Genomic DNA, 57671 nt, shown 5'->3' with positions numbered 1-57671 from the left:
GTATCACGAGTCAATAGTCGAAGCATCGCCATATCGTCCGATTCCGCCACAACCTCCGGTTGCAATTCATATTGCGCCGCAAAAGCGTCAAATGCTGCCCGCAGCGGGTTTTCGCCATAAGGCAGAACCCAACGCTGACCGCGATAACTATCATCTAGTTCGCCAGATAAATCTAAGCCTGACTGACCAATAATCGCCACCGCTTGGCGAGCCAAAAGCCGGCTCTGCCAACTCTGTTTATTGGAGCCGCGAACTGGAATATTTGTTAACGCAATATCGATCTGCAGCTCTGAGAGCGCATTTAATAACCCCGCCTGACTCATCGACTGTAAAGTGTAGCGACAATCATTTTGCTTAATTAAGGGCTGAATGAATTGCTCGATGAAGTTTCGCGAAATTGTTGACAGCATTCCGATGCGAATCGTGGCTCCCGGTAAAGTCTCGCCACTGGTCAGCAGTTTTTCCAGCTCCTCACCATTTTTGAAAATCTCCTCCGCATAGTTCAGCGCATGATAGCCACTTTCCGTAAGCGATAGCGTTCGCCCTTTGCGAATAAACAACTGAACATCCAATGATTGCTCAAGCTGTTTAATCTGCGAAGACAATGCGGATTGTGAAATATGAAGCGTCTGAGCAGTCTGCGTCAGGTTTCCCAGCTTCGCAACCTGCCAAAAATAGTACAGATGATGATAATTGAGTCGGCTCATTATTCTATAAAACAGAACGATTACTTAAATATTATATATTTTACTTAACTTTGGGGCTGTATCACAATAGCAGCTATCTTTTGAAATGTGAGGTTGGTCATGTTTTCCCTGTTTTTAATCACTCCTCTAAAGCTGATGTTACTCGGCTTAGTCGCCATTCTGGGATTTACCATTTTTCGTTATAGTTGGGTTGCATTTAGTGGTCAATCTGACCGTGGGCGCTTTTTACGGGCATTAGCCCTGACGATTTCCGCCGTGGTTTTAGTGATTATCAGTAATCACATGCTGTTATTCTGGGCAGCCTGGACTAGCGTCAGCCTTTCGCTGCATCGGCTCATACTGTTTTATCCCGAGCGTCCACGAGCACAGCTAGCCGCTCATAAAAAATTTCTGCTCGCACGTCTTAGCGAACTGCTACTTGGTGTGGCTCTGTTACTGCTTCACTACCATTTTCAAACGTCTTACATCAGTGAAGTCATCGCTCAAATGCCTTTCGCGGGGTCCCATCTAGACCTTAAAATTGCCGCAGTACTGCTCGCGGTCGTCGCCCTTATCAAATGCGCACAGCTGCCCATTCATGGATGGCTGATTCAAGTTGTTGAAGCACCAACGCCGGTTTCGGCACTACTACACGCAGGGATCGTCAACTTGGGTGGGATCTTACTGCTGTTTTTTGCTCCGGTTCTTGCTGCAAGTTCGAGTGCCTGTTGGCTACTCATTGTGTGGGCAGGGCTCAGCACTGTCATTGCAGGCTTGGTTTCTACGACCCGAATTAGCATTAAAGTAAAATTAGCCTGGTCCACCAGCTCGCAAATGGGGCTTATGCTAGTTGAAATTGCCTTGGGTCTTTATGAGATGGCATTGCTCCATCTATTTGCCCACTCATTCTATAAAGCCTATTCGTTCCTCAACAGCGGCAGTGCGGTAAACAACTACTTAGCCACTCAGCTCAGCGGCGAATTTAAACCTAAAGTACGCCATTGGACGCTTGCCCTAGTGTTAGCTATTGCCATCCTCGCGCTAGCTCAGTGGCAGTTTACCGTCACTAACAGTATGGCTGCGGCGATGCTGGTTCTGTTTGCCTTAGCCGCACTGATTTTGCCCAGCGTGACTCGCTTAGATAGCGCAACAGCCGTTCGGCTGCTAATCACTTTGGTGGTTGCCTGTGCACTACTGGCCTTTTACACCACCGCAAAACATCACTTAGTTGTCCTGATGGGGCTTGATGCACCACTCAACCATAGCGCCGATAATCTGGTTGCCATGTTTTTTGTGGCTTTGTTTGTCTTCTCTATGGCTCTGCAATATTGGCCGCACGTGCGCTGGGTCAAACGGCTGTTCATCTGGCTCAATGCAGGTGCTTATCTGGATGAATGGGCCACAAGGCTGACCTTAAAATTGTGGCCAAGCCAATCACTGCTGGAACTCCAACACGCGCATCTTTCTTTGAAAACGGAGGCTAAACAATGACGGAAGCAAACACTGTCGAAACCAAAAATCGTATTGTTGCCTGGCCTATCGCTAAATTGGCAGCGGCTTCAATCGCACCGGCGTGGCCTCTGGATCAATCAGTTGCAGTCAACCCATGGTGGCCTCAGCGACACGCGTCGATCGAACGTACTTTTGCCGAACAAGCGGTACTAACGGGTGAAACAGGGCTGATGGATCGCAGCTACTATCGCAGCCTGTGGCAACAGCAAATAAAATCTGAGCATCTCAAGCAAGCATTGAAACAGCTGCAATTACCGTTTAGTGAGAACCGACTGGAAGAATATCTACTGCGAGAAAACCCACTAAACATGCGTTGGAAAACACTCGCGATGCTGATGGATGAGACGATTCCATCCCCTCAAGGCCATAGCTGGGAGCAGGAGATCATTGCGCAAGTCAGCCAGTTTATCGCGCTCTACCACAAATATCCGGAACGATTTGAAGCCGAAGGCCAAAATGGTGAGCACCTCTACCAAAGCTGGTTAGAGGTTGTTACTCGCGATAAAGGCATTAAGACACTGCTGGGCGTTGATCTGCTTAACGATTTTCGTGCTATGCCTACAACAATGATGCAGTTATTCAGTGAACTGGAACAGTTCTGGCAGCCGATTTGGAATGATCACGACGGCGCTGAAGCCTATATGCGGGGCTGTTTGCATCAACTTTCAGGTTGGGCTGGTTGGCAATCTTGGCTCGATTGGCAAGCAGGGCTCAAGCAGCAACAATTACGCATTCCTCATACGCTTGGTCTACTCGCAATCTTACTGGCGTGGGATCGCGTACTGATGCGTTGGTTACAGCAAAACCATCCGCAAATTGCTTCTCAATTAAGCCAAATGCTGCACCATCAGGCCACCCGAATTAATAGCCTCTACGAGCAAGCGGAACAGCAGCTGCAACCGCTCTGGGTATGGCAAAGAGCGCTGGAACTGAGCGTACAGATGCCTTGGATAAACCAAATCAAACAGGCGACTCCTGCCCCCGAGCAATCACGTCCGGAAGTTCAGGCCGTTTTCTGTATTGATGTTCGTTCCGAACCCATGCGCCGAGCCCTTGAAGCGCAAGGCAGCGAGATTGAAACCTTGGGATTTGCTGGATTCTTCGGTATTCCTATTGCTTATCAAACCCACGATGGCAGTATCACTCGGCCGCAACTCCCGGGTTTAATGGCCCCCTCTTTGGTGGCCAAGCAGACACGTCTGCAACCTGACCGTTGGGTCCGACTTACGCAGTTAGGTTGGCAGAGCAGCTTGGAAAAACCATACTCAAACCTAGGGATGATTGAAGCCAGTGGCTTGCTAAAATTGGTAAGTCTATTTAAACGAGCCGTCCTTCAGCAAGGGAGCAAGAACCCGGTCAATAAAGATGCCCGCCCTAATGAAAAATGGGAACTAAAACGGGATGAGCAGCCGCTAAGTGTCACTGAGAAGGCAGAACTCGCGGCTGGGATTATCAAAGCAATGGGGATCAAAGCTAGGTTAGCTAACGTCGTGCTACTGACCGGCCATGGAAGTCAAACCTGTAACAACCATACTGCATCCAGCCTTGACTGCGGTGCTTGTGGTGGCCAAACCGGTGAAGTGAATGTCAAAGTATTAGCATCACTGCTCAACGATCCAGCCGTCCGCAAACAGATGCCGCAGTTTGACGTAACAGTACCCAATGACACCCAATTTTATGCTGCAATGCACAACACAACCATCGACGAAATTTTGATCTTTGATGCTCCAAAAGCATCATGGCGAGAAAAAATCGAGCGCGGTTGCCGTCAGGCTCAGCTTACCCGATCCCAGCAATTTGATGCTCCCAAAGCGCCTTCGGAATCTGAGATCAAGCGTTTCTTCAAACAACGCGCAACGAACTGGGCTCAGATGCGTCCGGAATGGGGATTGTGTAATAACGCCGCGGTGTTTATCGCGCCTCGAGCACTCACACGTAGTCTTGATTTTGGTGGGCGAGCCTTCCTACATGAATACCATGTGAGTCAGGATCCACAGTTTACCCAGCTGGAAAAAATCATGACCGCTCCGTTGTTGGTGATGAACTGGATTAACCTGCAATATTACGCTTCCGTTGCACTCCCCAATAAATATGGGAGTGGTAATAAACTGCTACATAATGTTGTCGGCGGTCATATTGGAGTATTTGAAGGAAATGGCGGAGACCTGCGCATTGGGCTATCCCAACAATCGGTGCACGATGGTCGGAAATACCGTCATCAACCCCTTCGTCTGAGCACCTATATTCAAGCGCCTAAACCTGCCATTGAAGATATTATGGCGCGCCATGACGATGTTGCATCACTGGTGAATAATGGCTGGTTATTCCTTTATCACATAGATGCTGACCAGCAGGTAAGTCGCTATCAAAATGGCCAATGGTTAGCTGTTTAATACCCAAACGGCTTAGGCTCCCACCTTAAAAAGCCCCGTTAATAGAGGCAATACGGGAGGGTGGGGTAATCCTCCCTTTTTTAACACATCTCAAAAGTAAAGGTTAAGCGGCCATTAGACGTGGCTTACCTCCATTGGGTGATGTGGTCTTTCATGACCGTAAAACCATAGCCACTCTGTCGCATAGTCTTGTTCTTCTTCAAGTGAATCAAACAATGTTTACTAACCCATCCATATCTTGCCGTTCGATTGTAACGCTCAATATACGCATTTTGCTGAGGATTACCGGGCTGAATATAGTCCATAAGATTTTGGACCAGACTCATCGAGTATGGCAAGGTATGAGTAGAACTGCTCTTTCGGCAGAAATTGGTGCTGATCTAGCAACGTCAAAATCTCATATCATTGAGTCATTAGATTGGATCGAATCAGGTTTTACTTCAGACAATAAAAAAGAAAAATCTCATGAATAGTTCTAGAGTCGCCATATCGGTTCTGATTTTGGGTATCTTCGTTTTCTTCTTAATTGCATATCAGGCGCCATTTACTGTTTACATGAAAAAACGTCGTTAGTTACTTCATTTCTAATTTTCCCCATTCCCTTTGCGCTGCGCGTTTGGCGTTGTTCTCGCTGGCGCACAGATAACTTAAATGTTTATAGTTCGGCCGCTGCCAGCGGTAACGCAGCTCTTTGTAATCATCGCCCGTGCCTGCAATGGCGGTGAGTCGTTTCGCCTGGTCGGTGCGGTAGTCGTAGGTTTTTACGCCAGTGTAGCTTCCGCGTTTGGCTAACAGGTAACGGTTTTGGGCGCCATTTTGGCGATTGAGCGTGATGGTTGGCAGGGCTACACCGCTTAAGTTTTGGCTTTGGCCATTGGGCAAAAACAGCGGTTTATCGCAGATAAATGACGGATATTTCACACTTCTAGGAAAAATAATAATCGATTTCAGCTGCGCTTGAATCTAGAAAACCAACTAATTCAGGTAGTTTATCAATAAGCATGAGGTGTGCCGATTTGCGTTGCATCAAATTTCCACCATGAATGAGATAAGGTTGGCCTATAGTTAAAACTGTTAACTCACATCAACCAAAAATAGGAGGGTTTTATGGCTAAAGCTGCGGATAGCATCGTGACACGAACTTATTGTATTAAAACAAATAGTGAGATCGCAGAAGCTCCCGTGTGTACTTTGTTTTTATCTGAAGATGTCTCTGATGGGGAGGTCATTGGGCTGTGTGTGGTTGAAGCTCAAGCTGAAAGTCCTGAATCTGTCTATTGCAAAGCAGTCGTTCAGGGCAGTGAATCTGAAATGGTCTTTGGCCCCAATGTTACGCTCAATATTTCACTTCAAGGCTACCCGTATATCAAAGCGCCGTCTGGCAGTAATTTCCCTGTTCAATATCGTAATTTTCAGCTGCAGATGGTGTTAGATAAGGACCGTAAAGAAGGCACTGCAACTTATCACTACCTATCTCCAACGAATGGTGAATGGAGTACACAGGCAAATGTTCCGGTAAGAATGCTGTAGTCACGGAACCCATAGAAAAATCTAGCTGTATGGATAGAACTTTATTAAGAGGAACATATTATGGCTGAAGGAATGATGGGCGCATGGAGTGAATACCATAAATTGAGCCCTGAAGATCAGAAAGTATTCGACGAAGGTATGGAAGGTTTTACTGGCGTAGGGTATTCACCGGTTGCTGTAGCTACTCAAGTGGTCAATGGCGAAAATTATTCGTTCTTTTGCAATGCAACATTAGTCTCTGTAGGTGAAGAGCATTTCCCGGCGATGGTTGATATGTATAAAAAACCAAGTGAAAAAGCCGAAATCACTAAAATTAATCAGTTGGAATACTAAGTAATATTGGATGAATGAGGGGGCGTTGATGAGCGCCCTTTTTTTATTTACCGGTAAATTCTCCGGGTTGCTGTGGCCACGTAACCTCAAACGGAAAGCCGTCTTGCTCGGGGATATTACGCAGCGCCACACGATACTGCTGCCACTGTATTGCGGGCTGGCGGTTAGTCACGCATTCCGGCATATAGGCATACACCGTTAAGTTATCGCCGCAGTAAGTTGCTGCCGAGGTGTAGAGCTTGCCCTTAAATTATTAGCTCAACTCATTGATGGTTATGAAATAGAAAATGTGGAATCTATTCGCTTAGAATCATGGCCAAAATTTGTGATTCATATTCAAGGTGCCGATTTTAAAGGGACAATACCGACACGGATCATGCCTGCTTTATTGAATCTGCAGAAAGAAGTTCATAAGGTATACTGTATTAGTAATTATGGTGATGAGAATCTTCACCATCTCACGAAAGAAGAGCGTGAAAAGTTAGAGTTAGTTGTTAAGGTCGGTGATGGCTCTTCAATTTTTGAGACCTTGCTACAAGACTCTCTTGTCAAAACACTTCAGGACGCTGTAAGTAAAATGACACCATCAGAAATTACATTAGTACTGATATTTTTTGGCTTATGCGCAACGAGCGCCTTTTTTTGGCGGTCATGGCTCGCGCATAAAGGGAAAGAAAAAGAGCTGGATCAAACCATTGAGTTGTCGCAACTTGAAAAAGATAAAATGGAAATAGTCCAAAAAGCAGCTCAGAACAGCATTGCCTGCAGCCAAATTATGCAAGGACTCGGTGAGTTACGCGCTGACATCCTCACCAAACTACGCCCAGAAGATAAGCTTGAAGTTGCAGCTTCTGCAAACGACGATCCGCAACCCAACTTTGTGATTTCAGGTGTTCAGGCCAACAAAATTGTGAGTAAGCCGCGTGAAAAAGCAGTTGAACAGATGGTTAAAGGGGAATATTTCTTAAGAGCAGCTGATTTTTCCAAAGATGGAAGTGTGCGATTAGATGTGGAAGATATTGCCAATGGTTACCAATTCCATGCAGATGTTCCTCTTGGCGTTTTAGGTTACGACCAGGAAGAAGCCATTAAAAACCACAGCTGGGAACGGCATCCTATCGAGCTATCGATGTTGGTGAAACAGCTCCATGGCCGTTATACCTCTGCCAAAGTCGTCTCTGTTGTTACTAAACAGTTGGGGCGTTCTTAATATATCACTTTGCGCCGTGTTCGAGTTAAGAACGCGGCTCTTCAAACTCATAATCCGCTAACAAACCTGCCTGTTTTTCGGCTTGTGCTTTGATGGCCTATTTTACCAGTTCTTTGGGTAAATCGGGGTTGTCTTTGCATGCGGTGGCGATTTTTGCCTGTTCTTCGCTGCTTGGTTGCTCGGACGTTGTCATGGTCGTTCCTTTTGTTTTCTTCATCGTTATTAGTTTACTGGCTTGTTTATCAATGGGCTAAGCCTTTCGAACCATTGTGGGTTTAAAGGGTTTGCGCTAACGTTATCTTACTTAACAGTCAATAGGATAGGAAATCATGAAGCTTCAATGGATTGTTGTTGCTTTTGTTAGTGCTTTACTTCTTTCTGGGTGTGCTACTTCGAATTATTCAGTTGGTCGTGACTTTCCAAGCCAAGAAGTCCAGCAGATTGTAAAAGGGAAAACGACTCAAGCACAGATACTGGCAATGTTCGGCAAACCTTACAGTAAATCGGCTCTTGAAAATAACCAGGAAAAATGGGTTTACCTCTATTCTCATGGGACATCTCATGCACAGAGTTACCTCATCACTATGTCAGTGACTGTAAAAGGGCATCGCAAAATGCTTGATGTTCTCTTCAAAGATGGCGTTGTCGAAAATTATAGTTATCTCGAAGACGATGGGCCGTCGAATAATATGACAACAAATTAATTAGGTATGGTTTTATGTTAGATTATATATTGTTTCGTGTACCAGTTTTTAAGACTAAAATAAATGATAAATGGTTAAGTGAACAATTAGATAAAAAGATAGCTAAAATACCGGGTAATATAGCAGATAGTATTAAGGCAAATATTAAGGCAAAAGAATATGAGAGTATTGGAGCAGGTGAAATATTAAACTATCAATTAGGGTGGATCGAGATAGCTAATTGTGAAGGAGGGCTTTCATTCTTTGTTGTAGCTGCACAAGGAAATCCTCGGGGAGCTAAAAGGGTCTTTAATCCAATATCATTGCCAACAAATATAGATCACTACAATCACTGTCAAACGTTTACCAATTATGATTTTTCAAATGTTCTAAAGCAGATAAAAAATATATGTGAAGAAATATTAAAAAATGTTAGTAAATTTAAAAACTGCTATGCAGTATATACTGAGTTAGAACAACTAGCTCCATTTATTGATTGGAATAAATTATTGAATTCGCCAGTATAAACCATACTGGCGAATCTATTTTATTTCACAGCCTGCGGTTTTTGTGGCGTGTTTTCGTTCGCGGCAGTGAGGACGGTTTGCAGTTCGCCGTCGATGATGCTGAGAAAATGAGCGAGATCATCGGGGTCGACTTCGAAGTGTTTGTCCGTATCGCTGTCGAGGATTAAATATTTTAGAAAACTGATGGTGCCTTTGACATGGTCGAGGCGTTGATAGTCATCTTCACTAAGAGACCGCTCTGCCTATTCCCCGAAAATGTTGTATTCGGCAGAACTCCCGACCATAAAATCGTTCGGTCCCACAAATTTTGGACACAAAAAAACGCAGTGCTATCGGGTGCGGGGAAACCGCTTAGAAGAGGTTGTCACGCCTCATGGATTAAATATTAATTTATTTCAATGGAGAAAAATATGAGTAGTAATCGAATGGACTGGTCAAAGTTACTAACAGAAACCAGAGTTGGAGTTGAAAAAGGTACAGACACAGATTTGAGAAGTGAACATGTTAGAGATTATGACCGTATAGTTTTTTCCAATGCATTTCATAGGCTTGGTCGAAAAACACAGGTGCATCCATTAGCGGAAAATGACCATGTACATAACCGTCTAACGCATTCAATAGAAGTGAGTACGGTTGGTCGAAGTATCGCATACCTTGTAGGTAAAGATATCGAGACGAATAATCCTAAAGATATTCCCTTAACAAGTGATGGGAATAAAGATGATGAGTTTATTTTAAAATTGACATCTATAGCTCAAGCCGCGTGTGTAGCCCATGATATTGGAAATAGTCCATTCGGACATGCTGGGGAACATGCGATCAGAGAATGGTTTTCGACAAAGTTCTCTGATCAAAATCATTTTTTAAATAAGCATATTGAAGAAGATAAAAAGAATGATTTTAAAATTTTCGAAGGAAATGCCCAAGGTTTCAGAATTTGTTCCCACTATGATATTTCTCATAAAGAACATGGTTTGCAGTTAACGTATGCAACTTTAGGTGCGATGATAAAATATCCTTGGGTATCCAACATATCTAAAGCAGGAATTAAAGAGAAATTTAATATATATAAGGATGAAGAAGAAATATTTTATAAACTAGTAGATGAATTAGGGTTGATAAAAAAAAGTGTTGATGAAATTGAATATGCGAGACATCCCATAGCATTTATAGTTGAGGCTGCTGATGATATTTGCTATAAAATTATTGATATTGAAGATGCAATTGAACTTGGTGCTATAACATATAACAATCTTGAATATATATTAAAAGAATCTAATTTAGACAGGGTTTTATTTAATGAAATTAGTGACTATGATAAATTATCAAACAAAACAAAAATGTCTAGAATAAGATCAAAAGCTATTGGTTATTTGATTGAAGCTGTCAAGCGAGAATTTATAAATAATTATGATTTAATAATGGGTGGTGAATGTGATATCCCATTATTAGATTTGGCTGAAAAAACTAATGAAGGAATAGCTAATCTCCTAGAAAAATTAAAAATATTAACTAATGAAAAAGTGTTTAAAATCCCTAGGAAAATTGAAATTGAAGTCGGAAGCTATAGTACGATGGAAATATTATTGGATGCATTTATACCTGCGGTTGAGGATTACATAAAAAATAAAGGAAAAATTTCATTTAAAAATAAACGTATACTAGATCTAATGGAAGATGATTTTGATAAGTCAAATGTTCTTCAACAAATAGAAGATAAAGAAATAGATGATATGGATGAAATATATTATAAAAGTTTTATGCGTGCAATGGATTATATTTCTGGAATGACTGATAACTATGCTACTTATATTGCAAAACAAATATCTGGTGATGCTAATTAAAATATTTTCTATCCACCCAAAAGTAGCTCTTGGAGTACCTTTTGGGTGCTTTGTTTCACCCCCAACACTTCCCTTTTCTGATACCGAATCGACCGACTCTTCGGAGCCGGTTTGTCGGTGAGTCCATACTGATGAATACGGGCGATGCGTCCCACGCGGCCACTGTAGCCCACGCTTACGGCTTCATCTGATACTTCCACCTTCATCCATTCCGCTTGTTTGAGTTTGGTAAACATTTTCCGCTTGATTTTGCCTTTGCGTGGGGCGAAGGGTGTGCCATCGGGGTTTTGTTGGGCGCTAATGCGTTGCTGCTGTTGTTTGCGGATCTGCTGGCCGAGTTGGCGCAGGCGTTTGCGCCGTTCGCGCGGCTCTAGTTTATTGAGGATGGGGGCGGCCCAGTCTTCAAGGGCGGTGAGATCATCCGTCATTTTCGTTCCAGGTGGTAATTGGTTGGCCGGTGTTGTCGATGAGCGTCAACGGGGTGTCGCTGGGCAACTGTTCCTCCAGCTGCGGTTCGGCAAGGTGCTCCACTTTACCGTGGAGTCTGCTGACGAACTCTGAATTGAGTACAGAACAACTCCCACATCTATAAGCTTGGATATTCGTCTCAATTTAAAAAAGATTTTAAAAAATAGTTCGTAAAGCGATTTCTGATGTTCTGGTTGTCGGTCACATGATTACGATAATTCATAATGGGGAGCCTATTCCTGCTCGATGCGTTGATCATGCGCTATCGGTTGACTGGGAAGGGTTTAGAGGTTGTCACATTCAGCCTGCTCTCGTGTTAGTTTAACGTATTTTTTGATAATACTTTGCAGTTCGCCCGAATAGGTTCTCACAGCGAATTATTCTAATCCTCCAATTTTCCCCATTCCCTTTGCGCTGCGCGTTTGGCGTTGTTCTCGTTGGCGCACAGATAATTTAAATGTTTATAGGTCAGGTGCTGCAGTTTGATTTATATAGATAAAACTATCATTTATGAGTAAAATATATCGTCATATTTTATGTTTACCTTATTGGCCATTAGGGCTGTGTAAGGTTCAAAGAAGTAAGGATGTGTGTTGTGGCAGAAGTCGCGCCAGAAGATGTCGCAGAAGTACAAGCGCATGCAAATGCAGCCATTATGCAAGCTCATACTACGATTCGCCAAGAAATCCCCGCCGGTACACTGCAACAAAGTTTCATCAGTTATGTTGAAACGATGGTGCATAAGATCATGTCTGAGTTCGTAGCTTATGGCCGTTTGACGAAAGCAAAAGCGATTGAACTTTATCAGCAGATCTCAAATGTATTAAATCCTCAAAAATTAAGACTCATCTTGGATTGCGTGACGAACGGGGGAACTGCTATCTCTTCCTTATATATGGGGCGAGAGATTATTGGTTGGATAACGAATCCAAGAACCTTGTTAAGTTTTTTGGGCGCCGCAGACTTATTTGTTGATGGTGTCGGGCTAGGAATTGGTGCAGCGGCATCGCTTGAAGGTGTTCTTGTCGCGATATTTGTGGCGATCGCGGTGCTTGCTGTAATCGTCATTATTGGGCACGTCACCAATAACTTTGAAGAAGCTTATTTATATTTCAAGGATGGTTTCAAGTCGCATTCTGGTTACTTTCGTCAATGGCATGAGAAAATATTTGGCAAAGTTTTAGGGGATGATATTTACGATGTCAGCGATATTGCGATTTCTGCGCGTGGGTTATTTGAAATAAAATACTTAGCTCCGGATGAGTTGGTTCAATCGTTTGGATTAACAATTCAGAGATTACTCGATAAGACTCACCGAGCATGGCATGATCTAAGCCGCACTGCCTTCGTTTCGGAGATCGCCGCCGATGTAAATACGGTTTCCGGACACGTTGAGGATGCATATGATTGGGTAAAAGAGCAGTTTTCATCGAATCAAAAAGAAGATAAGAAGCATGGGTGATATTTTTGTAGCTTTTGGTTTACTCGTTCTGAACATCGTACTGTTCTTTTGGTGCCGTTTCATCAAACGACGCTTCCTGAATTTGAATTTTCTGTTGAAATCATTGAGCTGGTTTAACTGGATTTATTGGTTGTTTTTTAACTTGATCATTTGGCAGCATCAAGGCTACATCTTTCCATATGATGTGATAACAGGAAGGTCTCAAGCTGACGGTGTTTGTATGCTTATTGCGTTTATTTTTACATTCGTTCTGTTTTTTCAGGGGCCCATCACTGTCTACATGAAAAAACGTCGTTAGTTACTTCATTTCTACTTTCCCCCATTCCCGTTGCGCTGCGCGTTTGACGTTGTTCTCGCTGGCGTACAGATAACTTAAATGTTTATAGTTCGGCCGCTGCAGCTTTGATTCATATAGATAAAACTATCATTTGTCGGTATACTGCATTTCTATATTTAATGTTTAAACCTTTTGGGCGAATTTCCACCGTAAGGGAATATGCAAATGAGATATATGATTGGGTTGAATCGTATTTCTCCTCTAATAGCGATAAAGAGAAACAACATGAATAATTTTCTTGTTGATACAGGTTTATTGGTATTTGTAGTTGTATTTTTTGTGCTGTTTTCTGAAAAGACGCTATTTACAATTCGTATTTCCGTATTCTCTATTCATTGGAAACCATGGAATTGATAGCGGAGGTGTGATCATTTCATTTATCTTTAGTTTCATTGTGTTTTTTCAAGGGCCTTTCTGAGGTAAAAGCAATGTGGTATGTAGCCTGAGTCATTTAAGACCAGTTAAATAAGATGCTTCAATTTATTTTAGCTATACCCGGAATACTTGTTTCTTTATGGTGTTACTGTCTTACGCAGACAGTATTTAAGATATGGGATGCCTTTCAAAGTATTCTGTTGGGGCAATTGGATCTACTGGCTGTATGTTATATTAGGATTTGGCCGGATGATTCACTTGCTTATCCATACTCTTTGTTGGTAAAGGGGGGCGTTATCGGGTGGGTTTTATATTATCGTCGCTGCGATTGTAGGCATGGCAATCATGTCTCAGGATCCTTTTTGTATGAAAAACGTGGTTAAATGCGCAGAGAATAAATCGAATAGAGCCTTTATATGACGGATATCTTAGTTGCTGTTGGTTTACTCATTTTCGAAATTGTACTGTTCTTTTGGTGCCGTTTCATCAAACGGCACTTCCTTAGTTTGAATGGCCTATTGAGAAGCTTATGTTGGATTAATTGGCTTTATTGGCTGCTCTTCTGTGCTGATATTTGGCATGAACAACGCTTTATCTTCCCATACTCTTTTATTGTTCATGGGGCTAAGGTTGGTAGTTTTTGTATGGTTATTGCATTTGTTTTTTCTTTCTTGATAGTGTTTCAAGCCCCTTTCTTGGCTAAACCTCGGCGAGGTATGTAGCAGGGAGTACTATAGGTCTACTTATACATGATGATTTCAGTTGTTGTTGCAATAATCGGGATAGTCGTATTCTTCTGGTGCCGATCCCTAAAAAATCGTTATTTGAAATCCAATATATTTATGAAAATACTTTGTTGGATTAACTGGGGATATTGGCTGTTTGTTGATTTATTTATTTGGCAAGATCACGTGTTCTTGTTTCCATATTCCAATCTCGCTGGTGGTATACATGCTAATGGTCTGTGTACGATTATTGCTTCTATCCTCTGTTTTTTTATTGCATATCAGGCGCCGTTTACTGTCTACATGAGTAAATGCCGCTAAATGCGCAGGAAATAAATCGAATAGAGCGTCATATGACGGATACCTTGGTTGCTATTGGCTTACTCATTTTCGAAATCGTATTGTTCTTTTGGTGTCGTTTCATTAAACAGCGCTTCTTTAATTTGAATTTTCTATTGAAGGCTTTGGGTTGGTTGAACTGGGCGTATTGGATCTGTTTTAATGTAGCCATCTGGAAAGATCTCAGATTTATTCTACCCTATGATTTAATCTCAGGAAGATCCCAAGCTGATGGGATCTGTTTAATTATCGCCTTTATTTTTTCGTTTGTGCTCTGCTATCAATCATCTTTAATTGCCTATATGAACAAACGCCGAAAATTTTAAGCGGTTCGCTTTTATATGGCGCAGAATACGGTTACTTCATTTCTACTTTTCCCCATTCCCTTTGTGTAGCGCGTTTAGCTAATAGATAGCGGTGACTATCGCCGTTGCAGGGTGAGGGGCGACAGTTCGGTTCCACTAACGCTTTGGCTGGAACCCTGTGGTAAGAACAATAGGTGGTTGTTTTTGATGTTGGCCATGGCACCGTAGTGTCGGCTGAGGCGGTTTAATAGGTTGGCATCGCTGATAGTTTCTGCGCCAGTTGCAACTGGCATACACAAACTCGCGCAGTGCCTGCGCTCAACTGACTAATGTAGCGGTAACTGGTTGGGTATCTAACCCTGGGAGCCCCAAGATGTGAGGTTTCACCACGGACTTAGCCTCGGCGGAGAGCAGGGCTTGCAAACCAGTGTATTGGCCGCATGTGTCTTTTTCATCGGCGTGGCTTAAAGCGCTTTTCATATGGGTGAGTAAACACGGGTTGGTTGAGCGGAAAGGTCGTTGTATCCGTATCATCTGCGGTATAAACCATACTGATAATCGCTGAAGAAACCGTGGTAATGACCTCGACTGCCTTCGTTGATCTCGGTGACTCGCATGCCATGATGATAATCCGTTGGCAGGATAACTCCTGCAGTAAGATGAATTCACAGGAACCTTGCCAAGGGGCTGAGGCTTCAGCAGCTGGTTTAGGTTGTAGTTGTGGGAGTACAGTTAGAGGAGTAGACATAAATTAGCGCTGTTTTTGCGCTAAATCATATTTAAAAGTTGCATATCGTCAGATCTTTTACATACTCATAGTATATCGGTGGTGTTAGGGAGGGCTAAGTTGATAGACGAAATACAACAAATTGGTTATTCCTATGATTCCTTGAAAGAAAGGAATATATAACTGGTGGTTCCAGTTGTCAGATGAGCAAAAAGAGAGGGCTGCAAATGATGCAGCCCTTTCGCTATTTACCCGTAAATTCGCCGGGTTGCTGTGACCCTGTCAGCTCAAACTGTTCTGCTCTAATTGAACCGGACACTTTAATCATGGAACATAGTCCAATGATTAAGGTGTTAAATGACAAAACGAATAAACAGAGTTATGCGGTTGAGTTTCAAGAAGCCGTCGCATTGGTCACTGAGTAAGGTTATAGCGTATCTAAGGCCGCAGTGTCTTTGGAGCACAGATAAGCTACTTTATAACCGGAAGGCCAAGTTTGAAGCCGAGCAGTCAGGCGCCAGTTTAACCGCAGATGAACGTGCTGAATTGGTGAAGTTTCGCAAGGAAAATAAAGAGCTGAGGATGGAAAAAGAGAGCCTAAAAAAGCCAGTGTTCTCCCGCTAAAGGAAACCAAATCACGTAAGCAGCTCTCTTCGATATTTCCAGAAAGTCTGCCGTTCAGCCTATTATGCATGGCTAAAGCGCCCCGCTAAAGTGATGACAACAGAGCCGCTTCATCTTTATCGACGAGCCCAAGCTATCATCGGAAAATGTAGAAATAGCTAGATGAGAAAACGGTTATGCAAGGAAGGCTCTAAGGTGAGTGAGAATGGCGTTCAACAGCTTATGGCAAAGCTTGACTTAATGCTGCCAATGGTGAGCTGTCGCCAGTAGAATATGAACAGAATTCCCTAAGAAAAGTGTCCTGATTGAGTTGCGCAGAACAAAGCAAGCACTGATGGCGCCATATGTGCAGCGGCTGCGATGACTAGGGAGGCTAATGAGATGTGTATAAAGCCAAATGCTACGGCGAACAATTAAATACCGATATTTTGTGGCTGGTTATATCTCTTGGGACTCAGTATTCAATCTATAGTGTCTTCAATGAATTTCTCACAATCACTTCTGATGCCTTTAAATCCTATTGAAATTAGGTTGATACGTAGGTGACCTTGATTCTCAATCTATAACACCGCCGCATTTCTAACCATGGAGCAGTGCATGCAGTGGGAGATTACAAAGGCGTAGTTGGTGGCTTTTGCATATGAGAATTGTAAAAATATGTAATTTATCAATTAATGAGAATTCCTGAACTAAAATTATTGATGTTTTTGTTGTTAGTTGTTTACGTTTACTTTCTTATAAGGAAAAACAATGACTACAGTACATGACAATGAGTTTCTGTTTGAAGCTCAAACATCTGATATAGAAATTTCTTTTACCTACGGGAATGATTACATTGTCTCTGATGGACAACCTTTTGATGGTGTGACAACAAAGTCGGCAAACAATGAATTAACTATTACTGTCAAAGCGGGGCGTCATGGAACCTCTCGTTGTGCTGATTGGTTTAATAGTTCTGTGGATGGTGTGTATTCGCGCATGATCCATACGCTTGGCGGTGACAATAAACCTAAAGAGTTGAACTTCGCTATCAAAGGCGTATTAGTCATTAATGGGACTTCGTTTAATATTTGCCTGGGCCAGGGCCATCATGATTCAAACAATAACTGGCATTTAGCATCTGACAAGATGACTGCCGATGAAAATGCGAAAAATGGGACATTGGGTGAGTATCGATTATCACAATCAGACACCCATAAGTTTATTGTTTCTGCTGCTTAATTAACTATTGAGATACTAAGCCCTTTTTGAAAGGGCTTTTTGAGTCATTCATCCATCTATTGCATAGAGAGCCTATTATTAAAACCTGTTGATTTTTATTGTACGTAGGGTCCTTGTTGATTAAATCAGTATGACAAACTTAGTTTCCTCAAGACCCCATTTACTTGTCTGATGGACAGGTATCCCCAACCTATATGACCCTGCCACTGTATGTTCGGTTACGACCGCCCACTTGATTTGGGGTTATAACTGCGTCTCATCGTCAATCCGGTCAACGTACCCATTGTTTTGTATGATTGTATTACTATCAGTTGGTTAGCTTGCCTTTTATCTTTTTTTGGTCATATCCACACAACTTCTATTTTTCATTGATTACCGTAACTCCGACTAGAGGGCGAGTCATTAGGGGACTTTTAATCGGTTATAAAAGTGTCCTGAGCTCGCAAAAAAGCAGTAATCATATAAGTATCAATTAGTTCAAAATGAAATATCGATTTCAAAATGAAATACCTTGAGAATTGCCATATTAAAAATATGTGATTGCCTTCAATGACAAAAATAATTTTAAAACATAACAAATAAATATAAAACCTTTAAAAAACATATAGATACAACTTTTTTTATTATTCTTTTTATGACATTGGTACGTTTCTCGCTCCTATATAACCAACTTTAATAGGAGAATAATTATGAGTTTCAAGGTTTTATTACCGCAAGAGATTATGGCAGAAGGTCGTGAATATCTAGAAAGTCGGGGATATGAATTAATTGATGGCTCAGGAATGGAAGAAGAAGATATTATTCGTGATATTCCCGATTGTGATGGAATTATTGTTCGTCTTTCCAAAATGACTGACCGAGTATTTGACGCTGCCAAAAAATTAAAAGTCGTTGCTCGCCATGGAGCCGGTTACGATACCGTTGATTTGGAATCAGCAAAACGACATGGAGTGATGGTGTTAAATTGCCCCGTAGCTAATAGCATGTCAGTTGCTGAATTAGCTATATTTTATATGTTGCATTGTTCTCGTAATTTTAAACTTGTTCAGGAAAAAATGCTGGATGATTTTTATTTTGCGAAATTAAAAACACCTAAAGTTGAACTCGATGGCAAAACATTAGGATTGATTGGTGTCGGAAACATTGGTTCTCGAGTTGCTAAAAAAGCGATGTATGGATTTAATATGAAAGTCATCGGTTATGATCCATATAAAACCAAAGAGCAAATTCCAGAGGGTGTTGAATTAACCGATGACTTTGATCGCATCTTTAAAGAAAGTGATATTGTTTCTCTGCATTGTCCAGCTACCGAAGAAACATTTGATTTTGTTGGTCACAAACAATTTAATTTAATGAAAGAAACTGCCTATTTCATCAATACTGCTCGCGGTAAAGTAGTGAATGAAGCAGATCTATTTAACGCTTTGAATGATCACCTGATTGCTGGTGCCGCTGTTGATACTATAAAACATGAACCTTTCGAGAAAACTGATCCGTTATTTAGCTTAAATAATCTTGTTATTGGTCCGCACATTGGTGCAGCGACAAGAGAAGCAACTGATCGTGCATCGCTACATTCTGCAATAGGTATCGACGAAGTGCTATCTGGAAAAGAGCCCCGTTGGCCAGTTCCAGGGTTTGAAGGAGGGAATAAATAATGAGTATCGGTAACCGAATTTTCACTAAACGTCCGCAATTAAACACTAATTTAATTGAAGAATATGAACAACTACCGGTGGCTAATATTGCCGATAAAATGAATCGTATTTCGGTGATTGGCAATGATATTAAATTAATTTCTTCACCCAAAAAACCGGTGACAGTAGGTTTTGCTGTAACAGTTAAAGTTCGTGCGGGTGATAACTTAATGCTGCATGCCGCTTTAGAAATGGCCAACGAAAATGACATTATTATCGTTTCTAATGAGGGTGATCGCTCCCGTGCTTTGATGGGCGAGATTATGGCAACCTATGCGCATTACGATAAGCATATTGGCGGTATTATTTTAGATGGTCCTATCCGAGATTTAGATGCAATATCAAAAATGGAACTACCGTTATTTGCGGCTGGTGCTAATCCTGCTGGTCCCTTTAAGCAAGGCCCTGGTGAAGTAAATACGCCTATTGCAATTAGTGGTATTGCTATTTGTCCTGGTGATTTAATTGTGGCAGATACCGATGGGATTGTAGTTATTCCATTGATGGAAGCATCTAATTTATTAGATCAAGTTAAAGAATATTCTAAATATGATTCGGGAAAAGTTGAAGCAGCCAAAGCGGGTAAAGCAAATAAAGACTGGGTGAAACGAATTATAAATGAAACTGGGGTAGAGATTATCGACGGGACCTATAACTAATGCGCAATTAATTATTTGCCTCGGAAGAGGCATTTAATTATCAAGGTGAAAGATATGAAATTATTAAAACTCGTACCAATTATACTGTTTCCTATAATATTTTGGTTTACACCTCATCCAGCCGCCTTAACTGCACAAACTTGGGCAATTGTGGGCATATATTTAGCAATGCTATGTGGCTTGGTTTTACGGCCTTATACTGATGCTGTCATTATGCTTATCATTTTGGGATTTGCATCGTTATTTATTTCGCCGAAAGTTTTATTTGCCGGATTTGGGGGGCCATTAGTCTGGTTTATTATCAGTGCCTTTATTATTTGTAAGGCTTTTGTGATTACTGGACTAGGTAAGCGGATTGCCTATCTGTTGCTCAGACGATATGGCAAAAATACCCTTACATTAGGCTACCTGATGATGTTTACCGATCTGATATTAGCACCGGCTACCGGCTCTAATATGTCACGTTCCGGTGGCATCACTTATCCTATTTTCCGTAACATTGCTGAGGCGCTAAACTCTACGCCAACTCAGGGGAGCCGGAAGCTTGGGGCTTATTTGACCATGCTGATGTACGTGGTATCAATGGGAACATCGGCTCTGTTTATGACTGGGATGGCAACGAACTCAATTACCGTTTCACTGGCCAACAAGATCCTCAACATCAATTTGGAATGGATGGTTTGGTTTAAAGCGGCCATCGTTCCAGCTGGACTCATTTTGTTAGTTGCTCCGCTGCTTATTTATAAACTTTATCCACCTGAACTCAAGGTGATCGATAACGTTCGAGAAGTGGCTGAGAAAGGTCTACGTGAATTAGGTCCTGTGAAACGTGAAGAAAAACTGTTGATCATCTTCTTTGTACTTGGGGTGCTTGGATGGATGACTGGTTCGTTAACTGGAATTAAATATATTTCGGTTGGGTTGGTTTTTCTCTCTAGCTTGTTGTTGTTTAAAGTGCTGAGTTGGCAAGATGTGGTGAATGAGAAAGGTGCTTGGCAGACGTTTGTTTGGTACGGTGCTTTCTACGGCATTGCGGTTGCTTTGGCTCATGGTGGTTTTTATCTCTACTTAGTCGATGTCATCAAAAACTACGTCGATCTATCCCATCTTAATTCGTATGTTGCTATTGCCGTATTGGTACTCTTTAGCCTCGCGGCGCGTTACTTGTTTGTCTCAAGTAGTGCTTTTGTGGTTTCGTTCTTCCCTGTTCTGTTCACCTTGGGGATGACGACCAGTGCTGATCCGATGTTAATTGCTTTATCATTAGCATTTTCGGCAGCTTATGGAGCGCTGTTAACTCATTACGGAAATGGGGCTGGCGTTATTACCTTCTCAAGTGGCTATGTGCCACAGAAAAAATTCTGGGGAATCGGTACCGTGATGGTTTTAATTAACTTCCTTGTGTACCTCTTCATTGGATTGCCATATTGGCATTTTCTTGGACTCTAGGGGGCTATGATGAAACTGGATTTGTTAATTAAAAATGGAACAATACTGGATCTTCAGCAACGCCAATACATTCGTCAAGATATTGGAGTAAATGGTAATAAGATCGTTGACCTAAGTGGTATTGAAAATTATGAATCCGATACCACGATTGATGCTGAAGGTGCATGGGTTTTACCCGGATTGATCGATTTTCACACTCATGTGTTCCATGGTGGCCTTGCGATCGCCGTTGACCCGAATATCATCTGCTTGCCAAATGGTGTGACAAGTGTCGTTGATGCTGGAAGTAGCGGTTGTACTACCTTTAACCTGTTCAAAAGCAGTGTGGTTGAACCTTCAAGAGTGCGTATTAAGAGCTATCTGAATGTGGTGAGTGTCGGTTTGTCGACCCTTGGAGGGCCCACAGGATATCTCGAGAATATCGATCCGGCGCATTACAATCAGGCCAAAATTGCTCAGTTATTGGCAGAAAACCCTGATCAGATCCTTGGACTTAAACTTCGCTATAGTGAGGAGTTGTTTCATGATCATCCGTTCAAGCAGGATCCATTCATGACGATGGTGGATATGGCTCAGCAACTGAATACAAATTTCTGTGTTCATGTGACCGATTCGCATTTGCCAGCTCCACAACTGATTGAACATTTTCGGGAAAGTGATATTTTTGCGCATTGCTATCAGGGGAAAGGGAATACCATTCTCGATGAGCAGGGGAACGTTTATCCTGAGCTCGTTAAGGCTCAGCAACGAGGCGTGATTTTTGATTGTTCCAACGGCGTAGCTCATTTCCATTTTAAAGTCGCTCAGACGGCCATGGAACAAGGTTTTTATCCGGATGTTATTAGTACGGATATGACGCTGAAAAATAGCCTCAGGACGACCCAAGTTTATAGTTTATTGATGGTTATGTCGAAGTACCTGAATATGGGAATGCCGATTTTCGACATCATCAAAGCTGTCACTGAAACACCAGCTCGACTGATGAAGATGGATGGCCAAATCGGAACTCTAAAACCAGGGGCTTTTGCCGATATAGCGATTGTTAAATTGGTCGATCAGCCATTCACATTTGATGACAGCCAGGGGAATTATCTAAAAGCTAATCAAATCATCGAAAATTGTGCAACCATTCTTGATGGACAGATTGTTTATCGACGTCCGTCTTTATAGCCTATGATCGCCATAATACTTGATTGAGAGTATTATGGCGGCATATATTCCTCACAGATCGATATGAGTCACGTTAATTTGCTTGAGGCTTTGTCATACTGTCTTCCGCAGGATCTATTTGGGGTACTCATATGCTCTCACATGAGATTGTTATATTTTCTGTCTCGCATACCATAACTCAGCGTATTCACACCATTCTTTCTGAAACAAATCAGAGCATTCCAGTGTATGAACTACAGCACTTTGATGTGTTAAAGAAGGCACAAGAGCTAATCAATCTGGGGACTCAGGTGATTATCAGCCGAGGGGGAACCGCTGCGTTGTTACGCAGTCACCTCAATATTCCGGTGATCGAAATCCTACATGATCACTATGGTATCGCTCAGAGTATTAAGGAAGCTAAAAAATATGGTGAAAATATTGTCGCAATTGGTTTTCCTCAATATTGCCGGGTGCTCCAAAAATATCAGCAGAAAACTCATGAACAGTTCAAAATTTGTCGTGTTTACACGCATTATGATGTCGAAAACATTATCTCTGAGCTAGCGGAGCAAGGCTATAAAGTCGTTATCGGCGGGTTAGCAGTTGCTCATATGGCACATAAATATGGGCTTGATGTCATTATGGGGGACGCCGACAATCTGTCCATCGAGAATGCTATTAATGAAGCGAAGCATATCCTCAAATGCATGAAGCAAAAAAACGCTAAGTTAATTGAAACGACAGGAGCGCTTAACTGTGTTTCAGAAGGTGTTATGTGTATTAGTAGCTATGGTAATATCACTAGAATTAATACGCTTGGGGAAAAGTTATTTAGTTGTGTCGTGGGAGATAATATCTTTCAGGATACCAACTTTAAATCATTATTTGATTATATTATTGGGGAAAAAGACGTCTTTAAATTACCGATTTCGATTAAAGACCGAGAATTGTTGATCGATCTACGTAACATTAAAAGACATAACAACTATTTTATTGTCGTTTCAGGAAAATTAAGCCGTAATAACCAACAAAACAATAACAAACCAGCCATGGGGATGGCTCTTACGGCAAAATATACTTTTGACGATATTATTGGCCATTCACCTGCAATAACCGCATCGCTTGAACGAGCGAAAAAGTTTGCCCAATATGATTTTCCAGTCAATCTTTATGGAAAGACAGGGACCGGAAAGGAACTCTTTGCGCAAGGGATCCATAATGCGAGTGCGCGTCATCGAGGCGTTTTTATTGCGGTAAACTGCGCTGCACTTCCAGAAAGTTTATTGGAAAGTGAGCTCTTTGGTTACGCCGAAGGTAGCTTTACTGGCGCCCAAAAAGGTGGGAAAGCGGGCGTTTTTGAATTAGCGAATCATGGGACAATTTTTATTGATGAAATTAGTGAAGCACCACTTTCAGTGCAGGTTAAGCTATTGCGAGTGCTACAGGAAAAAGCCTTCGTTCGGATTGGTGGCCGTACTCTGATTAATACTGATTTTCGATTGATCACTGCAAGTAACAAAAAACTTTCAGAATTAGTCGAAAAGGGTAAGTTTAGAGAAGATCTTTATTATCGAATTAATATTCTTGAATTACATATCCCCCCTTTAAATGAACGACCGGAAGATATCATACCTATCATTGGCAAGATCTTACAACATAACCAGTGCCAGCTCGAGTTGGCTCCAGAAGTAGAAAATTACCTACGTCGTTATTCTTGGCCTGGAAATGTACGTCAACTTCAAGCATTCGTAAATCGATTAATTGTATTAGCAGATAGCCATGAAGTCACTCTGAGTGAATTGTTACAAATGCATATTCTGGAGGATATTCCAGAAGTCTGTGAGCTTAAAGAGTCGGCCTGTTTGTTAGATCAAACCCATTTAATTAAACGTACAGAAAGCCGATTGATAGCCGATGTTTTAAATAAAACGGCTGGTGATAAGAAAAAATCAGCATATATTCTTGGGATTAGCCAAACAACACTATGGCGAAAAATAAAAATGTATGAAATTGATGATTCGTTGTCAGTTGAATACCCTGGTATTTTGGCAGATTCATAAAATGATTTGCTCTAATTGAACAAGATACTTTAATAGTGAATATAATAATCTATTTATTGAGGTGTTAAATGACAAAAAGAGCAAACAGAAGTATACGGTTGAGTTTAAGCAAGACGCTCATGAGTAACTGACAATCATGCTCAGCTTATTCTGTATGACAACAGCATCCCGCGAAAGTTATTACCGAAAACCGGCTTGATCTCTATTGGCGAGCCAGAGTTATTTTCGTACAAAGTACAAATAGCCTGGGCTAAAGAGAAAAAGGCTCATCACCAACTGATAGCAGTGCAATCATGTGAAGCAGCGAGCTGGTTGACCTGCTGGTGGTTGATGTGAATCTGTAGCTTGAGAAGTATTGCCAATGAAGCTGTACGCTAAACAAGATAGCTGGCTACGGATTACGGTGTATCAACATCAGAGGATGATCACGATTAGCGCTGTATTTGATCAGTTTAACCTACAAATTCCTGTGACCATTTTCCGATAAACCATGAGCATCCCCTTGCCGAATGTGACTACTGTGCAGAAAAGATTAGAACTAATTGGTGTTAGGATTAAAATTATAGAAATTAAATATAATGAATTTTATTCTTATAAATATAGTACTTAAATACTAACTTGAAAATCTATTTTCTAGTATTAATAGATTACATATATTCTAATCATTTTTTATCAAATGCTATAAAGTTGATCATCGAAATGTTCGATTTAATCAGTTTTGTAGTGGGAAGATTATTTATTTGGCTGCGAAAAAACGAAAGTCGGAGAGAAACATCTCGCCGATGAGGTTATGAGAAAGAGTCTGGTCGTTTTTAGTTGTACACAATTTGATGTGAAAGATTGCAACAGTGCACGGAATAATGCTGGTGGTGATTCTTTACAAAAACAACGATTAACGCATCTTACGTAATAATATTTTATATTTTGTCCTATCTCAGGCCACCATTTAGTGGCCTTTTTCCTTTATGGGCTCTCTTATGTTTAAGCTAACAAGCAAGAATGCTGAGCGGATGGTTGCATGTTTGAAATACCAGTAGCTGATAGATAGCAAGCATCTGAGGGCGACTGGCCAAATCGGCACTGCATTGATGTATGGTAAACCTTATCTTCTTGGAGTGTCATATTTGGCTATCCCAATCTAACTGGCTTCATGAAGGAATGCGAAATTGATATGGCTTACAATGCTAAATTGAATATGGCTTACAATGATTGCTAATATGTGGTTAACATAATTAGCAATGGTTTGCTCTAACTCTTGGATCATTTCAGTGACTGCAAATGGGTGTTTGAAATAGAACGCTGTTGCAATGATCACAATGACGATTAATCCTGTTGCGGTGGCTGATTTTAGCGGGTTAGACATTTACTAATCCATGGTGGCTTATAAGAATGAACGCTCTATCCTTGGACTCATCTTTTACGATTCCATTTTTACTTTCATTTTAGTTCTTATTTTGTTTTTTGCTCTGATAGGGTTAAGCCTTCATGTTACATCATATTAGCTGCATCGTCTTTTTTATAAAGTAGAGTATGGTAGAAAAAGTAGGCGCTGTTGCTCCTTTTGATTGTTTTTTAAGCAGTTTGAGTGGGATTTAGGCAGGGCAAACGTTTTGCCGTGTAGTGAGTGGCCTCAAATAATGTTTGACGTTGGATTAGTCCTTCTCAGCTACAGCCTTTTGGGTTCATTTAAACGCATCCTGAACGCTGTTGTCCCTGTTTGCTTAACTCATTAGGAAGCAAAGACTGCGTCTGCGTCGCGTTCAAAATGTTTAATTTGAATAAAACTCAACTTCAAAAGATCAACAGCCTATCGTTGATGAAGGGACATTCGCTAAAATTTTGAACGGGATCATATTTGTGAAGTTGCACGTTGAGAGATTTATTCCATATTTAAAGTATGTCGATAGCGTTAGGGAGGGGTGAGTTGATAGACGAAATACGACAAGTTGGTTATCCCTATAAACCTTGAAGCAAAGGAAATGGAACTTGCGTTCTACGCTGTAAGATCTACAAAAGGGCTGCGCAACGCAGCCCTTTTGTTATTGACCGATTAAATTGCTCAACATTTTGATTACCAGGCGATTTTATGGCAAATAAAGAGTTGTCTTATTTTGCCTATTGGTACTATCTCTTGTGGTATTTTCATAGTTTTAATATTGCTTATTCAAACTCATTGAGACATACCTCTGGTGATGTCTGGCTAGCATTATAATAATTCATGAGGATTGTTTTCGCTGACGAACTCGCTGTGAAGATAAAGAGCTGATAGCCATATATGTGCTCGTTTTACTCACTGCTTTGAATCGCTGTGAGCCAGTTTGTCTTTTATGCCATTGAGTCTACAGTGCACCGTTAATTAACATTTTTATTATTAATGTGAAGAGCATCGAAATTCACAACGAGTATTAGCTGGAGCAGGCATTAAAGCGCATCAAGGTAACGGTGGGGGAGAATTGTATGGTTATGCGGTCGGTGACCAATTAAATGTTTCCTTGAATGGTTCTGGCTCTATTGATATATCGCTAATGTTTAGTATTAATGGTGAAAAAACCTATCAAAATATTACAGTAGGCGATTCAACATCCATCACTGCCTTTCCGGAGGGGACTGACTATTATGAATTTAATATTCAGTCGATTAGTGCAGGTGTTTCTTACATCAATATGGCTGTTATTGAAAATTATTAATAGAATAACTGTTACTGTCTTTGCTCTTTTGACGTTTTGGGCGAACGACCTCTGTACGAGCAAGAATGAGGGGCCCTTCTGATAGTGGATAGCTTTCCTAGCTGCTCACTGTACCGGTGCGCTGTTCAATTTTACACGGGGCGTTAGCCGTCATCTAATGAGTCGTGTGATATGCGATAACTAGCATTCTGTTACAATGCAATGTATGACGACAATTTTATGATAGAGGCTTTCTGGAGCACTATTATCGGTCGAAAGGGGATCTGTATAATAATCTTCTCAACTCCTATAAAAATTATTGTGTGTACCATAAAAATATTAGAAATAAAATTGAGATACATCATAGTTTGATATCGTTATAGATAATATTATCAATATTGCTTGTTACATATATTTTTGTTTGTCCTGCTTTCGACAAAACCCGGTTTAACCTATTATTACCGGGTTTTTTTATTTATTAAATCGCATTTCATATTCACCATATCTTGAATCAATAGGAACGCTAGAGCTATTCAATCCACCGTAAATAGAGCGGTCGTGAGTCGAGTAATATCTTTTTCTAACATTCGCTGAGCGATGTAAGTTAGGATATCCGGCGGTGCTCAAGTGGTCATGTTGCCCTTTATTTCACAACAAGAAGGCGTGGTTTCGGGGGAGACTCAATGAACTGACGCACAATCAAAGGCAATCCAATAGCATGGCTAACTCCATCGGGGTCCACAATAATAGCTACGTTAGCGGTGGAGTTGGCTCTATCCAACCAATAGCCAGGCTTTTTACTACAACTGCTAAATTCGCGATAAGCTCGTGCAACAATGCGAGTGGCTAGTTGTTGTTCGGCACTGATCGTGTTGCGCAAAAACATGATCGTGCTCTGAAAGAGCAGAAGATCTTCGTGCTGGTATTCTGCCTGATGTCGGCACATGAAGTTAAGTGCCGCTTCTTGTAAAGTTTGTTCGTAATCAGGCATTTTCTACCTCCCTATTGAATATTGTTGGCATGCTGTCCCGCATACTTCTACGGTAATTGACCTCGTGGTATGTGGAGACAATGGTGAAGCATGGCTGACTTGCTCTCATTTGTTTTGTGCGTTTAAACGCAGCCCTCTGGGGGAGAGGTGAAAGAATACGGGCGTCATACCGGAGTGGTTTTAAATGCTTTCGGTAGTGGTTGCGAACATGGGTTACTAACGAATCTAGGCAATTTTTGACATAACTTAGGGGATTCATGAGATCTGCCACCCCATAAACTTCTTTAGCTGCTATCCACATAGTCACCTCAGGCGTATTTGTTGGAATCATTATATCTTGAAGGCCATATTTGTTCGGGTTTAACCCCAATGGCTGAGGCGATAATTCGTTCTGATTTTGGATATTTAAAACGTAGTGCATTTCTAAGTGTTGAACCGGCAATGCCATTTTCACGGGCAAGTTGCTCAAAGTTGGTACCTTTCTTTTCTAAGGCACATTTAATATCCGCTATATGCCAATCTCGATCTGATTCCTTCATCGTGATACCCTCATGTGTTACTCATATGCGCAACTTTGATAGCTTGCGCTTCTATGTAACACAAATTAGATCACAATAAAGCGCATGTCAACTTTTTTGTGATTTTTTGCGTCTGTATGTGATTTATTTAAATTTTTATAAATTTCAATAAATTATTTAATTTTATTGGTGTATGAGATGACAAAAGCGGATCGCTTTTCTAACGGAAGCCAAATCACGCGTTTTCCTGAGCGTTTAAAAGAAGCCATTGGAAACACGTCTGTTCGCAAGTTCGCACAAAAATGCGGACATTCTGAGTCGGGGCTAAGAAAATATTTGGCGGGTAAAACATATCCGCCTCTAGACAAAGTAATAGATATTGCTAAAGCTGCTGATGTTTCTGTTGAATGGCTTATTGGTATTTATAATGATTCTTTTATCGAAGAGCGGCCAGGTGAATATCGAACTTCGTTGAATGATGAATTTACTCTAATTCCGCGTTATCGATTTGAAGAGGCGGTTGAGAATGATACCGTTAATCATGCACCGAGTGCCTCGTGTCGTTGTCTTGCTTTTCGTCGTAACTGGTTGACATGGCGCGGTTTCTCAGAAAAAGACTTGGTGATTGTCTGGGCTAAAGGCGACAGTATGGAGCCGACGATTAATAACAATGATACGCTCGTGGTGAATATAGCAAGAACACGGCCGATAGATGGTAATCTCTATGTGTTTCGTCATGGTGAAGAGTTATTTATCAAACGTTATCAGACCCTTATGGGGGATTGGCGTTTAATTAGTGATAACAAGATTTATCCACCTCTAGATATTCCAAAACAAGAGCAGCATCAGTTTGAAGTGGTCGGTCAAGTAGTGCATATTGCGAAAGACATTGGAGACTAATTAATATAACGTTCCATCCAGTTGTAGAGCGCTTTTCGTGTCGATACTTAAGTGTGTGTAACTGAACCTCAGCACCTCTGTGAATGGTGTTGAGGGAATGGCTTTTGACTTAAACTTTGTAGGGTTATCGTTTTTTTCATTCATGAGACGCTTAGTTTAAGCGTGTTGTGGCTCGTTGATTAACGGATAACTGTGGCGAGGAGTGACTATAAAGAGATATGGATACCGCAACGGTCAAAATTTAGTTGATTAATTCTATAGTATTAAATATGCTGCGCATGCGAAGTAAGCGGGTATTTATCTAAACCTCGATTAGCCATCGAAGCCTGCTTCTTCGCCGCTTACTTTTTTATTCATGAGTGGGTTGCTTGTGTACTACCCATACAAGGGAAAGTAGAGTGTTCAGGTAACGTAGATACTGAATATCGATCTAGTCAATGATCGCGGTCGCTAATTTAGATGCTCAAGCCGTTTCAGCTCAGTTCACCTTTGTTCCAAATGCCCTCTAAGATTAAAACCCGAGTGTAGTGCCTTGAATCGTTGAGTCGTCGTATTGTTCCTCTGGTTCGTATTACTTCGGCTGGAGACAAGGTACTGGTTTTGAATAACTATTATTTTATCCTGTGCTCCTTACAACGCATAGTCGCACTGGCTATAAGCAAAAAGGACCCTGAGTAGTAGGCTATTTTAAAAATAGACTTTTTACGCAGGATCTATTCGGGTTTCATCTGGTCAACGAATTGTTAGCGATTCAAAACCGTTAGCTTTTATCTCTGATTTGTTTGAAAAAGTCTAACAATTGTTGCTGAGCTTTAGTCGCCGCTTTGGCATTATAGCCGACATGCACGCCCGTTTCGATCTGGGGGTCTTGATAGGTAAAAGGTTGGCCTGTTGCTTTGTTGATTAAAACACCTGGCTGAGTTTCGATGATTCGGCAATTGCGAGTGCTTTGTGCATTTGGCAAAAGAGACAAGGTCGGCAGTGATTTCCCATCAAAGCCATGATGACTATCAGGGTATTGAAATAATTCAATATCAGCCCCATTGGCTTTGGCACGTTCAACATATTTGATGCTGGCATCAATTGGATTGTAGTCATCAGCCATGCCATGAAATATTCGAATCGGACTATTAATGACTTCTGTATCGCTTAAATATTCAAAACAACAATTTGGATAAAAAGATGCGACAGCTTTAAAGCCATCATTGTGGTATCCCCAGCGTTTTGCAAAACGTTGCATTGCTGCATAGAGCGCACCCTGTCCTCCACGAGAAAATCCCTGTAAGAAAATATGTTGAGAGTCTACTTGTGGATGCATTTTTAAATAAGCAAGTGCTGCATAAGCGTCAGCAATACTGGCGAGTCGTCCTAACGACTGTTGATTCGCGCCGACATCAGTTAAACCTCGACCAGTAAAGCTGTCAATGACTAGTGTCGAGAAGTGATGTTGATTTAACAGGAGCACCCAGTGGTCGATAAACTCTCGATATCCACCAGAACCATGCAGTAATACGACGACAGGGTTATTTTGAGAGTGAACAAGTCTTAATACGCCAGCAATAGTGACCTCTTCACCTACTTGATTGGCCAATAACTGGGCATCGGTATAGGTGTGGCTGCGCAAAGGGATAATTTGGGTCTGCATTTTTTCTATTTTTTATTCAAACATGTCTCATTGTAATGGCATCTGCTGAATTCGCTATATTTTTACCTCAATTTGTTCTGTAGGGGGGCGGGGCTACGACATCGAACTGATTTTATGGGGCTTAGTCCGCGTGTGTTTGTTTCTACAAGAAATAAAAAATATAAACCAATAAGATGTGTTTATTAATGTTTTTGGGTACAAACCGTATACAGGTATCTCTGCACTGATTGAGTAAAGGAGAAGCAACATGACAATGCATCAATGTACTATTTATGGCAAAGGGGACTTGGGCAATCCATATCGACTCAAAAATGGATAGAGGGCTGCGTTATTTGTAATGCTCATCTGCTATAAATGAAAGGAAATTGGGAGCGGTTACGCGAGGAGGAGCTTTATCCTAAATTATAATAGGTTGCATTTAATTTTAAATATAGACCAGATGAGTCCTCCGGTAGAATCTTCAATAGGGACTGTATATTCTTTGGTGTGAAGCTCCATAAAGCTCAACAACGCAGTTTTGATAGTACCGGGAATGATCTGAAATGGTGATTCACTGTTCGGCAGATACAGTGATAACTCTCAGAGAGGTTCTGAGTTAAGTTGGCTGTTACTTTTTCAACTAAAAAGCCTTGATATCACAATCAAGGCTTCCAGTTATTAATGATTGCAGCAAGAGTCATGACAACAGCTGGATTTTTTGCCGCTTTGACGATGCTGATAGTAACTACTGATTTTATGGTACAGATCGATCACTATTAACACCGCTAGTGCAATCCCCGCTATAGCTGATATCGGCCATGGTAGTAGTTGATTGCTGCTGGCTAGCTCACTTTGAATATTGATCTGCCAGACATCAACCAGTGCATTGGTTAGATAACCAAAGCCAATCGCAACGATGATAACGCCCGCTAAATAACCAATTAAAGAACGTGCTCCCAGCTCTTTGTTGACAATCCCTAATGTGGCGATATTGGTGGCCGGACCCGCGAGTAAAAAGACCAAGATTGCCCCCGGTGAAACGCCTGCTAACATCAGACCTGCTGCAAGCGGGGTTGATGCTGAGGCACAGATATACATCGGAACTCCAATGAGTGCCATAACAATCATTGCCCATGGGCCTTGACTGATTTGTGCGAGTGTATCTGACGGCACTGTGGCTACGACTATCGCAGAGATCACCAACCCAACAATTAACCAGATGGATAAATCTTCTAACAATTCAGTGAAGGCGTAGCGTTGCCCCTGCCAAAGCCGTGCTGACCAAGATTGTGCTTTAGAAGGCACCGCATGCGCATGGTGATCTTGCCCGTGGTTGCAATGACAAGTCTGTTTATGTTTTGCCTCATCATGATGGACGTTGGTTGCAGCATCGTGCTCAGGTGTCTTTTCTGCCATAAATAACACCAAAGTTGCGCTTACAATCGCTGAAAAAATCGCGGCAATGGGGCGGATAATTGCCATAAAGGGACCGAGTAAGGCATATGAAATAGCAATCGAATCAACGCCTGTTTCTGGAGTGGCTATTAAAAATGCTGTTGTTGCACTTTTTGAAGCACCTGCTCGGCGAAGGCCCATTGCCGCAGGAATGACACCACAAGAGCATAAAGGTAAAGGGGTGCCCAATAATGCGGCTTTCACTGCGGGCCATAGTCCTCGGCCTTGTAAATGTCGGCCTAAGTTATCACTTTGGATAAAGCTTTGTAGTAGACCTGCCACAATAAAGCCTAAGATGAGCCAAACCGCTGCATCGAGCCACAGATCGATGAATGCCTGGCCTATGGCAATAACTGTGTTCATGCGGATACTCCTTCTCATTTAACTGATACGAATAGTTTACATGTTGGAGTTAACTTCAAGGTCAAGCGGTTGAACGAAAAAATTGACAAATTTTGAATTTATTTACGTGATATTTGCTCGGTTTGGGGCAATATTTGCGCTATGGTATAGTAGTTTAAAATCATTCTGTAACATTCGGAGGAGGCAAATTATGAATTTTAGCCATCCAATAGATCAGCAAATGCTTGAGCAAGCCCGAAATGGAGAAGGATTTATCGCAGCTTTAGATCAATCAGGAGGATCGACCCCAAAAGCGTTGCGAGGATATGGTATTGATGAGTCCGCCTATACTGCTGATGGCGAAAAGGATGACCAGAAGATGTTTGATCTGGTCCATCAGATGCGAACTCGTGTGATCACTTCAGATGAATTTAATTCCCAGAGGATTATGGGGTCGATTTTGTTTGAAGACACGATGGACCGTTCGATTGATGGGCTGGGGAGCGCTGAATATTTATGGCAGCGCAAACATATCGTCCCTTTTTTAAAATGTGATAAAGGGCTCGCCCCACAAGAGAGTGGTGTGCAGTTAATGAAACCTATCTCAGGTTTGGATGACACGCTTGAACGAGCCGTTTCCCATGGCGTATTTGGCACCAAAATGCGCTCAGTGATCCATCAATTTGATGAAGCGGGGATTCGGGCGATTGTTGATCAGCAGTTTGATATTGGTCTGCAAATTGCCAAACATGGGTTAGTCCCGATTCTTGAGCCAGAGTGTAATATTAATTCTCCTGATCGAGCAAAATCAGAGCATTACCTCCTCAGTGAGTTTAAACGACATTTAGCACAAGCCGATGACGATTTGAGAATTATGATTAAAATTTCGATCCCGGTCGAGCCTCATCTATATGATGAGTTATTAGATGATCCTCATGTGGTTCGAGTTGTTGCGCTCTCTGGTGGGTATGCACGTGATGAGGCCAATGAAAAGTTAAGCCAATGTCCTGGCATTATTGCGTCATTCAGTCGTGCATTGTTGCAAGACCTTAATGCCTCTCAAAGCGATACTGAATTTGATTTAGCCTTGAAAGTTGCTGTTGATTCAATTTATCAGGCATCTATTCATAAGAATCTGAATTAATCGCAGCAAGATAAATAATGTATTGAAGGGGCTATTTAATAGCCCCTTTATTTTTGGCTCAAGATAGCAAACAGCAGCTATTAAATGATCAACTATTTCAGACTCTGCGATTCATACTGTGATCAATTCAACAGTTAACTAGGGGGCGTTATGATTGACGGAGTGTCAAGCTCAATGTGAACCTATCAGCATATCACTGGCCGCACCGATACCGGGCGCAGTTTTGTATCATGTAGATAAAAGTATTCCTTTTTATTTCATTACGGGAATAAGCTGAGATAGTTTATTGAGTAAAAATAAATTAAATCAGTTAGTTAAATTGTTTAATGAGTTTATTGATAGTCAAAACTTATTGAACTGTTTGAAATAATCCAATAATAAAATTGAAGGAATATAATAAAAATTAAATGATTAAAAATCATATACTTATACTCATTTTAGTCTGAAAATAACGTCAAACTGTCTTTTTCAGTAAAAATTAACAGCTGTAATTAGGTTTACCGGGTTGAAATTAATTAACACGAATATATATTATTAACCATGGTTAATTTTGCTGGAATTTTCAACATGCTTCAGTCAATCTCAGATTCTGCGATGCAGCATCAGGCTCAACAGACATTATCCGGAAAAGGCGGACGCACCGGATGGATGGTGTTATTTGGTCCAGCACTCATTGCGGCTGTCGCTTATGTCGATCCCGGCAATTTTGCAACTAACATCGAAGCTGGTTCACGCTATGGCTACGCCTTGTTATGGGTGGTTTTAATGTCCAATGTCATGGCGATGCTGATTCAGGCAATGTCGGCACGGCTCGGTTTAGCAACGGGCAAAAATTTAGCGGAAGTGATTCGGGAGCGTTTCCCCAAACCGGTCGTTTGGTTTTACTGGGTGCAGGCTGAAATAGTTGCTATTGCGACTGATCTGGCCGAATTTCTCGGAGCGGCATTAGCATTTAACTTGTTGTTTGGTCTGTCAATGATGCAGGGGGCTATCTTAACCGGGATCATCACTTATGCGGCATTACAATTACAACGGTTTGGCTTCCGTTTAATGGAGATCATTATTGGTGCCATGATTATGGCTATCGCCGGAGGATTTTTTGTCGAGCTCTTTTTAAGCCACCCTGATCAGGGGGCTATGGTGAAAGGGTTGTTGCTTCCATCATTCCCTGATAGTTATGCAGTCTATCTGGCTACCGGTATTTTAGGGGCCACGATTATGCCGCATGTGATTTATTTGCACTCGGCACTGTCTCAGAATCGTATTAGCACTGAACCCAGTCAGCGCAATAAAGTGATGCGTTATTATCGCTTAGATGTCATCATCGGAATGACTTTGGCGGGTTTGGTTAATATGGCTTTGTTGGCTTTGGCTGCGGCCACCTTCCATCGCCATGGCTATGAGGAAATTGTCTCAATAGGTGAGAGCTATAAAATGCTTGCACCGTTAATGGGCGGCAACATGGCCAGTTATATTTTTGGTTTTGCATTGTTGTTGGCCGGTCTGTCATCATCGATTGTGGGGACGATGTCAGGGCAGATCCTGATGCAGGGCTTTGTCCGTTTTCACATCCCAATTGGGCTCCGTCGCCTGATTACGATGGTTCCAGCTATTGTAGTGATTGTACTCGGTGTGTCTGAACAAAAAGCATTAGTTGCTAGCCAGGTGATCTTAAGTTTTGGAATACCGTTTGCGTTGATTCCTCTGGTGAAGTTTACCGCCGATAAAAAATTGATGGGAAATTTGGTGAATCGTCCTTTATTGAGTGTTGTCGGTGTGGCGGTATGCACTTTAATTATAATACTGAATGCCTATGTGTTATTTTATAGCCTCTTCGAGTGAGTAAGGCTGAGAGCACAAAGCTACAACAAGTTATGATAGATTGTTTTAAGTGGATTGCTGGTATGTATCCAAATCATCGGCTATATCATCATTGTGGTTGCTCTTAATCGGCTCAGATAAACATAACAATAGGTAAAGGTTGTGCCACAACACCAATATTTTCAAAGAGTAAAAGAAGATCATCAGCGGGAGTTAGTTGAAGATTATGTCGAAGAGATAGCGCAAATGCATGCGACCTATGGCGAGGCACGTTCCAGTGATCTGGCAATTCGCTTTGGCGTGAGCCCCGCTGCCGTTTCTAAGGTCATCAGCCGCTTAAAGAGAGATGGGCTGGTGGAAGCGAGACCCTATCGTGGAATTTTTTTAACTATGCAGGGGCAGCAAATGGCCGAGCAAGTTGCCAAACGTCACCAAATCGTGTTTAAAACGTTGCTTTGTTTAGGGGTCTCTCAAGAGATTGCGCAAGCCGATGCCGAAGGCATCGAACACCATTGTAGTGTTGAAACCGTGAATGCAATGGAACAGTTTTTAAAGAATCATTCAGTTGATATGTCCTAAATTTTTGCCGTCAAAAAGAGTCTTAGCTACTGTTTTTCTATATATTTTTTAGACAAATAGAAAGAATTTTCTCAGCGATCACTTGGGGGTTATCCAAGGGCCATTGTGGCAATTGAATGTGTTGCTGTGGCTGATTTGTGGCAACGGCAAATATCCATGGATCATTTACTGCTAATAGAGGTTTATTCAGTTCAGGACGATGAATCTCTAGTTTCGGAACATTACTGTGACGGTATCCTTCGACAATCACTAAATCAAGCTTATCCCAGCAAAGACACTGTAGTTGGCTGTCTAGATCATCATGATTGTTCTGTTTGGAAAATAAAATGGTTTGGTTGGGATTGCTTAAGAGCATTTGTGCCGCGCCACTGTGGGTGAGTCGATAACTATCCTTGCCAGGACTATCCATTTCAATCTGGTGATGGCTATGTTTTATGACCCCCACACGAATATTTTGTGCGCTAATAATTTCTAGCAATTGACATAATAAGGTCGTTTTACCTGAACCGCTAAATCCCGCCAGGGCAATGACAGGTTTTGGCCAATACGATAAGTCTGGTTTCATCTAATTCAAAACTCTGTAACAATAATAATGTGTGTTTCTATTGTATCAGGAAAATCTGTTGCGCAGACTTGCGTTTCTTCTTTGGTTGATAAGTAGTCCGGTCATTGCTGCCATCCATTATCAAGTCGATGGTGGTAATCAACCGCAACGGGCGAATGTTGAAGCTTTTTTAAAAGCCCAGAATTTATCGAATGATAACTCTGATGAATTTATAATCGCGCATTCTCAACAGCAAGTGAGTGAAGCGCTTGAGGCGTTGGGATATTTTTCATCTCGGGTGCAAATTAAGGTTCATCGTAGTCACCACGACATTCTGGTCGATGTTCACATAATACTGAATCAGCCCGTACGAATTACGCAGTTTGATTGGCAGCTATCGGGGCAATTAAAAGATTCGGCTGATTTTAAACGACTTTTCAAAAAGCAGGCACCGCATCAGGGCGATATTTTTAATAGTGGTGACTATGATGCATTTAAATCAGCGGTGAATGAATACGCCAGTTCACATGGCTATTTTGATGGACATTTTACACAAGCTAAGGTGGATGTAACCCGAGCTAAGCATGCTGCCGTGATCCATTTGCACTACGATAGTGGTGTCCGTTACCGTATTGGCAAAATTGATTTTTCAAACCCTGAGGTGCCTACTAAGTTACTGACTGGTTTAGCTAACTTTTCACTAGGCGATCCCTATAATGCACAAAAAGTGGCCAGTTACAGCCAATCACTCAACCAAACGGGTTATTTCCGCTCGGTTTTAGTCACACCGCAAATAGGCAAACGCAAAAACGGTCAAGTTGACTTGAATGTCGATCTCAGACGTAAGAGCGCCAATAGCTTTGGTATTGGCCTTGGTTATTCAACCGATGAAGACGTTAAAGGAAAATTTAAATGGAATCATCCATGGGTGAATCGCTGGGGACATCAGTTTAATGCGTCCATTGAGGCATCTAAAACTGATCAGACTATCTCGACAGAGTATCGCATTCCCGTTACAAATCCTGTGAACGATTATATAGCGTTGCAAACAGGGTATCAGCGTGAGGTTGATAACGATACTGATAGTCGCAGTCACCTCATTACGTTGCTACGGCAATGGGATTGGGACCCTCAATGGACACCACAGATTTTCTTTAAGACACTCTACGAGGATTATCGACAAGGTACACAGAACAACTCGACATTACTTTTTATGCCTGGTTTTAGCTTAAGTCGTCTGCGCACGAAAGGACCGAAAGCCGACCCTTATTGGGGGGATAGTGAATCATTAATGGCTGAAGTTTCCAGTCCTTGGTGGTTTTCCGATGTGACCTTAACAAAGATAAAAGCGCATACTAAATGGTTACGTAGCTTTGGTCGTAGCCGGATCATTGCTCGAGCAACCGGTGGCGCGATTATGGTTAACCATATCTCTGATGTTCCAGCATCGATGCGCTTTTTCGCTGGTGGGGATGAGAGTATTCGTGGTTACGGTTATAAATCAATTGCCCCTCGGGATAGTTCGGGAAAGCTAATTGGGGGGAAATATCTGGTTACGGGAAGTCTTGAATATAGTTATCGGTTTGCTGATAAATGGCGTGCGGCGGTATTTTATGACACTGGCACAGCGGCGAATAACTTTGATGAGCCTCTTTATGCGGGTGCAGGGGTTGGGCTTCGCTGGTTGACTCCGATTGGTCCCGTGCGCCTTGATTTTGCAAAACCACTGGTTAAAAGTGAGGGAAACGATCACTGGCGGATCCATTTTTCGATAGGGTCTGACTTATGAGGTGGATGCGTCGCAGTTTGTATATTGTACTAGCACTGCTGGTATTATTGGTCATTGGTGTGTTTGTAGCGGCTGACAGTTCTACAGTTAACCAGTGGGCGATTCGTTATTTTGCCAATAAAGTTCCAGGGTTATCGATTCAAGGTAGCAGTGGCTCTTTATTAAAAGGTCTTGAATTTCAAACGATTAAATACTCAACTCAGCAACAAGATATTGAGATTAAACATGCCAAAATCGCACTTAGTCCTCGGTGTTTGTTGCATAGCCAATTATGCGTGACACGATTAACGGCGGCTGGTATTGATGTCGTAATACCGTCTAATCAATCAGCAACATCAAAGGATGAGTCGTCAGGGACATCTGTTTGGACCCCTTTTTGGCCGATTCACCTCAAAAACATAGACCTTCGCCACACGCACTTAATGGTGGATGGGCATGATATTCAGTGGCAAAAGCTCTCTTTGAATGCCAGTTGGGTGAAGCACCATATCCAGATAAATACCTTGAATGTTCAGGGATGGCGTTATCAGGGAAATGCTGGTTTAACATCATCTTCAACTCACTCAAAGAATATGCCGACAGCGCTTGTCCCATCGAAGTTGAAGGATTCTTTGACCGATTATTTACATCAATTACAATTACCATATTTAATTGATATCAAGCATTTACAACTGAAGAACGGTCAGTTAAATCTTGCTCAATCCATTGCGATTGATAACGCTTCCTTGCATGGTTCATGGGATTCACAGCAATTGAATATCACTCAGCTTGCTATCGATTCGTCTTTAGGTTCTATTCAGGGAAAACTTAAGCAACAGTTCATTCCGCCGTATCAATCTGAGTTTAATTTTAAGGCGTATCGTCACAATGTCGGCCATGTTGCTATGCAGGGTGCGGGGCCAGCCTCAGCATTGAAGATGAATGTCATCTATCAAGGTAAAGCGAACGCAACGCTGACTGGGCACCTGAATTGGCGCTCTCGCAGTTTGCCGTATGCGTTGCAGCTTCAGATCGATTCCAGTGACGAAGTACTTACACCCATAAAAAAAGTGCAGGCTAAACTTGATGTTCATGGATCGCTAACCGGCTATCAAGGCCAGCTTCACTCTCGGCTTACAAGTATCCAATCCCTTACTATCGAGTCATCATTTAAGGGAAATTATCGCCAGATCCCGCAGTTTTCATTGACGGCTAAAAGTGGCTCCGGTCTGTTGCAGGCCAATGGTCAGCTTCGGTGGTCCCCTCAATTGATGGTGCGCTCAAAAGTGAATATCCATCAGCTTGATTTGTCTGCATGGGCGGGCCAATCGCTGCCTTTAATTAATGGCTTGGTTAATACCAGTTTTATTAACCAACAATGGACGATAGACAGCGATAAGCTCTCTGGGACTTGGCTTAGCAACCCTTGGTCCATTGCGCTTCATATCAAAGGTGAAAATAGCCACGTTAATCAGCTAAAAGTAAATGCGAAATTGGCCAATAATGAGCTTTTGGTAAAAGGGGCGGTGGATCAAAACGTGGCACTATCCGGAACGCTTAACTTCAATAATTTAAGTGCATTTCCAGGAGTTGATGCGGGACAACTGCATGGGAAATTTGCGGTGTCGGGTCTGCGTTTAAGTCCTTGGATCAGTTGGCATATCAAGGGTCATAACTGGAAAATGAGTCAGTATGACATGAAGTTAGGGACATTTCGTTCGTCAGCTCGCTTACGACTTGCTAAGGATTTACCAGGCCGCATGTCTTTAGCTATCCGTAACGCAAATTACCAAAAATATCAAAATATTAGTGCTGTTTTGGATTATCGCCATTCAGCCAATGAACATCAGCTATTGACGGTCCTGCTTAAAAACCCTAAGCAGTCGCTAGCATTGGATGTAAGTGGGCAGGGAACCTTCAATCAGTGGCAAGGAAAACTCAATAAATTGACGGTTCGCTCATTGGTTGGCAGTTTTAATTTGCAAAAACCAACCCCTATTGCTTTGAGTGAGCAACAGTTACATTTATCGCCATTATGTTTGAAACAACGGTTGAGCGGAAGCATCTGTTTAACCCAACCGGCAGTGTTTGGAACTGATCAATTGGCTTTGCATGGAAAAATTCAGCAGTTTCAACTGGCGCCATTAGCCTCAGTTTGGCTTAACAACCTGATTTGGGACGGGCGTTTGAACGGCCAGTTTTCAGTGACTCGAAATCGGCTAAAACCACTGGCAACAAGTGTTGAACTGTCTAGTAAAAATGGACAGTTAATTCAAACAGTGAGTTCTGGCGAGTCGGTAAAATATCGTTATCAGAATCTTTTTTTGAATGCAGATATCTCGGCAGGGAAGGCCAAACTGGCTCTTAAAGAAAAGAGTCAACAGTTGGGTGACTCTCAAGCGAGTGTGCAGATTGGCTTAGCGAAAAACCAACATTATCCGCTTCAAGGCGAGGTCATTTTATCGAATTTGAAATTGGCCCCCTACACCTCGTTGATGGGGTCTCTAAGTCGATTAAATGGGCTAGTGAATGGGCGTTTGCAGATAGCAGGGGAGTTGAATAATCCTGATCTAAGCGGCAATTTTTCTATCACTGATGGTCAAGTTGCAGGTCCTAATTTACCTCTTGCAGTGGATAACCTGAGTAGTCAAATTAAACTCGCACATCAACAAGCGTATATGACTGGTTCATTTCTTAGTCAGGGCCATAAGGCTACTTGGCATGGGAGTGTTCGCTGGCCGAATGGGGAGCTTAGTGGTCAACTGGCGTTAAAAGGCAATCATCTATCGGTACATTATCCACCCGCTAATTTGGTGGTTTCGCCGGATATAAAACTGGCTGTTGATCGTGACAACCTGCAGGTTCAGGGAACGCTGAATATTAATAAAGGAACCATAAAAGTTAATAAGCTACCACAACAGGCTACTTCTCTTTCTTCGGATGTGACGATTGTTGATGCACAACAAAAGCGTGTCGCAGCCCGAGCTCTAAATATGGATGTTACCGTTGATTTAGGTAACGCGTTGTATTTGGATGCGTTTGGTTTAACCACTCAGCTTGTGGGTAAACTCAATGTTCAACAAACATCGGGTAAAGCGATTCAAACCACTGGACAGATCGATCTTCAAGATGGAAAATTTACTGCCTATGGTCAGCATCTTGAGATCCAATCAGGAACACTGACCTTTTCTGGGCCGACTAATAGCCCAATGATTGATGTTAAAGCAATTCGCGATCCACAAAGAACTAACGATGATGTCACGGTTGGTGTGATAGCATCTGGTACGCCTAAGCAGTTGACTGTAAATCTATTTTCTGATCCTAGCATGGCTCAAAATGAGCAACTTTCTTATCTTTTACGAGGGCATGGCATTACGAACGATAGTGATAGTTCGGCATTAACATCACTGTTATTAAGTACCGGGCTGAATCAGACAGGGCAATTGGTGACTAAATTGGGGAATCGGGTTGGAATTAAGCAACTTAGCTTATCGACCAGTGGTAGTGGAGATGCAACGCAGGTGCAAGTCAGTGGTTATCTGCTCCCTGGAGTTCAGCTTAAGTATGGACATGGAATGTTCGAAGCCAGTAATGAGATCACTTTGCGCTATCAATTGATTCCTAAGTTTTATCTAGAAGTCGTCAGCGGCCTAGAAAATGCGATTGATTTGTACTATGAATTTAGTACCAATTGAACTTTTAATTTAGAAAAATCTAATATATAGTCCATTAGATTATTTTAAGTAGTAAAGGATCGTCATGAAACATATTGTTATTGTTGGTGGTGTTGCTGGGGGTGCGTCTGCAGCAGCAAGATTGCGTCGTATGGATGAAAAAGTATCGATTACCTTGCTTGAACGGGGACCCTATATATCATTCGCCAATTGTGGTTTGCCTTATCATATTGGTGGTGAAATTATTGAACGGGATAAATTATTAGTTCAGACCGTTGAGCAATTTTCTAAGCGATTTAATGTTAACGTTTGTGTCGGTCATGAAGTGCTTTCTATCGATCCTGAACATCACTTAGTTGAGGTGGCAAATGGTGATGAACAATATTCGTTAACTTATGATAAATTGCTGCTTAGCCCAGGGGCACAGGCCATTTTACCGAACATCAGTGGTATCGATGATCCCCGTGTTTTGGTGCTTCGTTCTTTACCCGATATGGACTTGATTATTGCCCGACTACGTCAAATTCGTCCGAATGTACCTATTGGCGTTTTAGGGGGCGGATTTATTGGCTTGGAAGTTGCCGAAGCGCTCCGACGTCTTAATCTTCCTGTTATTCTTATCGAAGCTCAGTCGCAAGTTATGTCGAGTCTTGACCCAGAAATGGCGGTTCCCGTACATCAACATCTGTTAGAGCATGGCGTGGAACTTCACCTAAATCGCTCCTTGAGCCGAATTCACAGTCTGCATGATGGGCTTCAACTTGAGTATAACAATTCCCAGTCGGTTAAAGTGGGGATGCTTATCTGCGCTGTGGGCGTTAAAGCCGAATCTCAGCTTGCTGAAGAGGCCGGACTGGAACTGGGGATTAATGGCACGATTAAGGTGAATGAATATTTGCAGACTAGCCATAGTGATATTTATGCCGTTGGGGATGCGGTTCAAACATATGATTGGGTTCTTAATCATCCGGTTCATTTGCCACTGGCGGGGCCTGCCAACCGTCAGGGACGACTTGCCGCTGATAATATGCTTGGTCATAAGCGACGTTTCCGCGGGGTTCAAAAGACGGCTATCTGTCGGGTCTTTGACCTGAGTGTTGGGGCGGTTGGTGTGAATGAAAAAACACTTAAAGAGACTGATGTTGATTATCAGAAAGTCTATATTCATTCTAACCATCATGCAGGATATTTCCCAGGTGCTTCGACTATCCATCTCAAGCTTCTTTATTTAAAAGAAAATGGGCAGATATTAGGGGCTCAGGCCACTGGTAAAGAAGGGGTCGATAAGCGTATTGATGTGTTAGCTCTGGCGTTGCAGGCTCGTATGAATGTGTATGATCTAGAAGAGCTTGAATTATGTTATGCGCCTCCTTATGGCAGTGCCAAAGACCCGCTTAACCAAGCTGGTTTTGTTGCCGCTAATTGCCTGCGCGGTGATGATGATATGATTTATAGTGAATATGTCAAAGATTTCGTCGGGCAGATTGTTGATATCCGTGATCCGGAAGAGCTCAAGGCTGGCATCATTTCTGACTCGATCAATATCCCTCTCGATAGTTTAAGAGAGCGAGCTAGCGAGTTAGATCCGACTCAGGCCGTTCTGATTTATTGCCAAGTTGGTTTAAGAGGACATGTTGCTAGTTGTATGTTACGTCAACTTGGATTCCGGGTGGTGAATCTAGCCGGTGGCTATTGTACTTATCAAGACTGGGTTGAAACTCTCCAAGAGGAATCATGATGGAACAGAGCTGGATATTGGCTTTGATAGGGGGAGCACTGATTGGTGCTGCTGCCTTTATCTTAATGTTTTTTAATGGGAAAATTGCCGGAATTAGCGGGATCACCTCGGCTTTATTAGTTCGTTCGCCAAAGATTCCACTGTGGCAATGTGCGTTTATCGCTGGATTAATTATGGCCCCTTGGTTCATTAAACCTCTGGGGTTTTATTTGCCGGATTTTCATCAGATCAATCCATGGGTTGCCGTGATTGGCGGTTTTTTGGTGGGGATTGGAACGCGTTTAGGGAATGGTTGTACCAGTGGTCATGGGGTCTGCGGCGTAGCTCGTTTATCACCTCGTTCAATTGTTGCCACATGTGTATTTGTTGCCTTTGGTATGTTAACCGCATCGCTGGTCCATTAGGAGATTAACAATGATCATTGTGGCTTGGATTGCAGGATTATTATTTGGAATAGGGCTGGTTGTTTCTGACATGGTTAACCCGACTAGAGTCATTGGTTTTTTACATGTGACTAGCCATTGGGACCCAACTCTGATATTTGTCATGGTGGGTGCTATTATTGTTTTTGCAGCAGGGTATTGGCTCGTGATTAAGCGTCGTCAGAAATCGATTCTTGGTCAAAAGTACGAATTATCCGCTTATCGCAAAATTGATGCCCCGTTAGTGTTCGGTGCCGCCATTTTTGGGATCGGTTGGGGGCTGGTTGGGATCTGTCCTGGACCGGCTCTGACGAGTTTGACGAGTGGGGCGTGGCCCTTGGGATTATTTGTGATAGCAATGCTGGCAGGGATGTATTTTATTGAGAAAGTAAAATCTCGTTAATATAATTATATTAAATAAATGCAACTTAGCTTTGAGTTTGAATAGGTAAATCCCATACAATGTGATTAGAGGAGCATGCGCTTTTTATTGAGTTGTTGTGCTCCGGGGACCAATAAATCATTTACTGGTTGAAGCCAATTGATATTCAGATGCATTGTGATATGGAGCAAGAACAGACAATCGTTGGGCTACGAGTTGATGTAGATACCTATCGAGGCGCAAGAGAAGGTGTTCCCCGATTACTGGATGCTTTAGATAAATATCAGATAGAAGCTTCTTTTTTCTTCTCTGTCGGCCCCGATAATAATGGACGGCGCTTTTGGCGACTGTGGGATCCCACTTATTTAAGCCAATTCGTTCGCACCTCTTTTGCTGGGGTAGAACATCATTTTAAAGGTGCTTTTTGGCGCGGGCCAGTCATTGGGTGGCGAGCGGCTGATATTATTCAAAAAACCGATCAAAGCGGCCATGAAGTGGGTTTACATGCTTGGGATCATCATAAATGGACAACCAAATCATCTCAGATGTCGGTGTTAGAGCTTCGTACTGAGCTGGAAAAAGGTTACCAGTTATTAAGTCAGATATTGGGTCGGGAAGTCACTTGTAGTGCGGCTGCTGGGTGGCGCAGCAGTCAGCCTTCGTTAGCTGAAAAAGAGGCGTTCCCATTTCGCTATAACAGCGATTGTAAGGGCTCTTCTATCTTTGTCCCCGATTCTGGTGCTGTGCCACAAATTCCTGTGACGTTGCCAACCTACGAAGAGTTGATTTATACCCGAGGTGTTAACCGGAAAAATTATAACGAAGTCATATTCTCTAAAATTAAACCTGCACAGTTAAATGTTTACAATATTCACGCTGAAATTGAAGGTCAAGGACAGTTTCGATTATTTCGCCAGTGGCTGGAGATGGCGCATGAGCGGCAGGTGAAGATTGTCCCGTTAGGACAGTTATTACCTGATCATACTCAGTTCCGGCATGATACTATTGTGAATATTGCACCGGATAATGCGAATGAGTGGCAAAGCTATCAGGCCTCGCAGGTATCAAAATAAAAAGCCTTCCTGATGGGAAGGCTTAATCATGATTCACCAAAGTGTTTGTAGTCAACACTATAAAGCGCTGGTGGCTTCAACTAACCAGTTTAAAACATCTGTTTCATCTTCTGGAATTTGTGGTTTCACTAATCTTAAAACCTGTTGGTGATATTCGTTAATCCAGGTGCGTTCATCATCTGTCAGTAGGCTTGTTTGCATCAGGCGCTTATCAAAAGGCACATATGTCAGTGTTGCGAATTGATAGAATGGTCGGTCCGCATCAGGCAGGTCGGCTTTTTCAACGACGAGTAAGTTTTCACAACGAATGCCATATTCATTTTCTTTATAAAAACCGGGCTCATTTGAGGTGATCATCCCAGGTTCAAGGGCAATATCATTGAGTGCTTTTGAAATACGCTGAGGCCCTTCATGGACACTTAAGAAATGGCCGACGCCATGCCCTGTCCCATGATCAAAATCCAATCCTTGTTGCCATAAATACTGGCGGGCTAGCGCATCCAGTTGAGTACCGGTCGTCCCTTTTGGAAAACGAGCCTTAGTGAGCGCTATCATTCCTTTCAGAACGAGAGTGAAGCGCTCTTTAGTTTCTTGCGGTGGTGTGCCTAGCGCTACCGTGCGAGTAATATCAGTTGTACCAAAACGATACTGACCACCACTATCGACCAGATAGCTACTGTTCATTAACAGCGGCGCTGGAACATCTGCATTTTGATGGTTGTAATGGCACATAGCCGCATTGCTGGCCGCAGCAGAGATAGTTGCGAAGCTCAAATCAACACAATCTTTGTCTAGATAACGCAAATGTTGCAGTTTATCGGCAGCCTGTGCTTCGTCAGGTAGTTTATTTTGCTGAGCACATTGATCGAGCCATGCCAGAAAACGTACTTCAGCCAATGCATCTCTTCGGTGAGCTTCATGAGCGCCTTTTAACTCACTTGCATTTTTCATTGCTTTGGGGAGCAAGCAAGGATCTGCTAGTTCGACGAGTTGAACACCATTTTCGATTAATCTTAACTGACTCCATGCATTACTACTGGATGGATCAGCAAGAACTTTGTGGCAAGTTTTTCCTAATTCTCTTAAACCTTGCTCAAAGTCTTCTTCGGGATATGTTGTAACACCGCCGCCAACATGTTCAACCAGCCCTTGAGGAATTTTCTGCGGATTAATGTACCAATTCATGGTGCCATCGGCGAATAAGATCGAATAACTTAGTGCAACGGGCAAGTATGGAATATCACTGCCGCGAATATTCAAAAGCCAAGCGATAGAATCGGGAGCAGTAATTAAGGCGGCTTGTGCATCTGAGTGACGAATTTGTGTCGCTATTTGTTGACGTTTTTCCGAACTCGTTTGTCCGGCCCAATCGTTTGGCATCAATGTCGCTACATTACTTGGGGGAGCGGGTCGATCGTGCCACAACATATCAACTGGGTTTTCTGATTCCACTAATTCCAGATGTTGGTGATCTGTCAGCCCTTTAATATTGCGATATTGTGAGAGGCTGAAAGTGCGGGAATCAATGCCAATGCGTGAATTTTTATGAAGGTTTTGACAAGCCCAAAATAGATAAGGTTCTTCAATTAAATGGTGGAAGCTGAATAGCTGACTATCAACTTGTAAGCGAGCCTGAACGGTGTACCGGCCATCAACGAAGATTGCTGCCTTATCTGCAAGAATAACCGCGGCACCTGCAGACCCGGTAAAACCGCTTACCCAAAACAACCGCTCATTACAAGCTGGAACGTATTCACCAAGATATTCGTCGGCTCTTGGAATGATGAAGGCATCCAGATTCTTTTCCTGCATGAATGCACGAACTTGTTGCAGGCGTTGGGCAATAACTTGAGACATCTAATTTTCCTGACTCAAATGAATGAATGGGATCAAGATTACGTAACTTTAAGACCAAGAGCAATCGATGTGTTATGAAGGAAAAAATTCGACGAAAAAACAACTATACTTGAAAACTCTGGCGGCAAAAGAATTGGCGATTAATGAGTTATGGGGGAGTTTTTCCCATGCGTTAACACGCGTTAGTTAAAAATTAATGGCTTAATTCATTTGGCCTATTGAAATAATGCACTAGTCTGTCGCATTATGATAAAGTCTTATCGAAGCAATCATGTTTCGCTAATTCAAAAAAACACAACATCATATGCTGTAAATCGGATTTTTACAGTGAATAATCATAAAAAGTAGAGATGGAAATAATGAAAAAATTTTTTACTCATGCAGCATTAGGACTGGCTTTGGCTTGTTCGGCGCTGGTAAGCACCCAGGCAATGGCTAAGTCTGCTTTAGAACAGATTCAGGACAGCGGAAAACTGCGAGTTTGTTTTGACGCGGGTTATATGCCATTTGAAATGAAAACTAAAGATGGTCGTTTTATTGGCTTTGATATCGATATGGGTAAACAGATGGCTCGTGCAATGGGGGTTACATTTGTGCCTGTAAATACCGCATGGGATGGGATTATTCCTGCTCTGCAAACGGGTAAATGCGATATCATCATGGGGGGGATGACCATTACTCCTAAGCGGAATATGAAAGTTAATTTTGCTCATCCTTATATCGTGATTGGTCAGACTATTCTGATCAAACCTTCACTCAAGGGCAAAATTAAAAGCTATAAAGATTTAAATAATGCTAAATATACGATTGCTTCTAAACTAGGGACAACCGGCGCTCAGGCCGCAAAACGGTATATACCTAAAGCAAAACTACAGTTATTTGATACAGAAGCGGATGGTGTTCTGCAGGTTGCAAATGGTAAAGCTGATGCATTTGTCTACGACATGCCATTTAATGCAATTTATGCGTCTCAACATAAGAAACAGGTTGCTTTCATAGAGAAGCCATTTACTTATGAACCTCTGGCTTGGGCTGTTCGTCAGGGCGATCCAGATTTCTTGAACTTCCTTAATAATTTCTTACGTCAAACTAGAGGTGACGGGACATATAAACGTCTTTACGACCATTGGTTTAAATCAAACCGTTGGTTGAGTCAGGTCCAGTAGTTTGAAGCTAGCTGAGCTTAACGCTCAGCTAGTCCTGTTTGATTTCATAAAGAGAATGTTCGAATGCAGTCTAAAACTAGCCGCTGGACGGGGCATGGCTTATTTGTCGTGATCATGGCTTTGTTGATCTTTGGGATTTACCAGTCCGGTCAGCGAATCAATTATAATTGGCACTGGGAGCGACTGTGGCCCTATGTGATCAATACTCAAGCGCAAGATATCCGTGCTCAAGGTGATGGAACCGCATATATTAAAAATGGTCATCTGAGTATCCAGATTATCGGGCAGAGTGCTCCGCAAATTGTTAAAAAATACGATAAGTTAACCGTTCATAACGGTGATATGGTTTCTGAAGGGGATGTTGTTGCTCAACTGAATCAATGGCGATTTGGACCGATTGCAGTCGGACTCTGGGTGACGGTTGAAATATCATTTATCTCTTTAATTTTTGCAATTATTCTCGGACTCATTTTTGGTCTGATGAGGGTGGCCAAAAATCAGTTAGCAAGAGATCTTTCGCTCGTTTATGTTGAACTGATTCGTGGTACACCGCTACTGGTTCAGATCTTCATTGTTTATTTCTTTATTGGGACAGTCTTAAATTTAGATCGATTTACCGCTGGGGTCGTCGCTCTATCGGTATTTACAGGGGCTTATGTAGTTGAAATTATTCGCGCTGGGATCCAATCGATATCGACTGGGCAAATGGAAGCGGCCCGCTCTTTGGGGATGACCTATCCGCAGGCGATGAGATATGTGATTTTGCCACAAGCATTTAAGCAAATTTTGCCGCCATTAGCTGGGCAATTCATTAACCTCATTAAAGATTCCTCACTGGTTTCTGTTATTTCAATTACTGATTTGACAAAAGCGGGGCGGGAAGTGGTGAGCGGAAGTTTTGCACCATTTGAAGTATGGTTCACGGTTGCTGCACTGTATCTGCTTGTCACCGGTTCACTGTCGTGGGGCATTCAACGGTTAGAGAAGAGGTTATCTGCCAGTGACTAATCAACAAAATAATGAATTAATGGTGGTTGCCAATGAAATTGATAAATTCTATCCAAATGGTTGCCATGCACTTAAAGCCGTTTCAGCCACCATTCATCGTGGTGAAGTGGTTGTGATCATTGGACCATCCGGTTCGGGCAAATCAACATTTTTGCGTACGCTCAATCAGCTAGAAGAAATCAGCACTGGTTCGATTATGGTTGATGGCATTGATATGTATTCTAAATCAACCAATATTAACCAGTTGCGACAAAATGTCGGTATGGTGTTTCAGAGTTTTAACTTATTTCCACATAAAACTGCGCTAGAGAACGTTATGTTAGCGCCGTTAAAAGTTGCGAAACGTCCGCATAAAGAAGTGTCTGAGCACGCTAAAGCGCTGATGAAGCGGGTAGGTTTAGAAGATCGTATGAACAACTACCCAACGCATTTGTCTGGCGGTCAGCAGCAGCGTGTGGCAATAGCCAGAGCGTTAGCGATGAAACCGGATTTAATGTTATTTGATGAGCCAACATCAGCCCTTGATCCTGAAATGGTCGGCGAGGTACTCGATGTAATGAAAGGGCTAGCCAAAGAGGGGATGACAATGGCTATTGTCACTCATGAAATGGGATTTGCCAAAGAGGTCGCCGATCGAGTTTTGTTCATGGAAGAAGGAGCTTTGTTAGTGGATGATACTCCACAAGCGGTTTTTGATAATCCAACCCATCCACGATTAAAACAATTCTTAGCGAAAATACTTTAATTACTTAATGAATCAAGGCGTAATCTAATACGCCTTGATTCTCTTTTAATAGAGTAGGCTAAAATAGCGACGACGGAATTTTGATGCAATTGGGTCGCCCGAGAGTGTGTTGATGATATCTAAAAACGTCTGTTTAACCTCGCCATTGGCACTGTCTAGATTTTTGCTCAGCATGGCAAACAGCAGTTCTAATGCTTCTTCATTACGGTTTGCTTGTGAGTATTGAATTGCTAGCTGAACTTTCAAGTCATCGTCTTCGGGGTTTTGTGCAATTTGCTTTTCAAGGGCCTTAATTTGTGGGGTATCAGCTGCCTTTTCTAATAACTCAACTTCACTCAGTAATTCGTGATATTCAGACTGTTGATCTTCAAGTTTGGTTTGATCAAGCAACTTTTTAGCTTCTTCCCAGCGGTTATTTGCAACTAATGCTCTAATATACATAAAGTGAATATCGCTACGCTGTGGATCAATATCCCAAGCGTCTTTAGCGCTAGCTAATGCATTGGTCAAATCATCTTCTGCAATAAATTCTTGAGCTTCTTTGAGTTTAATATCTTCGGCTTTGGGCAGATATTTTTCGAGTATTTTCCGAATTTCTCCTTCAGGTTGCGCGCCTGCAAAGCCATCTACAGGTTGGCCATTTTGCATAATCATCACAGTTGGTAAACTGCGGATGCCAAATTGTCCAGCCAACGGTTGCATCTCATCGGCGTTCACCCTGGCTAATATAAATGCCCCTTGATATTCATTAGCTAATTTTTCCAAGATGGGCATCAGATCTTTACAAGGTTCGCACCAATCAGCCCAAAAATCGATTACAACAGGGGTTTCAAACGATCGATCTATCAAAATGGATTTAGCGTTTTCCATTGTGATATCAACGATATACTCGGCTGTAGACATAAAAATATTCCTTAGGTGACTTTGTCTTTGAAGTGGGGGTGAAGGTGCCTAATTTCAAGGGCATAGTGATTGATGATGGCTTGCTTTAGGTTGTTTTGTCAGGTCATTTATTATTTGCATGGTTTCGTTGATGGGCGATTTTTAGCTGAATTCGTTACATGGATATAGAAATTAAGCTAAATTAAAAACAGACATATATGCACTTATGAATAAACGTCGTTATTTCAGTGAGGATTTATGGAATCATTATCCCTATCGGAACTTACTATTTTGTTAGTTGAGCCATCGCAGACGCAACGCAATATTATTCACAAGCGGTTACATGAGGCTGGTATTGACCAGTTTCTATTCGCTGAGAATTGTGCCAGTGCTTATGATGTTGCTGTTTCTAAGTTTCCCGATTTGGTGATTAGTCCGATGTATTTTGACGATGGTACGGCAACTGATTTAATTGAATCACTGCGTAATAATACATTACTTGAATCGACTGCTTATATGCTGATCTCCAGTGAAGATAAATTTCATTCATTGGATGCGATCAAACAAGCTGGTGTGGTTGCCATTTTACCCAAACCATTTCAGTTTTCAGATCTTGTGAATGCGCTGAATGCAACCCTGAGCTACATTGAGCCAGAAGAGCAGGATGATAATGAGCTCCAAAGTCTGAGAGATATATCCGTATTGGTTGTTGATGATAGTAAAACGGCACAAAATCATATTACTAAGGTTTTGCAGAATATCGGTGTGGTGGACATTCGTCGAGCCAACGATGGTAAGCAGGGACTTGAAGAACTTGCAACGCGTGCCGCTGATTTGGTGATCTCTGATTATAATATGCCGGTAATGAATGGCGCAGCCTTCGTTGAGGCATTAAGACACAGTGAAGCGTTTAAATCTATTCCAGTGATGATGGTCACTTCAGAAGATAATACCGCTAAACTCAATGGTGTTCGCCAAAGTGGTGTCTCAGCGTTAGTTGATAAGCCATTTGATATTACTGACGTGAAGCGCATCTTAATGAATATGCTGCGTTAATTGTGCTGTCCCCATCATATTGAAAGCGGTCTTAACGCTTTCAATATTGGCATTCATGGACACGTCGTATTGATTAAATTTAGCAACTGCAACAGTCCCTAGTGCCTTTAAGTGTTAGAAAAGTAAATTTGATCAATGATTTTTAAGTGATTAATTTACTTTTTTAGGCATAACACCTGTTGCGGGTGAAACGGTAATTGTGATGCGACTATCATCAAATTTACTACCTGAAATTTGCACTGTAGCAACTCGTGTTCCTTTCATGTAAGTCAATACCGAATTTTGGCTTTTGACTGATGCGACTAGGTTCCAGCCCAGCTCTGGCATATGTTGGCGATAGTAATCAAATGTTGCAAAAGGCGTCATATCATTGTTCAGAACCAATCGCCCCATCCAGTCATCGCCTTCACTGATGATAATTGATGCATCTGGGTCAAGTTTTGTCTCTGAATTTGCGGGAATATCTTCAAATGCAGTCAGTTCTTTTTGTTTCCCATTTTGGGTCGTTGTGCCATCCGTTTGATGGCTTGAGATAGCACTTTGCGTGCACCCGGTAACCAGTGTTAGTGCTGATAAAGCAAGTAAAATATTTAACCAACGCATCAATATAAACTCCGTGATTTCTATATGACTGTCATCCGTATCTGAATGTGGTCAAAATTATTATTCGAATATTTTTTCGCCAAGTTGGTCGATAAAGATCTGACATTTACTAATTGTTAACTCGACTGCTTGTTGTTCGTTCATGCAAACATCACTGCGAATAAAGTGGTGTTCACAAGATTTGTCACCAATAGTTTTATGAATATAACCCGCCACTCGATATTGACCTTTTTCTGCGATGGGTTCAGGTGTAATCGTAAATCCTTGGTACTCTACCGACTCATGCTGCTTAGCTGTCGCTGGTGCTGGATTGTTAAGTAGGGTTTTAAGGGAATTAAAAAGACCCATAATTATTCCTTGATTCATACAGATACAGCCCTGATGATACCGGGCTAATGGCATAGATACAACGGAGAAACCGTCGTGAGCAATTTTTTCACACAGCCAATTTCAATAGGCTGGGCATACTTACTAGTATTGATTATAGGCGCTAGTTGGCTTTTTTTCTGGCTTATCCGTCAGCGTTACATTCAGATTCATCAAGATTACCAGACGCTTAGACGTGAGCATGAATTGCTGCAAACCCAATACGACAGTTATCGAGATGAAAATTATCATCTGCAACAACAGCACCAGCATCTGATTCATCAACAAGGGCAATTTCAAGCGAAGGCTGAATATAGTGATGTATTACAGCGGCAGCTCAATGAGCAGCGGACATTATTAGATCAAGCATTTGCTAAACAATCTGCCTTGCAAAGTGAGATCGCTCGCCTCGAGCAGCAGCGAGAAGATGATGCTAATCAGTTCTCTCAACTTGCTAAGACTGAACAGCGTTTTAAAGAAACGTTTGAAAATTTAGCGCAGCAGATTTTTGAGAAAAAAGCGACTGCCATGCAAGAACAAAATCAACAGAGTATGAATGGATTGTTGGCACCACTGCGTCAGCAATTGGATAATTTCCGCCAGCAAGTGCAACAAAGTTACGATACTGAATCACGTGAGCGTCATTCACTCAAGTCGCAGGTTGAGCGATTGAGTGAACTCAACCAAAAAATGAGTGAAGAAGCTGTTAACTTAACCCGAGCCTTAAAAGGAGACAATAAACAGCAAGGTAATTGGGGGGAAGTCGTCTTAGCTCGGATATTAGAAGAGTCAGGGCTTCGAGAAGGACATGAATATCGCCAGCAGGTTACTGGCAAAAATCAGCAAGGGCAGGTGATTAAACCCGATGTGGTGATCTCTTTACCCGATAGCCGATGTGTGATCATCGATTCTAAGGTAACACTTGTTGCATATGAGCGATATTGTCGTAGTGAAGATGAGCAAGCGCTAGAGAAGGCGCTTCAAGACCATGTTCGTGCAGTGCGCAGCCATATTAATGGATTAGGCCGTAAAAATTATCAGACCTTATACGGAATTGACGGGTTAGATTTTGTATTACTGTTTATTCCAATAGAAGCAGCGTTTCAATTAGCGGTTCAACGCGATTCTGAACTGATCTCACTGGCTAGCCGGCAAAATATTTTACTGGTGAGCCCGAGTAGCTTGTTAGTCGCTCTGCGCACAGTTGAAAATCTCTGGCGTAGTGAATATCAGCAACGTAATGTTGCCGAAATTGCTCAGCGAGCCGGACGCTTGTACGATAAGTTTTGTGGCTTTGTGGATGATTTGACCCAAGTAGGTAATCAGCTTGATAAAGCGCAAGACAGTTATCAAGGCGCATTAATGAAACTTTCTTCAGGTCGCGGTAATTTAATCCGTCAGGCCGAACAATTACGGGAGCTGCAAGTGCCAACGACCAAACAACTTTCTGAAGAGCTTCGTAATCAGTAGGCTTCACAATTTTAATTGCTTGGCTACACTTGAGCTTATAGATTAGATGGGATGTTTGGATTTAATGGGCTCAGGTTTGGTGCATCAGAAAGCGAGAAAAGCAAGACTATCACGTCAAGGCTGGTTCCTTGGATTAAACGTGCTTTGGATTTTATTGATTGTATTTATTGCCTCAGCTGCAATTGATTTACAGTATCGCTACACTAGCCGCCAAGTGGAACAAGAGTTTCGCCATTCCTTTGACGCTTACCAATTGCAGATGATTGAAATTTACAATCAATCATTACAACGCAACTATTTAATCGCCCATCTGATGCATGGATTACAGTTAGAAAATAAATTGCAACTTCTTAAATTTAAAGCCTTATTTTCCCAAATGCAGCGAATTCAAAAACTGACTGGAAGTTTTTATTATTTGGATTCCGATGGCGAGGTAGTTGGCTGGAAGGAAAGCTCTTCTGGGTATGTATTGGTCAATGAGCTTCCCCAACTTCTTCAGCAAAAGTTAGACAAAGCAGGATTTAAAAATTTATCCAAGCTCGAATTTTTTGGACCTGGGTTTATCGGTATACAGACTCAGGTTTTAAACCATCAGGACAAGTTTGCAGGTTGGTTATTAAATACCTATTCCGCTAGGCAAGTTGGTCAGTTGACACCATTAACTGGCAGTCAATTAACTCGGACGCATTCTGCGGTACTGGCGCCATCTGGCTATCTTTATAAAGGTCATAATCATCTGGTTAATCTCCATCATGTATTGGCAACATTGACTAAAACAGTGGATGTTAGACTTCAGGCGAAGCGATTAAATGAGCTGACAAACAAGCAATATGCAAGAATTATAACTGCTCAAGGCGTGCTTTTGGTAAATCCGATGTATGTCGCTGATGATACCTTCTCTGCGGTGATGCTGATTAATCGGAAGATGATTTTTGGTGTAATCCACAATTGGATTGTTGCAGTTGCTCTGGGCGCTGGGGCATTACTAGTGCTAGGGCTGTTAGTGATCTCTCTTTTGGGGGTCCAATATAAACGTCGCCAACAGCTGGCTTTATCTTCGGCGTTATTAGAGGCTGCATTTGCTCGGAAAATATTTTTAGCAATCCTCGACTCTAAAGGACGGGTTAAACGTGTTAACGGTTTTTTCTTAGAGACCTTTGGCTTGCGTTTTAGTGATATGCAATACAAACCGCTCGATCAGATCATTGATTTTGACCCCGCCCTTCCTAAGTTACTCGATATGGCAGCAAAAAGAGGACACTGGCGTGGTGAAATGAAGTTAGGTTTAATGGCCAAGCTAGTCTATGTGCAGTTTGATATTTCGCTAGTTAAGCAAGACAATTTACCAGCGTTATTTGTCTGCTCAGGGATTGATAATCAGGCTCAACGTGAAATGACGAAGCTACTTACTGCTCAGGCGACGATGGATTCGTTAACCGGGCTATATAACAGAACCTTTTTAAACGATCAGATGGAGCGTGAGATCAAACGCTCTGAACGTAATGAGTCGCCTCCATCATTGTTACTGATTGATATCGATTATTTTAAACAAATCAATGATCAATATGGCCACTTAGTGGGGGATCAAGTATTGGTCGAATTTGCTCAATTACTTTTAACTCGAGTTAGGGCCAGCGACATATTGGTTCGCTGGGGAGGTGAAGAATTTGTGATTCTGGCGCCAGATACATTGCTGAAAGACGCCTGTCAATTAGCGGACCAGTTGTTAGTGAGCATCAGTGAGCATACTTTCACCCAACAAATTCATTGCAGCTGTAGCATTGGCATTGCACAGTGGAACAGTGGGCTAAGTGCTCAACAGGTATTCCAGCAAGCTGATGAAGCACTATACGAAGCCAAAGCTTCAGGACGAAACGCCTATTGGGTTTGGGAAAAATCCGAAGATGATAAAAATACACCAACTTCTTGATGACTCAGTCGGCGATATTCACCAGGTTTTAAGTGGCTATCGAGTGTAATTGTGCCTATTTGTTCTCGATGCAGCGCGGTTACTTTGTTATCGACTGCGGCAAGCATCCGTTTCACTTGGTGGTAACGACCTTCAACGATAGTGAGCCGAATGAGCTGGTCGTTCACCCGTTCAACTTGCCCAGGCAGGGTCGGAGTCTCTTCACCTCGGAGCATTACGCCTTTACATAATAATTGTTGTGCTTCGATAGTCAGAGGTTTGGCAAGTGTTGTTAAGTACACCTTTTTTTGATGATGACGTGGCGAAGTGACTTGATGTGACCATTGACCATCATTCGTTAGGAGCAGCAAACCGGTTGTATCTGCGTCAAGCCGCCCGGCGGCATGCAAGGGTGGGTTACAGAATTCATCAATGATATCCAATGCACTGGGATGGTTTGGATCTTCTCTGGTGCTTGTGTAGCCGGCAGGCTTATTGAGCATGAAATAGCTTGGGAAGCTTAAATGTAGTTCTTGTCCTTGCAATGTGACGAGGTCTGTCTCTGATATGGCGGTTTTGCCTTGTGTAGCTATTTTTCCATTAATTGAAATATGCTTTTGCTTTAGCCGTTTTTTAACTTCACTGCGAGG

The 57671-nt window shown here is 42.0% G+C and carries 49 protein-coding genes and 2 pseudogenes (2 of these 51 cut by a window edge); 34 read left to right on the top strand and 17 right to left on the bottom strand.

Annotated elements, in window-relative coordinates; translation table 11 throughout:
• Nucleotides 1-707, bottom strand: the 5' portion of a protein-coding gene (locus EV690_RS00510; protein ID WP_131910986.1) for a LysR family transcriptional regulator. 181 nt of this gene lie to the left of the window's left edge; 707 of the gene's 888 nt are visible here — the first part of the coding sequence; its start codon is at nucleotides 705-707; its stop codon lies beyond the left edge, outside the window.
• A 99-nt stretch (nucleotides 708-806) separates the two neighbouring features.
• Between EV690_RS00510 and EV690_RS00505 the strand changes: the two genes are divergently transcribed.
• Together EV690_RS00505 and EV690_RS00500 are read left to right on the top strand one after the other, a co-directional pair.
• A complete protein-coding gene (locus EV690_RS00505; RefSeq protein ID WP_131910985.1) occupies nucleotides 807-2177 on the top strand; it encodes an NADH-quinone oxidoreductase subunit L in 1371 nt (456 codons plus the stop codon).
• The gene (locus EV690_RS00500; protein ID WP_131910984.1) at nucleotides 2174-4591 is read left to right on the top strand and encodes a DUF2309 domain-containing protein; all 2418 of its coding nucleotides are present in this window, start codon (nucleotides 2174-2176) and stop codon (nucleotides 4589-4591) included. Before EV690_RS00505 ends, EV690_RS00500 begins: the two co-directional genes overlap by 4 nt.
• Nucleotides 4592-4694: 103 nt before the next feature.
• Here the strand turns inward: EV690_RS00500 and EV690_RS00495 are convergent.
• Nucleotides 4695-4896 (bottom strand): annotated as a pseudogene (locus EV690_RS00495) (integrase core domain-containing protein); the annotation flags it as partial.
• Between the two features lie 268 nt (nucleotides 4897-5164).
• A complete protein-coding gene (locus EV690_RS00490; protein ID WP_131910983.1) occupies nucleotides 5165-5512 on the bottom strand; it encodes a hypothetical protein in 348 nt (115 codons plus the stop codon).
• A 186-nt stretch (nucleotides 5513-5698) separates the two neighbouring features.
• Here EV690_RS00490 and EV690_RS00485 point away from each other — a divergent pair, with 186 nt between their 5' ends.
• Together EV690_RS00485 and EV690_RS00480 are read left to right on the top strand one after the other, a co-directional pair.
• Nucleotides 5699-6121, top strand: a complete 423-nt coding sequence (locus EV690_RS00485) for a DUF1842 domain-containing protein (protein ID WP_131910982.1) — start codon at nucleotides 5699-5701, stop codon at nucleotides 6119-6121.
• Nucleotides 6122-6181: 60 nt separating this feature from the next.
• Nucleotides 6182-6454, top strand: a complete 273-nt coding sequence (locus EV690_RS00480; RefSeq protein WP_131910981.1) for a hypothetical protein — start codon at nucleotides 6182-6184, stop codon at nucleotides 6452-6454.
• 43 nt (nucleotides 6455-6497) lie between these two features.
• On the opposite strand, the gene EV690_RS00475 is transcribed toward EV690_RS00480, so the two are convergent.
• Nucleotides 6498-6638 (bottom strand): phage tail assembly chaperone, encoded by a 141-nt coding sequence (locus EV690_RS00475; protein ID WP_131910980.1) that lies wholly within the window; start codon nucleotides 6636-6638, stop codon nucleotides 6498-6500.
• A 105-nt stretch (nucleotides 6639-6743) separates the two neighbouring features.
• Between EV690_RS00475 and EV690_RS00470 the strand changes: the two genes are divergently transcribed.
• The 4 genes from EV690_RS00470 to EV690_RS00455 all read left to right on the top strand — a co-directional run bounded on the left by EV690_RS00470 (nucleotide 6744) and on the right by EV690_RS00455 (nucleotide 10718).
• Entirely contained in the window at nucleotides 6744-7664 is a 921-nt protein-coding gene (locus EV690_RS00470) for a hypothetical protein (RefSeq protein ID WP_131910979.1), read from the top strand.
• A gap of 329 nt (nucleotides 7665-7993) precedes the next feature.
• Entirely contained in the window at nucleotides 7994-8368 is a 375-nt protein-coding gene (gene bamE / locus EV690_RS00465; protein WP_131910978.1) for an outer membrane protein assembly factor BamE domain-containing protein, read from the top strand.
• A 14-nt stretch (nucleotides 8369-8382) separates the two neighbouring features.
• Nucleotides 8383-8874 carry a hypothetical protein gene (locus tag EV690_RS00460; RefSeq protein ID WP_131910977.1) on the top strand — a complete coding sequence of 164 codons (492 nt, stop codon included), beginning with the start codon at nucleotides 8383-8385 and terminating at the stop codon, nucleotides 8872-8874.
• 410 nt (nucleotides 8875-9284) lie between these two features.
• Complete coding sequence (locus EV690_RS00455; protein WP_131910976.1) at nucleotides 9285-10718, top strand: deoxyguanosinetriphosphate triphosphohydrolase; 1434 nt, start codon at nucleotides 9285-9287, stop codon at nucleotides 10716-10718.
• Between the two features lie 8 nt (nucleotides 10719-10726).
• On the opposite strand, the gene EV690_RS00450 is transcribed toward EV690_RS00455, so the two are convergent.
• On the bottom strand, nucleotides 10727-11146 hold the full coding sequence (locus EV690_RS00450) for a phage virion morphogenesis protein (RefSeq protein ID WP_131910975.1): 420 nt from the start codon (nucleotides 11144-11146) through the stop codon (nucleotides 10727-10729).
• A gap of 156 nt (nucleotides 11147-11302) precedes the next feature.
• Here EV690_RS00450 and EV690_RS00445 point away from each other — a divergent pair.
• Nucleotides 11303-11572, top strand: a pseudogene (locus EV690_RS00445) (type II toxin-antitoxin system YafQ family toxin).
• A gap of 209 nt (nucleotides 11573-11781) precedes the next feature.
• Nucleotides 11782-12648 (top strand): hypothetical protein, encoded by an 867-nt coding sequence (locus tag EV690_RS00440; RefSeq protein WP_131910974.1) that lies wholly within the window; start codon nucleotides 11782-11784, stop codon nucleotides 12646-12648.
• A gap of 2532 nt (nucleotides 12649-15180) precedes the next feature.
• Here EV690_RS00440 and EV690_RS18665 read toward each other — a convergent pair.
• Nucleotides 15181-15477 (bottom strand): hypothetical protein, encoded by a 297-nt coding sequence (locus tag EV690_RS18665; protein ID WP_131910972.1) that lies wholly within the window; start codon nucleotides 15475-15477, stop codon nucleotides 15181-15183.
• A 206-nt stretch (nucleotides 15478-15683) separates the two neighbouring features.
• Between EV690_RS18665 and EV690_RS00425 the strand changes: the two genes are divergently transcribed.
• The 7 genes from EV690_RS00425 to EV690_RS00395 all read left to right on the top strand — a co-directional run bounded on the left by EV690_RS00425 (nucleotide 15684) and on the right by EV690_RS00395 (nucleotide 24318).
• Nucleotides 15684-15881 carry a hypothetical protein gene (locus EV690_RS00425; RefSeq protein WP_131910971.1) on the top strand — a complete coding sequence of 66 codons (198 nt, stop codon included), beginning with the start codon at nucleotides 15684-15686 and terminating at the stop codon, nucleotides 15879-15881.
• A 949-nt stretch (nucleotides 15882-16830) separates the two neighbouring features.
• Nucleotides 16831-17301: a hypothetical protein gene (locus tag EV690_RS00420; protein ID WP_131910970.1), complete on the top strand. Its 471-nt coding sequence runs from the start codon at nucleotides 16831-16833 to the stop codon at nucleotides 17299-17301.
• Nucleotides 17302-17990: 689 nt separating this feature from the next.
• Nucleotides 17991-18959, top strand: a complete 969-nt coding sequence (locus EV690_RS00415; protein WP_131910969.1) for a hydroxyacid dehydrogenase — start codon at nucleotides 17991-17993, stop codon at nucleotides 18957-18959.
• Complete coding sequence (locus tag EV690_RS00410; protein WP_131910968.1) at nucleotides 18959-19657, top strand: RraA family protein; 699 nt, start codon at nucleotides 18959-18961, stop codon at nucleotides 19655-19657. Before EV690_RS00415 ends, EV690_RS00410 begins: the two co-directional genes overlap by 1 nt.
• A gap of 54 nt (nucleotides 19658-19711) precedes the next feature.
• A complete protein-coding gene (locus tag EV690_RS00405) occupies nucleotides 19712-21106 on the top strand; it encodes a DASS family sodium-coupled anion symporter (protein WP_131910967.1) in 1395 nt (464 codons plus the stop codon).
• A 9-nt stretch (nucleotides 21107-21115) separates the two neighbouring features.
• Nucleotides 21116-22276, top strand: a complete 1161-nt coding sequence (locus EV690_RS00400) for a metallo-dependent hydrolase (RefSeq protein ID WP_131911029.1) — start codon at nucleotides 21116-21118, stop codon at nucleotides 22274-22276.
• Nucleotides 22277-22407: 131 nt separating this feature from the next.
• Nucleotides 22408-24318: a sigma 54-interacting transcriptional regulator gene (locus EV690_RS00395; protein WP_131910966.1), complete on the top strand. Its 1911-nt coding sequence runs from the start codon at nucleotides 22408-22410 to the stop codon at nucleotides 24316-24318.
• 1138 nt (nucleotides 24319-25456) lie between these two features.
• Here the strand turns inward: EV690_RS00395 and EV690_RS00390 are convergent.
• Nucleotides 25457-25681 (bottom strand): hypothetical protein, encoded by a 225-nt coding sequence (locus EV690_RS00390; protein WP_131910965.1) that lies wholly within the window; start codon nucleotides 25679-25681, stop codon nucleotides 25457-25459.
• A 1090-nt stretch (nucleotides 25682-26771) separates the two neighbouring features.
• On the opposite strand from EV690_RS00390, the gene EV690_RS00385 reads away from it, so the two are divergent.
• Entirely contained in the window at nucleotides 26772-27005 is a 234-nt protein-coding gene (locus EV690_RS00385) for a hypothetical protein (protein WP_131910964.1), read from the top strand.
• 622 nt (nucleotides 27006-27627) lie between these two features.
• Here the strand turns inward: EV690_RS00385 and EV690_RS00380 are convergent.
• Together EV690_RS00380 and EV690_RS00375 are read right to left on the bottom strand one after the other, a co-directional pair.
• Nucleotides 27628-27975, bottom strand: coding sequence for a hypothetical protein (locus EV690_RS00380; RefSeq protein ID WP_131910963.1), 348 nt, complete (start codon nucleotides 27973-27975; stop codon nucleotides 27628-27630).
• Between the two features lie 308 nt (nucleotides 27976-28283).
• Nucleotides 28284-28514: a helix-turn-helix domain-containing protein gene (locus EV690_RS00375; RefSeq protein ID WP_131910962.1), complete on the bottom strand. Its 231-nt coding sequence runs from the start codon at nucleotides 28512-28514 to the stop codon at nucleotides 28284-28286.
• Between the two features lie 177 nt (nucleotides 28515-28691).
• Here EV690_RS00375 and EV690_RS00370 point away from each other — a divergent pair, with 177 nt between their 5' ends.
• On the top strand, nucleotides 28692-29393 hold the full coding sequence (locus tag EV690_RS00370; protein WP_131910961.1) for an XRE family transcriptional regulator: 702 nt from the start codon (nucleotides 28692-28694) through the stop codon (nucleotides 29391-29393).
• Nucleotides 29394-30153: 760 nt separating this feature from the next.
• Here the strand turns inward: EV690_RS00370 and EV690_RS00365 are convergent.
• Together EV690_RS00365 and EV690_RS00360 are read right to left on the bottom strand one after the other, a co-directional pair.
• Nucleotides 30154-31038 carry a dienelactone hydrolase family protein gene (locus tag EV690_RS00365; RefSeq protein WP_131910960.1) on the bottom strand — a complete coding sequence of 295 codons (885 nt, stop codon included), beginning with the start codon at nucleotides 31036-31038 and terminating at the stop codon, nucleotides 30154-30156.
• A gap of 657 nt (nucleotides 31039-31695) precedes the next feature.
• Entirely contained in the window at nucleotides 31696-32835 is a 1140-nt protein-coding gene (locus EV690_RS00360; RefSeq protein WP_207907497.1) for an SO_0444 family Cu/Zn efflux transporter, read from the bottom strand.
• A gap of 208 nt (nucleotides 32836-33043) precedes the next feature.
• Here EV690_RS00360 and EV690_RS00355 point away from each other — a divergent pair, with 208 nt between their 5' ends.
• From EV690_RS00355 to mntR, 3 genes are all read left to right on the top strand, one after another.
• On the top strand, nucleotides 33044-33958 hold the full coding sequence (locus tag EV690_RS00355) for a fructose bisphosphate aldolase (RefSeq protein ID WP_131911027.1): 915 nt from the start codon (nucleotides 33044-33046) through the stop codon (nucleotides 33956-33958).
• Between the two features lie 594 nt (nucleotides 33959-34552).
• Entirely contained in the window at nucleotides 34553-35800 is a 1248-nt protein-coding gene (locus EV690_RS00350; protein ID WP_224055052.1) for an Nramp family divalent metal transporter, read from the top strand.
• A 141-nt stretch (nucleotides 35801-35941) separates the two neighbouring features.
• Complete coding sequence (mntR, locus tag EV690_RS00345; protein ID WP_131910958.1) at nucleotides 35942-36358, top strand: manganese-binding transcriptional regulator MntR; 417 nt, start codon at nucleotides 35942-35944, stop codon at nucleotides 36356-36358.
• A 37-nt stretch (nucleotides 36359-36395) separates the two neighbouring features.
• Here mntR and mobB read toward each other — a convergent pair whose 3' ends face one another.
• Entirely contained in the window at nucleotides 36396-36923 is a 528-nt protein-coding gene (gene mobB / locus EV690_RS00340; protein WP_131910957.1) for a molybdopterin-guanine dinucleotide biosynthesis protein B, read from the bottom strand.
• 58 nt (nucleotides 36924-36981) lie between these two features.
• On the opposite strand from mobB, the gene tamA reads away from it, so the two are divergent.
• The 6 genes from tamA to EV690_RS00310 all read left to right on the top strand — a co-directional run bounded on the left by tamA (nucleotide 36982) and on the right by EV690_RS00310 (nucleotide 45959).
• Entirely contained in the window at nucleotides 36982-38691 is a 1710-nt protein-coding gene (gene tamA, locus EV690_RS00335; RefSeq protein ID WP_165872611.1) for an autotransporter assembly complex protein TamA, read from the top strand.
• Complete coding sequence (locus EV690_RS00330) at nucleotides 38688-42365, top strand: translocation/assembly module TamB domain-containing protein (RefSeq protein ID WP_131910955.1); 3678 nt, start codon at nucleotides 38688-38690, stop codon at nucleotides 42363-42365. Before tamA ends, EV690_RS00330 begins: the two co-directional genes overlap by 4 nt.
• Before the next feature lie 64 nt (nucleotides 42366-42429).
• Complete coding sequence (locus EV690_RS00325) at nucleotides 42430-44082, top strand: FAD-dependent oxidoreductase (protein WP_131910954.1); 1653 nt, start codon at nucleotides 42430-42432, stop codon at nucleotides 44080-44082.
• Complete coding sequence (locus EV690_RS00320) at nucleotides 44079-44486, top strand: YeeE/YedE family protein (protein WP_131910953.1); 408 nt, start codon at nucleotides 44079-44081, stop codon at nucleotides 44484-44486. The genes EV690_RS00325 and EV690_RS00320 overlap by 4 nt, the downstream gene beginning before the upstream one ends.
• Nucleotides 44487-44496: 10 nt before the next feature.
• Nucleotides 44497-44907 (top strand): YeeE/YedE family protein, encoded by a 411-nt coding sequence (locus tag EV690_RS00315; RefSeq protein WP_131910952.1) that lies wholly within the window; start codon nucleotides 44497-44499, stop codon nucleotides 44905-44907.
• Nucleotides 44908-45068: 161 nt separating this feature from the next.
• On the top strand, nucleotides 45069-45959 hold the full coding sequence (locus EV690_RS00310) for a polysaccharide deacetylase family protein (RefSeq protein WP_131910951.1): 891 nt from the start codon (nucleotides 45069-45071) through the stop codon (nucleotides 45957-45959).
• 57 nt (nucleotides 45960-46016) lie between these two features.
• Here the strand turns inward: EV690_RS00310 and EV690_RS00305 are convergent, their stop codons facing one another.
• Nucleotides 46017-47816: an aminopeptidase P family protein gene (locus EV690_RS00305; RefSeq protein WP_131910950.1), complete on the bottom strand. Its 1800-nt coding sequence runs from the start codon at nucleotides 47814-47816 to the stop codon at nucleotides 46017-46019.
• A gap of 359 nt (nucleotides 47817-48175) precedes the next feature.
• On the opposite strand from EV690_RS00305, the gene EV690_RS00300 reads away from it, so the two are divergent.
• The 3 genes from EV690_RS00300 to EV690_RS00290 all read left to right on the top strand — a co-directional run bounded on the left by EV690_RS00300 (nucleotide 48176) and on the right by EV690_RS00290 (nucleotide 50735).
• Nucleotides 48176-48982 carry a transporter substrate-binding domain-containing protein gene (locus tag EV690_RS00300; protein ID WP_131910949.1) on the top strand — a complete coding sequence of 269 codons (807 nt, stop codon included), beginning with the start codon at nucleotides 48176-48178 and terminating at the stop codon, nucleotides 48980-48982.
• 63 nt (nucleotides 48983-49045) lie between these two features.
• The gene (locus EV690_RS00295) at nucleotides 49046-49990 is read left to right on the top strand and encodes an amino acid ABC transporter permease (RefSeq protein ID WP_131910948.1); all 945 of its coding nucleotides are present in this window, start codon (nucleotides 49046-49048) and stop codon (nucleotides 49988-49990) included.
• 19 nt (nucleotides 49991-50009) lie between these two features.
• Nucleotides 50010-50735 carry an amino acid ABC transporter ATP-binding protein gene (locus tag EV690_RS00290; RefSeq protein ID WP_131911026.1) on the top strand — a complete coding sequence of 242 codons (726 nt, stop codon included), beginning with the start codon at nucleotides 50010-50012 and terminating at the stop codon, nucleotides 50733-50735.
• A 45-nt stretch (nucleotides 50736-50780) separates the two neighbouring features.
• Here EV690_RS00290 and EV690_RS00285 read toward each other — a convergent pair whose 3' ends face one another.
• A complete protein-coding gene (locus EV690_RS00285; protein ID WP_131910947.1) occupies nucleotides 50781-51638 on the bottom strand; it encodes a thioredoxin family protein in 858 nt (285 codons plus the stop codon).
• Between the two features lie 237 nt (nucleotides 51639-51875).
• Here EV690_RS00285 and EV690_RS00280 point away from each other — a divergent pair, with 237 nt between their 5' ends.
• Nucleotides 51876-52673 (top strand): response regulator transcription factor, encoded by a 798-nt coding sequence (locus EV690_RS00280; RefSeq protein ID WP_131910946.1) that lies wholly within the window; start codon nucleotides 51876-51878, stop codon nucleotides 52671-52673.
• Nucleotides 52674-52823: 150 nt separating this feature from the next.
• Here EV690_RS00280 and EV690_RS00275 read toward each other — a convergent pair whose 3' ends face one another.
• Both EV690_RS00275 and EV690_RS00270 read right to left on the bottom strand, forming a co-directional pair.
• Entirely contained in the window at nucleotides 52824-53276 is a 453-nt protein-coding gene (locus tag EV690_RS00275; protein ID WP_131910945.1) for a hypothetical protein, read from the bottom strand.
• Nucleotides 53277-53336: 60 nt separating this feature from the next.
• Complete coding sequence (locus tag EV690_RS00270; protein ID WP_131910944.1) at nucleotides 53337-53624, bottom strand: HlyU family transcriptional regulator; 288 nt, start codon at nucleotides 53622-53624, stop codon at nucleotides 53337-53339.
• Nucleotides 53625-53699: 75 nt separating this feature from the next.
• Here EV690_RS00270 and rmuC point away from each other — a divergent pair, with 75 nt between their 5' ends.
• Nucleotides 53700-55112 carry a DNA recombination protein RmuC gene (gene rmuC, locus EV690_RS00265; RefSeq protein WP_131910943.1) on the top strand — a complete coding sequence of 471 codons (1413 nt, stop codon included), beginning with the start codon at nucleotides 53700-53702 and terminating at the stop codon, nucleotides 55110-55112.
• Between the two features lie 139 nt (nucleotides 55113-55251).
• Nucleotides 55252-57042 carry a GGDEF domain-containing protein gene (locus tag EV690_RS00260; RefSeq protein WP_165872610.1) on the top strand — a complete coding sequence of 597 codons (1791 nt, stop codon included), beginning with the start codon at nucleotides 55252-55254 and terminating at the stop codon, nucleotides 57040-57042.
• Here the strand turns inward: EV690_RS00260 and EV690_RS00255 are convergent.
• Nucleotides 56991-57671 carry the 3' portion of a pseudouridine synthase gene (locus tag EV690_RS00255; protein WP_131910941.1) on the bottom strand. Its footprint extends 45 nt past the window's final position, so only the last 681 of its 726 coding nucleotides appear in the window; the start codon falls outside the window, past its right edge; its stop codon occupies nucleotides 56991-56993. The genes EV690_RS00260 and EV690_RS00255 overlap by 52 nt on opposite strands.

The sequence above is a fragment of the Celerinatantimonas diazotrophica genome (genome assembly GCF_004339545.1).
Lineage (GTDB): Bacteria > Pseudomonadota > Gammaproteobacteria > Enterobacterales > Celerinatantimonadaceae > Celerinatantimonas > Celerinatantimonas diazotrophica.
The sequence above is the reverse complement of the archived record's forward strand: the minus strand, read 5'-3'. Positions and strand labels throughout refer to the sequence as shown.

Excerpts from the sequence above, each read along its gene's own strand:
- EV690_RS00410 (WP_131910968.1), top strand. The coding sequence starts at position 18,959 with ATGAGTATCGGTAACCGAATTTTCACTAAACGTCCGCAATTAAACACT.
- EV690_RS00415 (WP_131910969.1), top strand. The coding sequence starts at position 17,991 with ATGAGTTTCAAGGTTTTATTACCGCAAGAGATTATGGCAGAAGGTCGT.
- EV690_RS00315 (WP_131910952.1), top strand. The coding sequence starts at position 44,497 with ATGATCATTGTGGCTTGGATTGCAGGATTATTATTTGGAATAGGGCTG.
- EV690_RS00405 (WP_131910967.1), top strand. The coding sequence starts at position 19,712 with ATGAAATTATTAAAACTCGTACCAATTATACTGTTTCCTATAATATTT.
- EV690_RS00320 (WP_131910953.1), top strand. The coding sequence starts at position 44,079 with ATGATGGAACAGAGCTGGATATTGGCTTTGATAGGGGGAGCACTGATT.
- EV690_RS00500 (WP_131910984.1), top strand. The coding sequence starts at position 2,174 with ATGACGGAAGCAAACACTGTCGAAACCAAAAATCGTATTGTTGCCTGG.
- EV690_RS00455 (WP_131910976.1), top strand. The coding sequence starts at position 9,285 with ATGAGTAGTAATCGAATGGACTGGTCAAAGTTACTAACAGAAACCAGA.
- EV690_RS00360 (WP_207907497.1), bottom strand. The coding sequence starts at position 32,835 with ATGAACACAGTTATTGCCATAGGCCAGGCATTCATCGATCTGTGGCTC.
- EV690_RS00460 (WP_131910977.1), top strand. The coding sequence starts at position 8,383 with ATGTTAGATTATATATTGTTTCGTGTACCAGTTTTTAAGACTAAAATA.
- EV690_RS00475 (WP_131910980.1), bottom strand. The coding sequence starts at position 6,638 with ATGCCGGAATGCGTGACTAACCGCCAGCCCGCAATACAGTGGCAGCAG.
- EV690_RS00365 (WP_131910960.1), bottom strand. The coding sequence starts at position 31,038 with ATGCAGACCCAAATTATCCCTTTGCGCAGCCACACCTATACCGATGCC.
- EV690_RS00290 (WP_131911026.1), top strand. The coding sequence starts at position 50,010 with ATGGTGGTTGCCAATGAAATTGATAAATTCTATCCAAATGGTTGCCAT.
- EV690_RS00300 (WP_131910949.1), top strand. The coding sequence starts at position 48,176 with ATGAAAAAATTTTTTACTCATGCAGCATTAGGACTGGCTTTGGCTTGT.
- EV690_RS00330 (WP_131910955.1), top strand. The coding sequence starts at position 38,688 with ATGAGGTGGATGCGTCGCAGTTTGTATATTGTACTAGCACTGCTGGTA.
- bamE (WP_131910978.1), top strand. The coding sequence starts at position 7,994 with ATGAAGCTTCAATGGATTGTTGTTGCTTTTGTTAGTGCTTTACTTCTT.
- EV690_RS00480 (WP_131910981.1), top strand. The coding sequence starts at position 6,182 with ATGGCTGAAGGAATGATGGGCGCATGGAGTGAATACCATAAATTGAGC.
- EV690_RS00370 (WP_131910961.1), top strand. The coding sequence starts at position 28,692 with ATGACAAAAGCGGATCGCTTTTCTAACGGAAGCCAAATCACGCGTTTT.
- EV690_RS00325 (WP_131910954.1), top strand. The coding sequence starts at position 42,430 with ATGAAACATATTGTTATTGTTGGTGGTGTTGCTGGGGGTGCGTCTGCA.
- EV690_RS00305 (WP_131910950.1), bottom strand. The coding sequence starts at position 47,816 with ATGTCTCAAGTTATTGCCCAACGCCTGCAACAAGTTCGTGCATTCATG.
- EV690_RS00275 (WP_131910945.1), bottom strand. The coding sequence starts at position 53,276 with ATGCGTTGGTTAAATATTTTACTTGCTTTATCAGCACTAACACTGGTT.
- EV690_RS00395 (WP_131910966.1), top strand. The coding sequence starts at position 22,408 with ATGCTCTCACATGAGATTGTTATATTTTCTGTCTCGCATACCATAACT.
- EV690_RS00380 (WP_131910963.1), bottom strand. The coding sequence starts at position 27,975 with ATGCCTGATTACGAACAAACTTTACAAGAAGCGGCACTTAACTTCATG.
- EV690_RS00310 (WP_131910951.1), top strand. The coding sequence starts at position 45,069 with ATGGAGCAAGAACAGACAATCGTTGGGCTACGAGTTGATGTAGATACC.
- EV690_RS00505 (WP_131910985.1), top strand. The coding sequence starts at position 807 with ATGTTTTCCCTGTTTTTAATCACTCCTCTAAAGCTGATGTTACTCGGC.
- EV690_RS18665 (WP_131910972.1), bottom strand. The coding sequence starts at position 15,477 with ATGTCTACTCCTCTAACTGTACTCCCACAACTACAACCTAAACCAGCT.
- EV690_RS00270 (WP_131910944.1), bottom strand. The coding sequence starts at position 53,624 with ATGGGTCTTTTTAATTCCCTTAAAACCCTACTTAACAATCCAGCACCA.
- EV690_RS00375 (WP_131910962.1), bottom strand. The coding sequence starts at position 28,514 with ATGAAGGAATCAGATCGAGATTGGCATATAGCGGATATTAAATGTGCC.
- EV690_RS00280 (WP_131910946.1), top strand. The coding sequence starts at position 51,876 with ATGGAATCATTATCCCTATCGGAACTTACTATTTTGTTAGTTGAGCCA.
- EV690_RS00285 (WP_131910947.1), bottom strand. The coding sequence starts at position 51,638 with ATGTCTACAGCCGAGTATATCGTTGATATCACAATGGAAAACGCTAAA.
- EV690_RS00485 (WP_131910982.1), top strand. The coding sequence starts at position 5,699 with ATGGCTAAAGCTGCGGATAGCATCGTGACACGAACTTATTGTATTAAA.
- mobB (WP_131910957.1), bottom strand. The coding sequence starts at position 36,923 with ATGAAACCAGACTTATCGTATTGGCCAAAACCTGTCATTGCCCTGGCG.
- EV690_RS00425 (WP_131910971.1), top strand. The coding sequence starts at position 15,684 with ATGATGCAGCCCTTTCGCTATTTACCCGTAAATTCGCCGGGTTGCTGT.
- EV690_RS00390 (WP_131910965.1), bottom strand. The coding sequence starts at position 25,681 with ATGTCTAACCCGCTAAAATCAGCCACCGCAACAGGATTAATCGTCATT.
- EV690_RS00295 (WP_131910948.1), top strand. The coding sequence starts at position 49,046 with ATGCAGTCTAAAACTAGCCGCTGGACGGGGCATGGCTTATTTGTCGTG.
- EV690_RS00400 (WP_131911029.1), top strand. The coding sequence starts at position 21,116 with ATGAAACTGGATTTGTTAATTAAAAATGGAACAATACTGGATCTTCAG.
- EV690_RS00450 (WP_131910975.1), bottom strand. The coding sequence starts at position 11,146 with ATGACGGATGATCTCACCGCCCTTGAAGACTGGGCCGCCCCCATCCTC.
- EV690_RS00420 (WP_131910970.1), top strand. The coding sequence starts at position 16,831 with ATGACTACAGTACATGACAATGAGTTTCTGTTTGAAGCTCAAACATCT.
- EV690_RS00350 (WP_224055052.1), top strand. The coding sequence starts at position 34,553 with ATGCAGCATCAGGCTCAACAGACATTATCCGGAAAAGGCGGACGCACC.